We start from the raw sequence: 57671 nt of genomic DNA on the forward strand, positions 1-57671 counted from the left end.
TTGGATTGTTTTGACAAGACGAGGTACATGTTGTACAATTTGTACATGGATTTTTCTACTTGGGGGGGGACTTCTCTTATGACTACTACAATTTCTACCGCGGATGCGAGAAAAAATTTTGCTGATATTGTCAACAAGGTTGCCTACGGCAAAGAACCTGTTGTTTTGACCAGGCGAGGGCAGGGGATCGCCGCATTGATTTCCATTGAGGAGCTTGAATTGCTTCAGCAAATTGAAGACTATATCGACATTGAGGATGCGAAAAAAGCACTTGCTGAACCGGGAGAAAACATTCCAGCCCAAGAATTTTGGAAACATCTGGGTCTGTGATTCATGAAATACTCTGTTGAGTTTCGCCCCGGTGTTTTGAAAGCCATTCAGCTTTTCCCAAAACGTGAGTTGTTGCGCATTAAGAAAAAGATTGAAGAACTCGGGAATAACCTTCCTGACCCGGCCACAACGAAATTGAAGGGGGATAACAATTTTCATAAAGTGAGAACCGGTGATTATCGCATTGTGTATGAAATCCGGGGAGATCGGCTTGTTGTTTTGGTTGTAAAGATCGGCCACAGAAAAGACGTTTACAAAAATCTTCCATAAAATTTTCCGCTTTAATTCAACCCGGGTTATCACCCACAGCCTGTCTTTTGCATGATATCGCCGCTGAAATGGATTTTTTCGCGGGGGTATCGTGATGTTTCAACCGCGTGCGCGCCAAACGAGTCTTGCCCCACAAGATCCGCAAGCACCGCGTCATAAAAACCCTGCATGCACTCCACCCGGCCCATGTCGCCGTCGCGCTGCCGGGCCATGAAGCGGCAGCCGCCGAAGCAAAGCGGCAGGTAAACGCACTCCCGGCACGTTTCCTCCTTTTGCCAATGGCCGACATGATACTGCTCCCGGTAATCGGTCATGCCGGTGAAGATGTCGCCGCAGCGGAACTCACTGTTGCCGACCATGGCCACGCACTGGTAAATCCCGCCGTCATAATGCACGACAAAGCTGTTGTCCACGTCCACCATGCAGAGTGACGGGGAAAAAGCGCCGGTTGCGGGCGGAAAGCCGTGGCCGGCGATCTCCCGGTCAAGACAGGTCGCGGCCCGGGCCAGCCATTTTTCGCCGGAGGAAACGCAGCCGCCGCAAAAATCGGTGGCGTGCGGACCGCCGACATGCAGTACCGGGGCAAAGGAAATTTGGCTGATTTTTTCCGGGGTCAGTGCCGCCTGGGCAAGATGGGTAAAAAGTTCGGGAAACTCGCGGTAGGTGTCCCGGGTGAAGTTGCCGTTCACCGCAATCCGGACAAGCTCCGCGCATTGGCGGATATTGTCGACGATGCGGTCAAATGTCGGCCCGCCGTTCTTGAAAGGACGAAAGGCGTTGTGCACCCGCGGCGGTCCGTCGATGGTCACCTTGGCCCTGGAGAGCCCCACCGGCAGCAGCGCCTCGACGTTTTCGCGGGTAAGCAGCGAACCGTTGGTCACCAGGGTGATTTCAAATTCCGCGCCGCGCTGTTCCATATATTCCTTGAGCGGGGCGGCGATCTTTTTGATCATGGCCACGGCAAGCAGGGGTTCGCCGCCGTAGAAATCCAGGGTGAGCCTGGTCGTCTCCGGGGTGAACCGTTCTTTGATATACTCCACCAGCCGCTTCGCCGTGACCTCGCTCATCCGCTGTTTTCCCTTGCGGCTGCCCTCGTAGCAGTAGCGGCAACGGAAGTTGCACTCCATGGTGACGACGATTGACACCTTCATCACCCTGCGCAGCCGGTTCAGTTCAGCCGGCAGGTTCAGCACCGCCGCCTTTTCCGCGTGCCGGTCCGGGACGACCAGGCCGAGCTCCGTCAGCGTGGCGGTTGATTCGGCATCAAGTGCGCCGCTTTCCATACCGGCAAGGATCTCCAGCGGCACCAGGGCACTGGCGCCGGTGCGGGTGGAAAAGAGCAGGCGGAGGTCCGGGTCGTTCGGCCAGGGGAAGATGAGGGCGTAATGGGAAAGCTGCATGCGAGGTATGTGTGAAGAAAGGAAAATATTCGCGGCAAGAAAATGGGGGGGGAGCAGCAAAAAGCTCCCCTTGTTGATTACTCTTCGGCATTTAGTGGAGCAGGGCCGGTTTTGCAGCAGGCCATGGCGTTGGCCTGTTTTTTCAGGTCCCGGGCCGGGACCAGCACCACGATTTTTTTGACTTTCATTGTTCCCTCCTGTTTGAGTGATGGATAAAAATGTAACAGTTTTATGTTACATTTTTATCCTGGCACACCGTAAAGGGAAAGTCCAATTAAATGAACATCGGGTGCATCATGCCACCGGGTTATCGTGCGTTTCATCCGCATGCGCAACTAAAAACGTCGCGAACTTCGGAGTCGGGAAGCGGTTAAAAATGAATCCGTACCCCCGCCTCCATCCATCGACCGGGATTGGGGTAAAATTGGGTCCAGTAATCAGCGCCGTTGAACAGATTGTGGGCGGTCATGAAAACATCCATTTGCGTATTCGGACAGATCTGAAATTTTTTCATGATATTGAAATCCCAGATCATGACCCCGTCTTTGTATGCCGAAAAGATTCTGTCTTCATTGAGCCACTGGTAGCCGCCGAAAAGTTCGGCGGTGAAGAGTTGCGGGTTGTCGTACAGCAGTCCCAGCTTAAGGGAATAGGTGTCATCGTTGTTTCTGCCCGTGTTGTCGCGGTAGTCGATATAGGTGTAGGTGAAACCGGCATCCAGGGAGAAAAAATAAAAGGGATCGGTCGCCGCTTCCAGTTCATAGCCGTAACGTCTGATTTTGCCGGCATTGTACGCTGTGCTGCCGACATATTCCCATCCATCCCTGATGTTGTGTTGAAACAGAGTGCCCTTGAGCCGCAGGGAGGGTAAAGCAGTGGTTTCAAATCCGGCCTGGTAGGAGTCGACCTTTTCCGGATCTACGGTGGAGATGCCGATGGTCTGATAAGGTTTTCTGAAGCCTCGTGCGGCAAGCGCCCTGAAAAGGGTGGAGTCGGAATATCGCCAGGTCATTCCCAGGCTGGGGGAAAGGATGCCTGAGGTGGCGGTGAGGGAAAGATGGTCATAACGCATTCCCGGCGTCACGGCAAAACGGCCGGCGGTAAAGGTGTCATTCATATAAAGGCCCCATGTTTCTTCACGACCGCCATCTATTGCCGCATCGGAACTTGCCGACTCAACCCGGTCGATTTCCGCGCCCATGACAATGGTATGATTGGCGGCCCGCGCCGTCACGCGGGAGGACATTCCCGTTGTCTCGGCATCGTAGTAATCAGTAAAAGGTGGATACATGAAATCCTGTTTTTTACGAAAGCCGTCGACGTGAAGAGAGAGATTTTTGGTAAGGGCCGAATCAAGCGCGGCTGAGCCCCAGAAATCGCGATGGTAGATACTGTAGTTGCCGAAAATATCTCCCAAGTTGGAGTCCGGATTCGATTGCCCGGCGGTCAGGGTCAGAGTGGTGGAGTGGGGCAGGCTGAAGTCGATTTTGCCGTACACGCTTTCATCGTCATATTTTCGGTTCAAAATGATGCCGTCGGAATTCTGGTTTGCCACGCTGAAAAAATAACCGGCCATGCCCGCCTTGCCGCCGAGCGTACCGGAATAATGCCGGCTGCCGTTCTCGCCATAGGAGCCGTACAGGGTGCCGCTGGGGCGGCTTGTATTTCCGGTTGGTTTGGTGATGATATTGATTACCCCGCCGAGCGACGAGCCCCAGGTGGAGGAACCGGGCCCCTTGAGCACCTCGATCCGTTCAATGATCTCCACCGGAATGGAATTGGTCACCGTCATTCCGTCGTTATCAAAATTCCAGCGAATGCCGTCAACCAACACCAGGACGTGTTCATAATCAGAATCATGGATGAATAAGGCATCCAATCCGTTGAAATCCCGGCCATTGAACTGGACATAAAGGCCATTTACCCGGTTCAGCACCTCAGCCACGTTGTGGGCGTTCATCCGCTCGATCTCTTCCGCGGTGATGATGCTGACGTTTTCCGCCACCTCGCTCAGCGGCTTGGGAGCGCGGGTGGCGGTTTGCACCGTTTCCCCCTGGTCGAAATAGAGGCCGGACAGCTCGCGGCTTTCATCCGGCGGCTGGGCCGACAGCGGCGCAGGGCAGTTCACTAGCATCAGGGCCGAGAACGCCGTAACGGCAAATCGTTTCTTCATTTTTTTCTCTCCCGTTTTTTTCATGACGGTCTCGTAAAAACAAAAAACTTCCCACGGAGCGCACAGAGGCCACCGGGCCAACGAATTGTAATAAAAATATTTCTCTGTGATCTCCGTGTGCTCCGCGGTAAAAAAAATAGACTTTTTACGAGTTCTATTTTCATGCCGGAAAACGAATTTCATTTCCGTCCCAGTTTTACAAAAGTGTCACAAAGCGAGGTTACTTTATGTTAAAATCAACCCAACGGCAATGAATTTGTATTCATTTTTCCGGGAAAGGTGAAATTTCTTACCAAAACATGGCACGAAAAATGTATAATTTTTTCCGCACACTCATCCTTTTTTATTCATTTTTTTGATTCACAGGCCATGCGGAAACCCTTTTTCCTCGCCATATTGCTGCTCCTTGCCGTCGCCCGCGCGGCCCCGGGCTATGATATTGCCGTGGTGACGGGCGACGCCGGCCTGCCGGCGCGTCTCGCCGGGCAGGCCTTCAGCCGGCAACTGCCGCGGATCCTGCCCGCCGTGGGGGTCAAATCCATTGAGCCGCATTCGTTTCATGAAATCGTCATCGCGGAAGACGAGCCGGAAGACTCTTCCGGTGCACGGATTGCCGCCCAACGCCCCGATCTGATCCTGGCCCTGGGGCCAAGGGCGCTGACCGCCGCCCGCCGTGTTGCCGATGTGCCGATTATCTACCTGCTGGTCTTTGCCCCGGAAAAAATCATCGGCGACCGGACCGACATCATCGGCATCAATCTCATGATTCCCCCGAAAATCCAGCTTGATGCGATGAGTCGATTGCTGCCGGGGGTGAAACGGGTGGGGCTGGTCTATGACCCGGCCCGCAGCCGGGCCCTGCTCGACGAGGCCCGCGCTGTTCGTGGGGATCTCGACTTCGTCGCTCTTCCGGCCACGGATGAAAAAGAGGTGATAAATCTTCTTCATACGCTCCGGGACCGGGTTGATCTGCTTTGGCTGCTGCCTGATCTGACCGTGCTCACCCCCCGCTCCTTGCCGTCGTTCCTGCGCTTTTCCTTTGAACACAGAATGCCGCTTCTTTCCTTTTCCGAGAAACATCTCAAACCGGGCGCGGCCCTGATCGTCACCTTTGATGTGGAGACCATGGGCGAGGAGGCGGCTGAAATCGCCGCCCGTGTTTTACGCGGGGAAGCGGCCGCCGCCATCGGCGCAAAAAATGCCGTCCGGGTGAAAACCCTGGTGAATGAAACGATTCTCCGCAAAATGAATATAACCGTCCGGGAAACCGCCCCATGAAAGCCAGACCCGTCCTTTGCCGAATGAGGGAAAGTTTCATCGCCAGGATAACCATTGCCATGATGGCGGCAATGATCCTGCTCGCCGTTTTTTTCACCTGGTACATGATCCGCTTTCAGCGCAATGGTTATAAGGAGAATATGAGCAGGCTCGGCCGGACCGTTGTTTCCATGCTCGCCCAGAACGTGCAGCTTGCGGTTTTCGCCGAAGATGAAGACGGGTGCATTATGCCGGTTGAATCGCTTTTTAGTGAGAATGAGGTGCTGGAGGTGCATATTTTCACTGTGAACGGAGATATACTCTACAAAAAGCAGAGGACCAAGGACGGATACCCGCTGATCCGGAAAAGGCCGGAACAGTTGTCCGCCGTTTTTCAGGAATTGCACGGCAGGGATTTCCTGCAGGAGGAGTCGGAGGATTTTTTTCTTTTCTGGGCGCCGGTTCGACTGACGGAAATCGGTATGAGTACCGATCCTTTCCTGGTTGATGAGGGAGGTGATCCGCTTGCCTCGGAACTCATCGGTTATGTGGGGGTGGCCCTGTCAAAAACGGAATTCAATCGCTCCCTGGGCCGGATGTATTTTGCCATCGGCTTTGCCTTTTTCTTTTTTCTCTCCGCCGGCCTGGTTTCGCTTTTTTTGGTGGTCAGAAAGATGAGCGAGCCGCTGAACAGCCTGTTGCTGCGGGTCAGGGAGCGGGCGGGGGAAGGGGGCGGCCGGGATGATTTGAGCCTGCTCACCGCCACCTACGGCGGCATGCTCAATGATCTGGAAAATGCCTTTCGCGAGATCAACGCCATGAAAGAGGAACTGGAGGAAAAGGTGTCGCTCCGCACCAGGGAGCTGTTTGACGCCAATCGCGAACTGCATGAAGGCAAAATTCAGCTTGAAACGGCCCTTGACGAGCTGCGCCTGGCCCAGGATCAACTGCTCCAGCAGGAAAAAATGGCGGCCATCGGTCAACTGGTGGCGGGCATCGCCCATGAGATGAACAACGGTGTCAATTTCATCTCCGGCGCGGTTCCCTCGCTGAAGCGCTGTCTGGCGGAGTTGCAGCGACAGCCCGATCAGTCCGGCCGGCCCGCCGACTCCGGGGCGGATGATCCTTATGATCTGGTAAACGGACTCACCGCCAATATCGAGCAAGGGGCGCAGCGTCTGACGCGGATTATCAATGATCTGAAGCTGTTCTCCCGCAAGGAAAATGAAACATTGATCGAACTTGATATCCATCCCGTGCTTGACTCCTCCCTGGCGCTGGTTGACGGCGGCAACCACGGCCGGGTGGAGATCATCCGCCGTTATGGCGAAATCTCCCCGCTGCGCTGCCTGCCCGGCAGATTAAGCCAGGTCTTCGTCAACATCGGCACCAACGCCTTGCAGTCCATGGAGGGTCGGGGAACGCTCACCGTTACCACCCGGCAGGATGACACGAATGTTTACATCAGCTTCCGGGACACGGGCAGCGGCATCGATGCCGCCGTTCTGCCGCGTATTTTCGAGCCGTTTTACACCACCAAGGAAATCGGCAAGGGAACGGGGCTTGGTTTGGGTATCTCCTATGCCATTGTACGCCAGCACGGCGGTGATATCAGGGTGGAAACGGAAAAAGGGAGCGGCACCGTCTTTGAGGTGATCTTGCCGAGAAAACCTGAGGACGTCCGGCCCGCATGATAATTGCGGAATTTGATTTTTATAGGTAGAACTGCTTTTTTCATCGTATCGTTGCAACAGGAAGAGGAAACATCTTGGAAAAACAGAAAATTCTTTACGTGGATGACGAGAAGCCGAATCTCTTTAATTTTTCCGCGGCATTCAGGGGGCATTATCAGGTACTGACCGCCCTGTCCGGGGAAGAGGCGCTGGCGCTCTTCGACAAAAATCCGGATATTGCCGTGGTGGTTGCCGATCAGCGCATGCCCGGCATAACCGGGGTGGAGCTCTTGAGCCGCATCAGGGTGCTTAATCCGGACGTGGTGCGCATCATCCTCACTGCGTATACCGATGTGGCGGACATTATCGATTCCATCAACAAGGGGCGGATTTATCATTACATCGTCAAGCCATGGGAAGAGCAGGAACTGATCAACCTGCTCGAAAAAGCGGTCAACACCCATTATCTGCAAACGGAAAACAGGCGGTTGCTCGGTGCACTGGAGGAAAAAAACCGGACCCTGGAGGAAGATATCGTCAAGAGGAAAAAGATTGAGGCCATGCTCCTGCGGCGGGACATGGTCCTTGCCGCCGTCAACAACATGGCCCGTTCCCTGCTGCTTAACCGGGACTGGCGGCTTTATATCGAAGGATTGACGGGGAGAATGGGGCTTGTCATGGGCCTCAGTCGTATCCAGATCGTCAGCCACCATGTTGATGCCGCCGGCGACACCGTGGCCCGTCCGGAATATGTCTGGACCGCCGAAGAGGGGGTGAATCCGGATCTTCTGCGGGAAAGGTTTCCCGCCCGACTCTCCTATGAAAAACTCGGATATTCCCGCTGGCTCTCCTTGTTTTCCAAGGGAGAGATTGTTTGCGGCGATACGGATTCATTTCCCGCAAGTGAGCAGGATTTTCTCCGCCGCTACAATATTCGCTCCATTACCCTGGCGCCGATCATTGCCGGTGATTTTGTCTGGGGCGTTATCGGTTTCGAGGACTGTACCCGGAATCGGCAATGGCCGACGCCTGAAGTCGACGCCTTGCAGACGGCGGCAAATCTTATCGGCACGGCCATTGCCCGGGAAAATTCGGAAAAAAACCTGGCCGCCCAACAGGCCCAGCTTGCCCACGCCGGCAGATTGACCGCCCTGGGGGAAATGGCATCGGGCATCGGCCATGAAATCCACCAGCCGTTGACCGTCATCAATCTCGGCGCCGAAACATGCAAAAGCTACTTTGACCGGCATGATCCCCGTTGTCCGGCGGCGGAAGCGGCGGAAGAGATGCGGGTTCATGTCAAAAAAATCACCAATATCATCAACAGTATGCGCTCTTTTTCCCGCGCCACGTCCGGCGAATGGCGGAAAATTTCCCTGACAGGCCCCCTGCGGGAGGCGTTGACCTTTTTCCGCGAGCAGTTCCGCATGCACGGCATTGCCTACGAGGAAAAAATCAGCGCGGATCTGCCGCTGGTGAAAACAGACGGGCAGAAGTTCGAGCAGATCGTGGTGAATTTTCTTTCCAATGCCTGTTACGCCGTCAATAAACAAGGGGAAAAGACGCCGGATGCGGCGAAGGCCATCACCGTTTCCCTGGGCTATGAAACCCTGAGCAGCGAGGGCATGAAGTGCCTGAACTTCAAAAAACATGAGCAGACCTCCAACCAGGTCATTGTTTTTCAGGTAACGGATAGTGGTATCGGCATGAATCCTGAAACAAAAAAACGTTGCCTTGAGCCGTTTTTCACCACCAAGGAGGTGGGTGAAGGCACCGGGCTCGGCCTGTCCGTCACCCTGGGGATTATCCGGGAGTTGAATTTCCATCTGGAGATTGAAAGCAGTGAAGGGGAGGGCGCCACGTTCCGGGTGGTCATTCCGGTGGCATGGGAAGATTGTATCTCATAAAGAAAATTGCCTGTTGCAAAGGATGAATTCGCATGGAAAACGCACTGCAGCCGGATCTGCCCATCATTGTCGTTGATGACGACGAGAATGTCGCCAGGGCGATTGCCCGTATTCTCGGCATAAACGGCGGCTACAACAACATCATCGCGGAATGCGACAGTACCAGGGTGATCGATCTGCTCAAGGAAAAAAACGGCTCCCTGGTGCTGCTTGACATCACCATGCCGAAACTGGGCGGCGATGAACTGCTGGAGGAGATAGTCGCCCTTTTTCCCCATCTGCCGGTCATCATGGCCACAGCCAATGACTCCATCGATATGGTGGTGGACTGCATGAAAAAAGGGGCGTTTGATTACATCGCCAAGCCTCTTGAAGGAAGCAGGCTGCTCGCCTCGGTGGGCGCGGCCCTGCAGGTGATGGAACTGCGCCGGGAAAACGAGGCCCTGCGCAGCAAGGATCAGAAGACGCGGCCCGCGCATTGTGAGTTCTTCCAGGACAGCCTTGCCGAGAATCATGAAATGCTGAAACTTTTCGCCTACATGGAGCAGATTGCCCCCAGCGGTCAGCCGGTGCTGATAAGCGGAGAAACCGGCGTCGGCAAGGAGCTTGCCGCCCTGGCCGTTCATCGGGCCGGCGGCAGAAAGGGCCGTTTTGTCGCGGTGAACGCGGCCGGCCTTGATGATGATATTTTCGCCGACACCCTGTTCGGCCACACGCGAGGCGCTTTTACCGGGGCAAACGCGGTCCGTGAGGGCGCGATAAGGAAGGCTGCCGCCGGCACCCTGTTTCTTGATGAAATAGGCGACTTGAGTCCCCGTTGTCAGGTGAAGCTGCTGCGTCTGCTGCAGGAAAAGGAATACTACCCCCTGGGGTCGGACACCCCGCAGACCAGCGATGCGCGCATAATCGTCGCCACCAACCGTGATTTCGCCGAGTTGCTGGCGGACGGTACCTTTCGCCGGGATCTCTACTTCCGGCTGAATGCCCACCATGTTCATCTGCCGCCCCTGCGCCATCGTTTCGACGATCTTCCCCTGCTGGTCCCTCATTTCGTCGGCCAGGCCGCCAGGGAGTTCGGCAAGAGCAAGCTTGTCGTGCCCCGGGAGCTCTATGCGCTTCTGGAGAATTATTCCTTTCCCGGCAATATCCGAGAGCTCAAGGCCATGATTTACGACGCGGTAAGCCGTCAGCAGGGATATGTCCTGGGTCTTGACGCCTTTGCCGGGCTGATGGGCATGAAGCCGCAGCAGGGCACCCTGCCGGCGCCCGCCGCCGGCAGGGGGAGTTTCGGGCCGGAGCTGCCTTCCATGAAGGATGTCCGCCGCCGGCTGGCCGAAGAGGCGCTCAAGCGCAGCAACGGCAATGTCAGCCTTGCCGCCAGGCTTATCGGGCTGACCCGCCAGTCCCTCAGTCAGTTCATCCGCAACAAAGACATTAACGGCACCACACGGTGAAAAGATGACCCGAACCCACTTTGTTAACCCCGGCAGGAAAATCTGCGGGCAACGCTTTTCCTGCCGGGCCGTCTTTTCCTTGCCTGAAGCACCGATTCGTCGTTTCCGGCGGGCTGGATGCAAAATTTGTCAGGAAATAATGCGCCCCTCCCGGGCACCGGCCGGCAACTTTTGTGGCCCTGATCGTTTCTTGCCCCATTGCCCCTTTGCCTGATCCGGCCGTTTTCTCAATACGCTGATTTTTTAGCTGCGCTTGGCACGATTTTTTCAATGATCCAAAGGGAATAGGCAAACCTTTGCGCAAAGGTTGTTTTCGGGTCAAGACAAGGCCTTGCCGCTTTCCAGAATCCGGGAACCGAAAAACCATGAAAAAACGATTTTTAATAGTCGATGATCAATCCATAGTCCGCGGCTTTCTCAAGGATCTTTTCCTCCATTTTGACTTACGCTGTGAAGAAGCGCGGAACGGCAGGGAAGCGATTGAAAAGTGGGAACACGAAGAATTTCTGGCCATTCTGATGGATATTGAGATGCCGGTCATGGACGGGCTGCAGGCAGCCGGCATCATCCGCGCCCGGGAAAAGGTTGAAAACCGTGCCTATACGCCGATTTATGCCGTTTCCGGCTGCACGTTCGATGATCCCGAACAAAGATGCAAAATGGCCGGTATGGACGGCTTTATCGCCAAACCGGTAGCGATCAATGAATTGCTTGAAATAGTCAAGCCGTTGGCCGGGTAAGCCGTGCAAAAAAACATCGCCAACTTTTTCATGAAAATTCTTGAAGAATTTCCCGAAGATAGTATCTTTAACTCGTATGCATTTGCTGATCACAATGAGCGATTTCATAAAATTCCTTTTTCCCAGGGCGGGAAACATGAAAATCAAAGAGATCTTTTTATTCCGCACGCTGTCTCAGGGATAGCAACGTTTTTTTGTGAGGAATTCATCCGTGCGACGTCATCGGAATAAATCGGCTGTTTGTGCCGGAATGGAGAAAGTGGAGTGACCCCTACACCGAAAAAATTTCTCGTTGTTGACGACGAGAATCTCATACGTTTTTATCTCAAGGAGTTTTTCAAGGTTCACGATTTGCTGGTGGATGAGGCCACGAATGGCCGGGAAGCGATTGAAAAATGGGAACTGGGTGAATATGCCGGCATCCTGATGGATATCAAAATGCCTGAGATTGACGGCTTTGAGGCTACCCGCGTCATCCGCCGGCGGGAAAAAGAGCAGGGGCGTCGCTACACCCCCATTTTTGCCGTTTCCGGCTGCAGTTTTCAAAATTTTGCCGGACAGTGCAACGAGGCCGGCATGGATGGCTGCATCGCCAAGCCGGTTGATTTTGAGAAATTGGTTGACCTGCTTCTGCCCCTGGCAAAGTAATTTCGTTCTTCCCTTCCGCACTTCCTTTCAAGCCGTTTTTCCAAAATCACCTTTTCCGCGGCGGACCGCTTCGACCTCTCCCCTTGGAGGGACGATGGCTTTTATTCGCGGCTGCCGGACGGCGGGATGGGGTATTCAGCTTTTCCAGATCGATTGAATCGGGCAATTTCAGCCACTCCGGATCCGGCAGCGTGCATTCAAGCTTGTGGCCGATATATGCCTCGATATCAGGGATGTAGAAGGAATCCTCCTCCGTGGCGAAACTGATGGAGATGCCGGTTTTCCCCGCCCGGCCGGTGCGGCCGATGCGGTGGACGTAATCCTCCGCTTCATAGGGCAGGGTGAAATTGAACACATGGCTGACCCCTTCAACATGGATGCCGCGACCGGCCACGTCGGTGGCCACCAGTATCTGGATCTTGCCTGACTTGAAATCATCCAGGGTCTGCATCCGTTTCTTTTGAGCCACGTCGCCGGACAGGAGATCGCATTTAATCTTGCAACGCAGCAGCATGTCGGTCAGTTTTCTTGTTTCATCCCTGCGGTTGCCGAAGATAATGGCCCGGTCGATATTCTGCCGGGTGATGATGTTGTAGAGCAGGGCATAGCGGTCGTTGGCCGCGACCATGTAAACGATTTCCTCAACCGAGTCAACGGTGACCTGGTCCGGTTCAATCTCCACGATTACCGGCTCTTTCGTCCACTGGGCGGAAAGGTTATGTACCTCCGGGGTGAGGGTGGCGCTGAACAGCAGTGTCTGCCGGTTGCCTTTGGGCGGCAGACTGTAGACGATGTGCCGTACGTCGGGAATAAATCCCATGTCCAGCATGCGGTCCGCCTCGTCAATGACGAAAATTTCCACCTGGCCGAGATGAATTTCCTGCTTGCGTTGAAAGTCGAGCAGCCGTCCCGGTGTCGCCACCACGATATCCACCTGTTTACCGGAGATGCTGGCAAGCTGCTTTTGGTAATCCATGCCGCCATAGACGGGAACCACGACAAGGCCGGTATAGCGGCAAAGGGATTCGCAATCCTCCGCTATCTGCAGAACAAGCTCCCGGGTGGGGGCAATGATCAGGGCGCGGGGGCTGGCGTGTTTCTTTCCCTGGCGCGGAATGTTCAACAGCCTGGTGATGGCGGTGATGAGAAACGCGGCGGTTTTGCCCGTTCCGGTCTGGGCCCTGCCGGTGGCGTCACCGCCGCTTAAGGTGTGCTTGAGGACGGCGGCCTGGATGGGGGTGCAGTAACGGAAGGAAAGATCGGCAATGCCGTGCAGCAGCGAATCGGCAATATCGAAATCCTGAAAACGCACCCGGTCTTCAACCGGCGGTACATCAAAGCTTGCCGGATCCCAGGGCAATGACTCGACGACCGGTTTCGCCGCTTCCGGGGTTGCCGTCGCCTCCATGATTTCCGGTGCTTTTCCCAGGACGACAGGTTCGGATGCAACGACAACGGACGCGGTTTTGCCCAGCTTCACCACGTCGAGACCGAACACCGCCCCTGTGACGACATATGTTGTCTGTTGCGAAGTGAATGTTTTGCCGGTCTTTCTTCTTTGTCTCTTTGCTTGCACCATTTTTAATCCTTCAAATCCGCTGTTGAACGCCCAAGGAGCGCTCACTGTCCATGATTACAAATTTTCTTCAATATTAATATGTTATGTTGACCACAAAAGGTTACTGAAAAGTCCGGTAAAAGTCAAAAAAATATCATGATGACGCGGATATTTGCCTGGCGCGGCGAAACCGTCGGCCCCATGCAGATGCGCATCCAGGGAGAGGGAGAAAGTGGTCAAACAAAAAAAGGACTTAGAGGTAAATTTCCTCTAAGTCCTTAGAAATTACTTGGTAGCGGGGGCAGGATTTGAACCTGCGGCCTTCGGGTTATGAGCCCGACGAGCTACCGAGCTGCTCCACCCCGCGTCACATTTTTTGATATTACAGCATATCGCGGGAAAGTCAAGGCTTAAAATAGGGCATCGCCGGAAAAATGCTCAATAAGTGTTTAAATTAAAAGATTTTTTCCGGCAGTACCCAGCGTCGCCCGCCGGGCTGCGCCTATCATGGGAACAAAAAAAGGCAGGACCCGGCGTAATGGCCCTGCCTGCTCACTGTTATGCCGCAAGGAAAATTATGCCTTCTTTTTCCTGCACGCGCCGAAAAGACCGGCTAAACCGGTGCCCATGAGAAGCATGGTGGCTGGTTCGGGAACCGGGGCGTTACCGACGGCGATATTGTCAACCTCGAATGCATACTGCGTACTTGTCAGCTTTACACTGTCGAAATCGGGAAGATCGAGAAAATTTACATAAATATTGGTTGAAGGTGCTGTCTGGTTGCCGTTTGCGGCGCTCGGACTCACGACCTGGGTGCCGGTAAAGGATTCCACCAGGGTGTTGCCATTGTAGAATGCAATGGAGTTGTATGCGTCAACGGAACCCCACCAGAGACCGAAGTAATCATAGACATTTCCCAGGGCGACGGTGACGCTGCCCGAGCTTGAGGGATTGGGTACCGACAGATAGGGTGTTTGGTCTGCCGTGGAAGTAGCATACGGTGCGGCATATTTACCACTTACGGAACCCTGTACAACCATGGCTGACCCCGTCCAGCTCCACGACTGATCCAGCCCGCTTGCCAAAACTATCGAGGTACCGGGGGTGACACCATTAAATGTTTCAATCTGAAAATTGTCGTAATAGGTGTAAATGGATGTCTTGTCCGCCGCGGTATCCTGGCTTGAGAAATTAATGGTTGTCGCGCCGGCTACCCCGGCCAGGCCGCATATCATCGTTCCAAATGCCAAACCGGCCAAAAGCGTCTTTTTCATTTTCTTCCTTTATTCCCGTGTCTTGATTTTAAGTTGCAACTTGAGGGACCCTTACGTTATTTCCAGGGTAACAATGTATTTGCAAAGCAACTTCTGGACCACTGAATGGTTTTGGGTGCGGAAAACGAAAATACGGGCACTTGTAACGATGTGACGTGACACGGTTGCCAAACAGGCAGGCGCTTTTTTCCGGTTTTCCGGACCTGTTTCCCGGAATCCCTACAGGGTTGGGCCGCTTTTCCGGAGTTTCTACAGAAAAGGGCACATCCCGTTCCACCAAAGAATGCCGAACAGAATGAGGATGAGAAGGATGATAGGTGTGAGGGTCGATGATTTCATATTATCGATCAAACGGCCAGGGGGTGAGATCACGAGCGACTGAGATCACGAAAGATTCCTGGAGCCACCTGCCGGGATCGAACCGGCGGCCTTCGGGTTACGAATCCGATGCTCTACCAACTGAGCTAAGGTGGCTCAAAGTTACGGTTCTTTTAGCAATTGTCTCCCGGTGTGTCAAGATTTCTCTTTGTCTCCGCGTAAAGAAGCAGGCAATGCGGCCGGGGTGCGGCGGGAGGGTTACAGGACCCGCAGGCCGTCAATCTCCGTCTCAAAGAGGGGAGCGGCGGCAAGTATGCCGTCCGATTCCCCGTCGCGCACCCGAACCATCGACTCCACGGGTTTGCCGTTGATTTTTTTGGTATAGCGGACAAGGAGCCCGGCGCTTGCTCGCAGATCCTCGGCATGCCGCGAGTGACGCAGCAGGGCGATTGGTCCGGGTCGATCGTGCAGGCGCAGGACAATGTCGCCCGGCCGCTTCAATTTGAGCAGCGCGTTGTTTTCCTTTTCATCGCGTCCCATGGCAAGCCGGCCGCCATGGGGCATTCTGAACTGACGTCCGACCAGGAGAAAGCGGATGTCGTGTCTGTTGATTTGCGCGGTTTCGTCATAAAGCATGCGTATCCGTTTTGCCAGGTTGGGGTCGGTCAACTTGCAGCCGCCGGCCGCGTTGGGGTAATCGGTGATGCCGAGACGCGCCGCGAGTTCGATCTGTCCGGATCTTCCCCTGCCGCTGAAATCCGGCAGTTTTTCCCGGTCAATGATGCCGGCCAGTTCCACCCTCGTCGGCTTCTGCGATTTCGTGCACAGGGGCCTGAGCAGCAGGGAGTCGGTGTCGCTGTCCCGCTCGATAACCCGCAGGGTGTCCTTGCGCTGCGACATGGGACGCTGACCGATGACCTCGCCGGTGATGATGAATGTGGCGCCATGGGATTCCATCAGCTTTTTCGCTTCACTGATCATCAGGATTTTGCAGTCAATGCAGGGATTGAAGTGCTTGCCGAATCCGTGCGGCGGCCGGTGCAGCAACTCCAGGTAGGAATCGGTGATATCACGGACAATGACGTCGATGTCGTACTTGTCCTTCATTTTCCGGCGATACCCTTCTTCATCTTCCAGCAGGTCATAGTCGAAAAACGGGGTGACAAACTTGACGGCAATGACCTTGACCCCCTGCTCGGCAACGACACGGCAGGCGAGAATACTGTCCAGGCCTCCGGAAAAAAGGGCCAGGGCTGTTACGTGCTTGTTCATGAAAAAGTCGCTTATTGGCTGTTTCTGTTGATGAGTTCCGCGGCGTAGGCCAGGGTCCGGGGAGTTACGGAGCTGCCGTCCAGCATGGCGGCAATTTCCGCAACCCGCTGCTGCTTGTCGAGCTTGACGATCGCCGTTCGTGTCCGGTCGTTTTCCACCGATTTGCTCACCCGGTAATGATCATCGGCACAGGAGGCGATCTGGGGCAGATGGGTTATGCAGAGCACCTGATGATGGGAGGCGAGTTCCCTGATCTTGCGGGCAACCGACTCCGCCGCCTTGCCGCTGATTCCGGTATCCACCTCGTCGAAAATAACGGTTTCCACCTGGTCTTTACGGGCAAGAAGGCACTTCAGGGCAAGGAGCAGGCGGGACAACTCGCCGCCTGATGCGATCTGAGCAATGGGCTTGACCGGTTCGCCCCGGTTGGCGGAAAACATGAAAACCGGTTTGTCCGCCCCTGTTCTGCCCAGGGAAGAAAGAGTCATTTCCCCGCCGGGAAAATCTATTTCAAACACCGCCTGTTCAAGGCTGAGGGAAACGAGTTCCGCCCTAATGGTTTCCGCCAGACGGTGGGCTACCTCCCGTCGTCTGGCGGATAAATCGGCAGCTCCTTCCAGGAGTTTCTTTCCCAGCACCTGCAATTCCCTGGCAAGGCCGTCAAGGCGATGATCCAATGCCTCGATTTCTTCCAGTTCCTCGGCGGCCTTCCGGCAGGAATCGATCACATCCGACAGTTCGGGTCCGTATTTTCTTTTGAGCCGCGAAAGCAGATCAAGCCGGCCGACGATATCCTCAAGCTGACCGGGATCATCCGGGATTCCGTCAAGATAGGCGCGCAGACCGTGCACCTTGTCCTCCAGCTGAAAGGTGTAACCGCTGACCTCTTCCGCCAAAGGAGCGATCAGCGGATCAAGGGCGGCCATGGTTCCCAGATTTTTCCGCAACTGGGAAAAGGAACCGGTGGCGTCATAAAGAAGGGAATAGCTTTTCCGGCCGAGGCGGGTGAGCTCATCCGCGCTTTTCAACCGGTCCTTTTCGCTGACCAGTTTTTCATCCTCGCCCTCGACCACCCCGGCACTGACGATCTCGTTGAGTTGAAAGGAAAGGAAATCCTTGCGCTGCTCCTTGTCCTTTTCTTTTTGCAGCAGGGTCTGGTGTTCCGACTTTTTTTGCTGAAAGACGTCATACAGTTCGCCGAAGGCGGCGCGTTGCGACCAGATGTCTCCCACCGCATCGACGAAATCGAGATGAAAGCGGGGAATGAGCAGTTGCTGGTGATCATGCTGGCTTGCCAGACTGAAGAGCTCCTCGGCCAGTTCGCCGGTTATCCTGGCGGTGGCCGGACTGCCGTTGACATAGAAACGGCTGCGGCCCTGATCGGACAGCACCCGTTTCAGGATAATGGCTCCCTCCGCCTCAAAACCCTGTTCGCGCAAGCGGTTCACAAGGACGGCCTGTTCATCGCCCACCTCGAAAAGGGCTTCGATGACGGCGCTTTCCGCGCCGTTTCGTACCCAGCTTGCCGCGCCCTTGCCGCCGGAAAGAAGATGGATGGCCTGGAGAATGATGGATTTCCCGGCCCCGGTTTCTCCGGTGAGCACGGACAGCCCGCTGTTAAAGGAAAGAGAAAGCTTTTCGATCAGTGCCAGGTTGGCAATGTGGAGTTCGCAGAGCATTTTTTAAATTGACAAACCAAGGATGATGCTTGATATTTATATGCGAGACAAAGAAATTAAAATACATTTATTTTTCGCCTATTGTCAATTTCCATTTTCACCTTATCATTTTCTAAAAGCCCATTACACGCTTCCGCATTACGAGCACAAAGAAGAATGGCTCTTCACCGCCGGATTAATTTTTCCCATAAGGCAAGGCAATTGTCATTACTCACCATGTCTTTTCCCGCATGTATTCAACGGCTTGTTTCCCTTGTTGTCGTTTTTTTTCTGCTCTTCGTCGACATCCTGCCTTTTTACGGCAATCGCTCGGCATACGCCTTTTCCGTCAAGGATGAGCGGGAATACGGGGAAATGATGCTTTCCGTCATCCGCCGCGAATTCAATCTGCTGGATGAACTGGATATCATTCAATATGTCAATGACCTTGGCGACTCCATTCTGTCGGTCGCCGGTTCCCAATATTTCGATTATCACTTTTACGTCATTAATAATAAAGAATTCAATGCCTTTGCCACGCCTTCCGGTTTGATCTTTTTCCATTCCGGCATCATCAGCGCCATGGAAACTGAAGGAGAATTCGTCAGCGTCATGGCGCATGAATGCGGTCATGTCATGAGCCGCCATATTGCCCAGCGCATCGAGAATTCCCTGAAAGTCAATGCCGGTACCCTGGCGATGATGCTGGCCGGTATCGCCATGGGAGGAGGCGCTCTTTCCCAGGCCCTGGTCACCGGCGGCATGGCCGCCGGAGCCGCCATGAATCTTGAGTTCAGCCGTCAGGACGAAGAGGAAGCCGACAGGGTCGGCTTCAAATTAATGGAAGGGCAGCAGAGGGATCCGAAGGAAATGCTGACCATGCTGAACAAAATGTATCGCGAATCGAAAATCAGAATGGGCAATATCCCGCAGTATCTCCTCACCCATCCGAAGCCGAAACTCCGCATGGATTATGTCGAGGACCTGATCCATGTCAAGGGCGAGTCGCAGTATCAAGCCTATGATCAGTTTGATTTCCTCCGCATGCAGAGAAGGGTTGCCTCCCTGACCCAGGAACCGCAGAAACTGTATGGCAAATACCGCAAGGAACTGCGCGAGTCATCCGACGAGTCGGCAAAGATCATGGCAACCTATGGGCTTGCCCTGGCTGATGTTTCCATCGGCAACTATGAACAGGGAGTGGAAAAACTGCGCGAGGTCATTCGTTTTTTCCCGGATAAGCCGATTCTTCTCACCGATCTGGGCATACTGTACTTAAACAGCGGTCGGCTTGAAACCGCGCTGATGTATCTTGAAGAGTCCAGGGCGAAAAACCCGAACAACTGGTACACCGGCTACCATCTGGCCCAGGCGCAGTTGCAGGCGGGAAACGAGAAACGGGCTGAGGAGCTGTTTAAACAGATCATGGGGCATTTCCCCGACTTTCCCGGCGTTTATTTTCAGCTTGGTCAGATAGAATCAAAACGGGGAAATCTGTTTCTTTCCCATCTCTATCTCGGCAAGAATTTCTATTACGAAGGGAATTTTCCCATCAGCACCTTTCATCTGAAAAAGGCCCTTTCCCTGGCAATTGGACCCGAGCGGGAAGAGATACTGGTCTTGCTCGATAAAATAAAAAAGGTGGAATAATTTTCAATCGTATTCCGGCGAAAGAACATCCTGCTTTTTTGGGGCGGTGAAGGGTGAAGATGGATTCCCTTCCGGAAGAACTTCGTGCATTTACCGTCACCCGGCACATGGAAGGGCCTGATTATACGGAGCACCACCTGACAAGGCCGGGCTGGAAGGAAGAGGTCGTTTTCCGGAATTTTGCTTCCTGTCTGCCGCAGGGCAACGGACAAGGGGAGAAATTCCGGGCCGAAATCAGCAGCTGGTCACGCCTCGGCATGCATCCGCACATCCAGACCTGTTACGGTTTTCTGCCCGGACACGATACAGCCTTTTTCCTTGAGAAAACAGAGGGGGAAAGTCTCGATCATCTGATCAACACCGGCAATCTTTCCCTCAGAAGCATCCTTTCCCTGGCCATGCAGATATGTCACGGCGCTGAGTATCTGCACACTCACAAAATTCACCATATCCCCCTTGCCCCGAAGGACATTGCCGTTTCCCCGGCCTCCCTGGCCAAGATCTGCAATCTTGTTCATTCCGGCAGTTTGCGGAAAAACCGGGATTGCCGATTTTCCGTCAAAACCGACATCATTGCCTTTGGTTCCCTTGTGTGGAAAATGGCCCGGGACGGCGGTCAATCCGGGACGAACCGCGAAAATCGCGGTAAGCTGCTCGGTCCCTTTCTGGCAAAATGTGCTTCCCCTGAAGGCCCTGGGGATTTTTCCGTTCTGCGCCGGGAACTGAACGCCCTGTACCGCATGACTTTTGCGGTGGATTGCCCCTATTGTGAGATAGATCTTCATTTGCAAGCGCACTACCTGAACAATCTGGCGGTGTTGCATCTTGAAACAGGACGGTTCCGGGAAGGTTTTGTCTTGCTGAACAAGGCCCTGCTGCTGCAGGACAGGCTCTCCGAATCGATTTACAATCTCATTGCCTGCAAGCTTCGCAGCGGTATGTTTCCCCCGGCCGCTATTCTTTCGATGATTGAGGCTGCATCGGTTGACAGTTCGGTGGCGGAACACATTGACGGGCTGAAAAAAATTGCTGAAGAAATTCAGCAAAAGGGCATGGAGCGGAAATTACGTCCTCCGCCTTTTCTTCTTTGTCCCGCTCTCCGTTCGCTTTCTTTTTATCGCCGGGAAAAACAGAAAAAAAGGGTGAAAACAGTTATTGAAAATCACCTGAAAAATCTCCGCTACGAATCATGCCTGAAATCCCTGTTATCTGCCTGGAAAAGGGAGAAGTTCCAGAAGAATCCTTTTTTTTCATCAATATTTGAACGCCTTCTGGCCAGAAGCGACACGCTGGACATTACGGGTGTGCAGCGATACGCCGTTCTCAAGGAAAACAATCTTCCGGTGCGGCATCTGTGTTATCTGCCCGGCACAAAGAAAATTGCCGTAAATTTTGATGGAAAGAGTCTCTGTATCCTCAATTACGGGGCTGGACCGCGAAGTATCACCCTGCAAACCGATGACCGACGGCTCACGGCCCTGACTGTTTCCCCTGATGGCCGCATCATTGCCGCGGCGACTGATTGCGGTGTCATTCTTTTCTGGCAGGCAAGGACCGGCCGGAAAATACTGGAGGAAAAAAGTCATGAAGGGAAAATAAACGCCGTCGATTTTTCCCATGACAGCCGTTTTTTTGCCAGCGGCGGGGTTGACGGCAGGCTGATTACCCGTGCTGTTGCCACCGGCAATAAAAAAATCGTCACGCCATGGGAAGATCAGCCTGTCGAAACGCTGGCCTTTGTCCCGGGATTACTTGACCTGGTGGTCGGCAGTCATGACGGCGAGGTGAAAATAATGGCCTCCAGGGGGAAGAAATGTCTGCATACCATCCGGGCGCATAATCAGCCGGTGACATCGCTTACCCTTGCGCCCCGGGGTGATTTCTTCGCCACCTGCGCCGGCGAAATCAAAATTTGGGACAGACACAGCGGCGAGTGCCTGGAAAATTCGGGAAAAGATGGGGCCGGAGCAACTCGGGTGCTGCTGCTTGACGACAACCGGCATCTGGTTTCAACCGGCATGGATGACATCATCCGCATCCGGGATCTAATCACCGGCGATGTGGTCGCGGTGCTCGACGGCAGAGGCACCGGCATCAGCTGTCTGGCAAAAGGGTCGCAGCCGCATTTTTTCTTTGCCGGCCGGCAGGGCGGAGGTCTGCTTATCTGGAAGCTTTTTTACAATCTTTTTTTTGGTTGAATCCGCGGTTGCCGCAGCGCCCCGGCAAAGAACAAAATCAGGAAAAATATCCATGACCGCCTCGGTTTTGTGATATTATCTTCTTATCATTAGTGACGTGCCGCTTTGTTGCGCAAACCCCTTCCACAGGGAGAACTCCGGCAATGAAAAGGGTCATCACCACCGAAAAAAAGCCTATTAAATTATGGCTTGATGATATCGAGGCCGGCGCCTTTGAGCAGGCCAGAAATCTTGCCAATCTTCCTTTTATTTTCAAGCATGTTGCCGTGATGCCTGATGCCCACCAGGGCTACGGCATGCCGATTGGCGGCGTGATGGCCGCGGAAGATGTGGTCATACCAAACGCCGTTGGCGTTGACATCGGCTGCGGCATGTGCGCGGTCAGGACATCGCTCAGCGCTCTTTCCACGGACAAAATCAAAGCCGTTCTGTCCGGTATCAGGAAAACAGTCCCTCTTGGTTTCAATCATCACAAAAAGAAGCAGGACGCCGCCCTGATGCCCCAGCCGGAGGGCGGTCAACTCCATGATCTCCCCATCATCTCCCAGGAATACCACAGCGCCTTAACCCAACTCGGTACCCTGGGCGGCGGCAATCATTTTATTGAAATCCAGCGCGGCAATGATGGTCATATCTGGTTGATGATCCATTCCGGCAGCCGTAATCTCGGATTCAAGGTGGCCAACCATTACAACCGGCTGGCCATTGATCTCAATAGAAAATGCAGCGCCGCTATTCCTGAAAAGTGGCAGCTTGCCTTTCTGCCGGTTGATAACAAGTTCGGCAGAACGTATCTTAAGGAAATGCAGTACTGTGTGGATTTTGCCTATGCCAATCGCAAACTGATGATGGAGCGGGTCAAGGCGGCGTTGCGGGCGGTGCAGCCGGATGTGGTTTTCGGCGACATTATCAACATCGCTCACAATTACGCCGCCCTGGAAACGCACTTCCACAAAAGTGTCATGGTCCATCGCAAAGGCGCCACCAGCGCACGAGAAGGGGAGATAGGCATTATTCCCGGCTCCCAGGGCAGCCCGAGTTATATCGTCAAAGGCCTGGGCAACACGGACAGTTTCACCTCCTGCTCCCATGGCGCCGGACGGAAGATGGGCCGCAAACAGGCCCAGCGCCAGCTTGATCTTGCCCAGGAAAAGAAAAAACTCGACGATCAGGGCATTATTCACGCCATACGACATGAACGTGATCTGGACGAAGCCGCCGGTGCATATAAAAATATCGATGAGGTCATAGAAAACCAGCTTGACCTGGTCGAGGTGATAGTTGAATTACGCCCCTTGGCCGTGATCAAAGGGTGAAACGAGGATCGTTCTCAATATACAGATGACAAGAACAAGGAGGATCTGCATGACAACCCAATTTTCGTTTACCAAGATAGAAAATGAATTACTGCCTGACTTCAGAAAAAAAATCGGCGCAGCGGAATCAACCGCCGATGTGAAAAAATTTTATGTTTATACCATGCAGGATCTCATTCGCCAGGTTTTTTCCGGCAGCATTGATGTGGGGTATGACGATGTCGCCCTGCTGCCGAACCAGATGCCGGCATATTCCATCAGCGCATCGGTTCAGGATCATGAAAATTTTTCAACCATCTGGACCACATCCGATTTGCCGCATGTCATCAACCGCTTCACGGAAACCGCCCTGAATCGATACCGTCATCTGGAGAAAAATTCGGAAAAGACCGAGGCCAAGATACGAATGTAACAATGTCCACCATCCGTCAACAGATCATCGCCCTGTTGTCCGAGGAGGAAGTCAATGCCAGGGATATTTCCCAAAGTCTGTCAATTCGCGAAAAGGAGGTGTATGAACATCTTGAGCACATAAACCGGTCGCTCAACGCATCAGGCAGAAAACTGCTGGTTCAGCCGTACACATGCCTGCATTGCGGATACATTTTCAAGGAACGCGACCGTTTCAAGCGTCCCGGACGCTGCCCAAGGTGCAAGGAAGGGCATATCCGGATGGCCACCTATCGTATAAAATGATTATTTTTCGTTTCGGGTCGTATCATGGCAACCAATTGAAATTACAGAGATGTCTACCCGATGTCGGGTCAAATTGCAGGCCGTATCTGCCGATGTCCTCTATTTTTTTCCGCTGTCCCGCAGTACATTCCGGGTAAAAGAGGAAAAAAACTGATGAATAAAAAAACAAGGAGGACATCATGAAAAAAAATATCGTTTTTGCATTGTTGGCACTGTTGAGTTTTTCTTCTCTTGAAGCCCGGGCGGACAGCGCATCGGTTGGTACGGCCGCCGGCCTGATCGGCGGTGCTGCGGTTGGACATGCCGTCGGGCATGATACGGGAGGAACGCTGCTTGGTGCGGCGGTGGGTGGTGTTTTCGGATACATCATCGGCAACGAAATGGATCACAACACCGTGCGGTATGCCTATCCGGACCATAGAAGGCCCGTGTATGTTGTCGAGCCGCCCTATTATCGTCGGCCGGAAACCGTTGTGGTTGTCAACCGCTACAGGCCGGTACAACCCTATCCGGTGTATCGGGATGTGGTCTTTGTGCCGGACCGGCATTATTCTTCCGGTCGCCATGGCCGACACGAACATCATGACCGTGGCAACCATTCCGGCTGGAGAAGGTAAAGAATACAGGATTGGTTAATCGGATGGTTGCGTCGATGACTTTGCCGCAAGCTGGCCGCAGGCTGCTGAAATATCAGCGCCTCGGCTGGTTCGGACCAGCACGGTGTAACCGTTGTCCTTCAGAATGTCCTGGAAGGCGTCGATGCGTTCCTGATCCGGCTTGAAAAATGGAAGCTGCGGCACTTCGTTGCAGGGAAGCAGATTGATTTTGGCTGGTATGCCACGCAAAATGGCTGCCAGCCTTTTTGCATCACGATCAGAATCATTGACCCCTTTTATCAGGATATATTCGAACATAATCCTTTTCCGTTTGGGGACAGGGAGTTTTTTACAGGCGTCAAGAAGCACTTCAAGGGGATAGCGGACATTGACCGGCATCAAACGGTTTCGTGTTTCATTGTCAGACGCATGGAGCGAAACGGCAAGATTTACCTTGAATATGCCGGCCAGCTCCATCATTTTCGGTACAAGACCGCAGGTGGAAACAGTGATTTTGCGGTCTGAAAAATTGAGTCCCAGTTCATCCAGCAAAATGGTGAGCGCCCTGACAAGATTATCAAAATTGGCCAGCGGCTCGCCCATGCCCATAAAAACAAGGTTGTTGACAATCCCCATCCCTCTGCGGGACAGATCATCCTGCACCGCGCAGATCTGATTCACCATTTCCGCACAGCTCAGATTTCTGGTAAATCCCATGGTGCCGGTAAGGCAGAATGCGCATCCCATGGCGCACCCGACCTGGGAGGAAACACAAAGCGTATGCCTGTCGTCTTCAGGGATTAAAACGCTTTCTATCATCCTGCCGTCAGCAAGTCTGAAGCCATATTTGATCGTTCCGTCCTGCGAAATTTCCGTGATCTCGGGTTCCATCCGACTAAAAAAGAATTCCTCGGCCAAAGATTCGCGCAACTCCCTTGCCAGATCCGTCATCTGGGAAAAATCAGTGATTCCAGGTCGATAAAGCCAGGAAAAAATCTGCTTTGTCCGGAAAGAAGGCATTTTCCGTTCACGAATAAGAACGGACAAATCTTCGCGGGTCAGATTTTTGAGGTCGATGCGTGATTTTTGAGAGGGAAAAGACACAATAGAAAAGAGAACTTTATTGGTTGACGTAGGTGACTTCCTGGAAACGGTCTCTCCAGAAAACAAATTTCTGGTGGCAGCTTTGCACGGCTTTTTCCAGTTCTTCAATATTCAATGGTTTATAAAAAATATTCATTGCGCCAAGCAGGTGTGAATTATGAACCACATCCATTGATTTATGGGCCGTGATGATGATAAAATCCGTACTTGGGCATACTTTTTTGATCTGGGCCATCAGGTCAAACCCGCCGATTCCCGGCATACTCAGGTCGGTGAGGACGAGATCGTACGGCTGGGATTTGAATGCCGACAATGCCTGCAACGAATTACTGTATGGTTGAAAGTGGTGCCCGGTCAGAGCGGACAGCGTGGTAGAAATGCCTTCCGCAATGTCCGGCTCGTCGTCGACTACCATGATTTTATAGCTTTCGTCCTGCATGATCAGCGCTTTTTGTCAGTAATGAAATATGTTATTTTTCATGACGGTTTTCCGGATTTTTAACTCCTGCTTTTGAAAAATTTATTTATTGTAATGTATTTATTCCATATAATCAATACGATGTGCAACGATATGCCGGCCACGGAAATAACTTTGGGTTTTTCTGTTGAAGAAATCATTTAAAATTAATAAGATAGCTTTGTTTTAGTTTACAGTTAAATTTTGAAATATTTGCGTTATCAACCAGTTGCCAAAAGGAACCTGTGTGACCCGCGACTCTTCTCAAGAAAAAATACTCATCGTCGATGATTTGCCTGCCAGCATAAAAGTCCTGGTCAACAAGCTGGAAGAGGATTATCACGTCATAACAGCCAACAGCGGTCCTCGCGCCCTTGAGCTTATCCAGTCGGACATGCCGGATCTGATCCTGCTTGATATCATGATGCCGATGATGGACGGTTATGAATTATGCCGGTTGCTGAAAAATCATGAAAAATTCAAACATATTCCCATTATTTTCATCACCGCGAAAACAGAAGAGGAAAATCAGGAAAAGGGTCTTGCCATGGGAGCGGTGGATTTTCTCACCAAACCCGTCAACTCGGCCATTGTCAAAGCCCGGGTTCGCACTCACCTGGACTTGAAAAAACATCGTGAAAGACTGGAAAAAATGGTGGAGGAGCGGGACAACGAACTCGAGAAGGCCCTGAAACTTCTTCAGGCCAAAAAAGAAAGTGAATACCGCAGGGCTGCCGAGGTGCACAGCGGCAGACTTGCCGCACTTGGCGAGATGGCCACTTCAATGGCCCATGAAATAAACCAGCCGTTGAACGTCATTTCCATCACCGTCCAGGGCTGGCAACTTCTGGAACGGCGGAATATGCTGACAAAGGAGAAAATGCTGGGTGACGTCCAGGTGCTGCTCGATAATGTCAACCGCATTACCCGCCTCATTGACCATGTGCGGACCCTTGGTCATCCATCCCAGGATATCTGCTCCTTTTATTTCGACGAAGTCCTGGCGGATGCCCTCTCTCTTTGCCGCATGCAGTTTCACAATCAGGGGATTACCGTTAAGGTCGAAACGGATGAAACCGTCCCGCCGGTCCGGGCAATCCAATCCGAGTTTGAACAGGTTTTACTGAACCTTCTGTCTAACTCCCGTTATGCCCTGGTGGAAAAAAAGACGGCTGATGAAAATTTTGAGCCGCGTGTCACTATCCGCGTCTATGCGCAAGGCAACATGGGCTGCGTTGCCATCGAAGACAACGGCGGCGGCATTGACCCGCGCGCCGAGGAGAATGTCTTTGATCCCTTTTTCACGACAAAACCGGCAGGGCAGGGGACCGGACTCGGCCTTAGTATTTCGCAGCAACTGATGCGTAAATTCAACGGCGATCTGCGCTTGAGGAATAAACCGGGTTTCGGAACCTGTTTTGAAATCTGCCTGCCCCTTGGTGAAAAAAGTAAGGACACCGCCTCACAACGCGCGTAAAAATTCCGGCTTCAGCATCCTCGTCCCGGCCAGGGCCTGGTCGATGACGGCAAGAACGCGGTCTCTGTCTTTGGTGAGACGACAGTTGAGCGGCAGATAATTGGAGGCATGATTGGAATGGAACTGGACGCGTGGAGAGCTGATATGTTCCACCATGGTTCGCAGTTCCAGTAATATTTCTTTCCGGCCTGGAAGGGTAAATTTGTTCGTTTTTTCATCGAGATAAAGCAAAGTGTTCGGAAGAAGCATGAGGGTTAAGGCGGCGATCTGATTGGCACCCATGGCCGAAACAACCCTGCCCGTGGCAACGGCATGTTCCTGGGAATATGCCGTGCCGCCGATGCCGAGCAGCACGGTCACTGAAAGAAAAAGGCCGGCGTCTTTTACCCTTTTGCCGGCCGTGATCACCCCGGCACTGTCCGCCCCCTTCCTGATGTCCCGCAGGATCCTGTCCGAACCGCTTTCCACCCCCATGTAGACCCGATCAAGCCCAAGCCGCTTCAGCTCTTTCAGCTCATCGTCCGATTTGAGCATAATGGACTTGGTATTGGCATACAAGCTGATACGGTTTACCCAGGGGAGTTTCTCCCGTATTCTGCCAAGCAGGGGAACAAGCCGTTTTTGGGGGATGATCAGGGCATCGCCGTCAGCCAGGAATACCCTTTTCTGCCTTTTGCAGTAGGTGGCGGCGAAATCGATGTCCTGATCAACCTCCTCATCCTCCTTGATGCGGAAACGCACATCCTTGTATGCCCCGCAGAAAGTGCATTTATTGTGGGAGCAGCCAACCGTTACCTGGAGGATGATGGAATCGGCCTCGCTGGGAGGCCGTATCACGTTTCCTTCGTAGTGCAAATCAGGCCGTCTTTTCAAATTCCTTCATGAAGGCCACCAGATCTTCAACACCCTGTTTGGGGAAAGCGTTGTATATGGAAGCGCGGATGCCGCCGATGGAACGGTGTCCCTTCAGGCCGTCAAGGCCCCGTTTGGCACCTTCCTGGATAAATTTGGCCTCAAGTTCCGGGGTCGGGAGATTGAAGGTGACGTTCATCAGGGAGCGGGAATCCTTGCGGGCGTGACCGCGATAAAAATCCGTGCCGTCAATGGCGTCATAAAGGATAGCCGCTTTTTCCCGGTTGATCTTTTCAATGGCCTGGATGCCGCCGATTTTCTTCAGCCATTTGCAGACCAGCCCGATGATGTATATGGCGAAACAGGGCGGGGTATTGAACATGGACCCGTTGTCGGCGTGCGTTTTGTAACGAAACATGGTCGGCACGCTTTCCTGGACACGTCCCAGCAGATCTTCCCGGACGATGACCAGCGTCGCGCCGGCCGGGCCGATATTTTTCTGGGCGCCGGCAAAAACAAGTCCGAAAGGGGTCATGTCAAAGGGGCGTGACATGATATCCGAGCTCATGTCGCAAACCAGCATTTTGTCTGATTTCGGCATTGACTGGAACTGGGTGCCGTAAATGGTGTTGTTGGAAACGAAATAAAGATATTCGGCATCAGGAGCGACCGTATAATCGCCATCAGACGGAACGTGATCGTATTTTGCATCCTCGCTGGAATAGGCGACATGGGCGGAGGCCACAATATTGGCTTCCTTGATCGCTTTTTTGGCCCAAACGCCCGTATTGAGGTAGGAACCTTTTTTCCCCGGTCCCAGCAGGTTCATCGGCACCATGGCAAACTGGGTGGAGGCGCCGCCCTGCAGAAAAAGAATCTTGTAGTTCCCGGGAATATCAAGCAGCTCCCGAACCAGGGACTCCGCCTCATCGGTCACGGCCATGAACTCCTTGCCGCGATGACTCAGTTCGATAAGGCCTATTCCCTTGTTGTTGTAATTGACGATATCAAGAGAGGCCTGCTGCAGGACCTCGTAGGGCAGCGTTGCAGGCCCTGGACTGAAATTATAGATTCTTTCCGGCATGACATGATCTCCTGAACCGGCGGCACCGGTCTGATGAAATTAACAAAACTGCTTTGGTGGCTGAAAAAATCGTAATAATAGTGTAAATAAAAAACTCTGTCATCTACTTATCTTAAATTATTGAAGACGAACGTGACGAAAAGCCACGCAAAACAGAAAATTATCATCCTGGTGGGTCCGACCGCCATCGGCAAGACGGAACTTTCCCTCTCCATTGCCGAGGATTTCGGCTGCGAAATAGTCTCCATGGACTCCATGCAGATTTACAGACATATGGATATCGGCACGGCAAAGCCCTCTGCCGAAGAACGGAAGCGTGTCCGGCATCATCTTCTTGATTTTGTCGAACCGGATGAGCCGTACAATGTTGCCCGCTACGTGGAAGACGCGCAAAATACAATCACCCGGGTGAGGGCGGCAAGCCATCTTCCCATGCTTGTCGGCGGTACCGGGCTGTACATGAAAGGATTGCTCGAAGGACTTTTTGATATGCCGGCCGTTTCCGATGAGATCCGTCGGCAGGTGAAGAGTGATCTCAGGAACAAGGGTCAGGAGAAACTTCACCACGATCTGCAACAAATAGATCCTGAAAGTGCCGAGCGAATTCATCCCCACGACGTGCAGCGCCTGACCCGGGCCATGGAGATCTGGCTGGCCACGGGGGTTTCCTGGACACGACATCTGGCCAGGCAGCATGAAGAGCGAAAGCAACGGCAGGAAAATTTTGATGCGATCAAGATAGGTCTCCACATGGACAGAGACGCCCTGTACGCAAGAATCAACAGCAGGGTAGGGATGATGGTCGGCCAGGGGCTGTTGCGGGAAGTCGAGAAGCTGCTGGCCATGGGGTTTGGCCCCACGCTCAATTCCATGCAATCCATCGGTTACAAACATATGCTTCATTTTATTGACGGCCGGTGGTCGTGGGAGGAGGCGCTTGCATATCTGGCCAGGGACACGCGCCGATACGCCAAAAGGCAGTTGACCTGGTTCGGGCGTGACAATACCATCAAATGGTTCCACCCGGATGATGTGGAAGAGGTCTCTTCGTATCTCAAGGAAAGACTTTCCCCCTCGAACCGATTTGGGGAAAAATAAATTTTATTCAAATTTTTCAACACATTATGAGTTTATAAATTTTACCCATGACGATAATCCGCAAAGCATTGCAACAACGGCAGGAAAATACTGCTGTTTTCAGAGCTGCAAAAAAATACGGTTTTACCGATCTGCAGTGCCGCGTCATTGCCGGGAGAGCGCGGCGGGATGAAGAGGAACTGGAGCATATTCTTTTTCCCGCCTTAAAAAACCTTCATCATCCCGATAAACTGAAAGACAGCGAGAGGGCGGCCGAACTGATAACGGCGGCCATTTGCGAAAAAAGGCGGATCGGCATCCTGACCGATTACGATGTGGATGGTATCTGTTCGCATGTTGTGGTGTATGAAGCCCTCAAGCATTTCGGGGTTGCCCCGGATATGGTGTCATCTTTTATCGGGCACAGAATGAATGACGGGTACGGAATCAGCGAAAATCTGGTCGACCGGATACTTGCATCGGCGGAAAAGCCGCGCCTGATCATTACCGCTGATTGCGGATCCTCGGACGAGGCGCAGATCAGCAGGCTGAAAGATTCGGCAATAGAGGTGATTGTCACGGATCATCATGTGATTCCCCATGAAGGAATTCCGCAATCAGCCGCGGCAACGGTAAATCCGAATCGGCATGATTGCAGCTATCCGGACAAATTCATTTCGGGTTGCATGGTCAGTTGGCTGCTTATGTGTTCAGTGAGAAACAATCTCATAAATAAGAAATATCTGCCTGAAAGCACGAATAAACTATCGCTTCTTCTTGACTTTGTTGCCCTGAGCACGGTGGCTGATGCCGTGTCTTTTTTCAGCGCAACCAATCGAGCCGTAGTCAACAGCGGACTCGCCATCATCAATCAGCGCTCAAAACCATCCTGGTGCGCCCTGGCATCTTTTATCAACAGACCGCATTCCGTCCCGTTTACCCCGGAAGATCTCGCCTTTCAGGTGGCGCCAAGGGTCAATGCGCGCAGCAGAATGGCCGATCCCTACGCCGCGCTGCATTTTTTTCTGGCCGAAACAACGGAAAATGCGGCAACTCAGCTGCAAAAGCTTGAAAAAAACAATGAAGAAAGAAAAAGAACGGAAAAAGAGATGGTGCAAAAAGCCAAAACAACGGCCCGCAAGCTGATAGGTGATGGGCGTCGCACCCTTGTCGTGTGGGATGAGGCCTTCCATCCGGGCGTGCAGGGAATTGTCGCCTCACGGCTTGTTGACGCCTACGGCAGGCCTTCCGTGGTGCTGAGCCCGACAAATGGAGACAATATCCTGTCAGGCTCGGTGCGTTCCATCCCTGAAATTCATATACGCGATGTCTTGCAGAAAATTCACGACCGGTATCCGCGGATCTTTCTTTCGTTCGGCGGACACAGTGGGGCGGCGGGACTGAAAATAAAAAAAGAGGATTTTGCAAAATTCAGTCTTGCGTTTGAAGAAAGCGTCAGGTCGGAAATAAACAATCGGCAGCTTGACCCGATTATTGTGACGGACGGCAAGCTGGCTGTCGACCTCATGAACTTCAATACGATTTCCCAACTTCAAGCCCTTGGACCCTATGGCAGAGAGTTTGACGAACCGGTCTTTGAGGGCATTTTCACGGTTAAAAAATATCGATTGGTCGGAGCCGAACCTGTTCACCTGACATTAAATCTGGAGGCGGAGGACAAGCGGCAATTGAATGGCATATGGTTTCGCGCCCTGGAGAAACCAGGTGATGATATTCAAATAAATAACGAAAATACAATACGATGCGCCTACAAGCTCAAGTTGAATAATTTCCGCGGACATAAAGACATTCAATTGCTGATTGAATACGCTGAGGTTGTTGACGAGGTGCGGGAAAAGAATGAAGCCTAAAAGGGCACAAAACAACACAAAGAGATAATCTGATTTCCAGAGAACGCATCAAGCGAGGTGAGATCCTGCCATCACCTTGTTTTTTTTGAATAAAATTAAATTTAACATAATATACATTATGCGACATTGTAAATATGGTGTTTTCTTTTCGCGCACTCGGTGCTAAATGTATTTTTTTTCTTACGCGCAACTGTGAACCACATCTTGTTCTCGCAAAGCTTGGAGTGATTTTTTATGAATCGGGAAATATATCAGGAACCACTGGTCAGCCGTTACACCAGTGTGGAGATGCAGAAAATTTTTTCAGAACAATCAAAGTTTGAAACCTGGCGGCGCTGCTGGATCGCCCTGGCTGAAGCCCAGCACGAACTCGGCCTCACCGACTTGGTTACCCGGCCGATGATTGACGAGCTGAAAAAATACGAGCACAACATCAATTTTGATGTTGCCGCCCAAAAAGAAAAGGAAATCCGCCATGATGTCATGGCTCATGTGTATGCCTACGGGTGTCAGTGTCCTCTTGCCGAACCGATTATTCACCTCGGCGCCACCTCGCAGTTTGTCGGCTGCAACACCGACCTCATCCTGCAGCGCAAGGCCCTGGTGTTGGTAAAAAAAGCCCTGATCAATGTTATTGCCAATCTTGCCGCTTTTTGCCGAAAATTCAAATCACAAGCCACGCTCGGTTACACCCATTACCAGCCCGCGCAGCCGACTACCGTCGGCAAGCGGCATACCCTGTACATTCAAGATCTGCTGATGGATCTCGATTATGTTGAAAATCTCGAAAAGCAGTTCAAGGCGCGCGGCGCCAAAGGAACTGTCGGTACCCAGGCGACCTTTATCGAGCTATTCAAGGGGGATCATGAAAAAGTTCGTAAGATGGATGAGCTTGTTGCTGCAAAACTCGGATTTGACGACGTTTTTGCAGTCACAGGTCAGACATATACCCGCAAGCTTGACATGAAAACAGCGGAAACACTCGCCGGTATCGGCGCCTCGGCCCACAAGTTTGCCGTTGACCTTCGTCTTCTTTCGAATTTAAAAGTCCAGGAAGAGCCTTTTGCCAAGAATCAGGTTGGCAGTTCCGCCATGGCCTATAAGCGGAATCCCATGCGCAGTGAACGCATGACCGGACTTGCCCGCAAACTCATGGGGCTTCCTGCTGATTTTGCCGGAACCTTTGCCAATCAGTGGTTTGAACGAACCCTTGATGATTCGGCCATCCGCAGAATGGATATTCCCCAGGCCTTTCTGTTGACTGATGCCATACTGAGGCTTTATCTCAACATATCGTCTGGAATGGTTGTTTTTCCGAAACAAATTGAACGCCACATGATGCTGGAGTTGCCCTTTATGGCCACGGAAAAAATATTGATGGCCTGTGTGGAAAAAGGGAAAAGCCGCCAAGAAATGCACGAGATCATCAAGGTTCATTCGGTTGAGGCCGGGAGGGTTGTCAAAGAGGAAGGCCGGGACAATGATCTGCTCAAACGACTCGGTCACAACCAGCAAATTCCCTTTACCACTCCTGAACTTGAGGCAATGATCGGTACGGGGGCGGAGTTCGTCGGCCGCGCCCCTGAACAAACCGAAGAGTTTTTGACTGAAGTCGTTGAGCCGCGTCTTCATCAATATAAAGAATTGATCGGTTCATTGAATTCCGAGCTGAATGTATGATATCGGCTGAAGTTGAAACAAAAAAACTGTATCTTCGCATATCCCCTCGGCAGATTCATTACCTGAAGTTTCTTTTGGAGGGATATGACGGCATGGCGATTCTTTCCACGGTTGATGCCGGTTCCGGTCTCGTTCTCGTCCGTTATCCCGCGGAGTCGTCACGATTTCTCTTTTCTCTTCTCGATGAACTCGCACCGACTTTGACACTTTCGCCATGAAACATATGCCGGGGAATTTTGCCAAACATTCATTAGTATCAATTTTTCTTTTTTTTAGTTTCGTTTCCCCTGCCCTTTCTTTTTCAGACAATGCGGCAGAGGAACTTCTGGAACTTGAGGACTGCATCACGATTGCTCTTGCCGGCAATCCGAATCTCGCCATGTCCCGCTTTGAACTCGCCCAACAAAAGGCCGCCGGTCGGAGCATTCACAAGGATCTTTTTCCGACCCTTTCCGCTCAGTATGGCTACACCCACCAACCTGACGCCTTGCTTCTGCCGACGGATCAGTTCGGCTATGGGTTCATAGCGGAACAACCCCTGTATCGCGGCAAGTCGCTGATCACGGCCGTAAAGCAGGCTGAACTTTCCGTCGAGACGGCCAAACTCGGTATGGAAGAAACGATTAACAATCTTGTGTATGAGGTCCATGTCCGTTATTTTGCCCTTTTGCGGGCCGAAAAACTCACTGATGAAGCCGGACAGGCCCTGCTTCGACTCCAGTCCCATGTCAAGGATGCCAAGGCCTTTTATGACGCGGGCCTTATTCCGAAAAACGACATGCTGCAAAGTGAAGTTGAACGTGCCCAGGGGGAGCAGGATCTGGTTGACGCCGAGTACGCGCTGTTTATGGCCAGGTCGCAACTGAATGTTCTTCTGCGGCGTCCGGCCGGTGCGCCTCTCGGTATTGCCGACAGGACGAAAATTGTTCCTTTGCAGACCAAGTGGGAGGATATTGTCGACAGTGTCCGATCAAATCGGGCCGAAATTGCCCGGTCGGATCGCGAGGTGCAATTTGCGAAAAATGACATTATCCTGAAAAAAGCACCCTATCTTCCATCGATTTCCCTTGCCGCCTCCTATGAGCGAATCGGCGATGAGTTCACCGGCGCTCCTTATCAAAACGGTCCCAATGAGGTGAAAACCATCAAGGCCGTGGCAAGCTGGAGACTGTGGTCCTGGATGAAGGAAAGGGATGATGTTCTGGCGGCGGAGATGCGACTGAAAAAGGTGGAAAAAAATGTGGAAAAAATCGTCGACGAGGTGACGATCGATGCCAGAAATTCCTTTCTTCACCTTGAACAGGCGGCGAAAAGAATTACAGTCGCGGAAAAAGCCATTGAACACGCTCGGGAAAATTATCGTATCAATCAGGCTCAGTATCAGGCCCAGCTCGCCACTTCCACGGATGTTCTCGACGCGCAAACCATGCTGACCCAGGCTATGACGAATTATTATGATGCCCTTTATGGTTATCAACTTGCCGTGGCGGCGGTTGAGAAGGCAAAAGGCGACTTTGGAAAACTTTATACAGCAAAAGATGAATAAGAAATCTCTTTACATTGAAACATTCGGCTGCCAGATGAATGACCGTGACTCGGAAATCATGCGGCAGCTGCTCAGTACGAGTTACGACACCACCGCTGAATTAAAAAATGCCGACGCGATTATTGTCAACACCTGCAGCATTCGCGGCAAAGCGGAGCAGAAAGCATACAGTCTGCTTGGCGCTTTGCGGAAAAGAAAAAAGGAAAACCCTGATCTGATTATTGCGGCAACCGGCTGCGTCGCCCAGCAGGAAGGCGGCAAGATGCTTTCCCGCATGCCGCATGTGGACCTTGTCGTCGGGCCGCAACACATATACCGGCTGCCGGAACTTTTCACTCAGGCGCAACGCTGCCGCAAAGGCATTGTTGCGACCGATCAGGAAAAGTCCTTTCACATTCCCCCGTTTCTTCCTTCCCTGCAGCCCGGCCAACCGCATAAACGCTTTGTCACCATCATGCAGGGTTGCAATAATTTCTGCACCTACTGCATCGTTCCCTTTACCCGTGGTCGGGAAATCAGCAGAAAACCGGAGGATATCCTGGCCGAGGTACGTCATCTGGCCGCGGGCGGGGTGAAGGAAATTACCCTGCTCGGCCAGAATGTCAATTCATACGGCAATGACCAGTCGCGAGAGGAACGGACGAATTTTTCCAGCCTGCTGCATCAGGTCGCCCAGGTCGACGGTATCGAAAGAATACGTTTTACCACGTCAAACCCCAAGGATCTTTCCGAAGAGCTGATGCGCTGTTTTGCCGACCAGGCCAAACTGTGCCACCATTTTCATTTGCCGGTTCAATCCGGCTCAAACGCTGTTTTGCAAAAGATGAACCGCAAATACACGATTGAGAACTATCTGGAAAAAGTTGAAAAATTACGAGGATACTGCCGGGATATCGCCCTGACTACGGACATCATCGTCGGATTTCCCGGTGAAACCAGGGATGATTTTCAGGCGACCCTGGATCTGCTGCGCTTGGTCCGCTATCATGGCGCTTTTTCCTTTAAATATTCCAGCAGGCCACCGGCAAAATCATGCGACTTTGAGGAAACGGTCAGCGAAGAGGAAAAAATTGAACGTCTGGCCGAACTGCAGAAAATGCAGAAACGGATATCGCTTGCTCGGAACCGCGAATATATCGGCAAACGTATTCAATTGATGGTAGAAGGAGAAAGCAAATCAGAAAACGGCAACCAATGGGCCGGACGCAGCAGCAGCAATCATACGGTCAACTTTCTTTCCCCTTCTCCCCTGTTTCCGGGCCAGTTTGTCGACGTGGTTATTCGTGAGGCCTGTTTGAATTCGCTGCGGGGCGAGTTGGCGAATGAAGGCGGAATCCGAGACAACGAACCGGGTTTCACCGGATCGTGCCATATGTGTAAAATTCAGAGGTGAAAATGATGATTGACCTGCATACCCATTGTTTTTTCAGCGACGGTGAACTGGTTCCGGCTGAACATCTTCGCCGGGTTGAGGTGCTCGGTTATGCGGCCATTGCCATAACCGACCACGCCGACTCTTCCAATATTGACTTTATCGTTCCCCGGATTCTGAAAGCGGCCCGGGACATGAACCGTTATTCCGCAACCAGGCTGCTCGCCGGAATTGAGTTGACCCATGTTCCGCCGGAAATGATGGCGGAGCTGACGGCATACGCGAGAAAACTTGGGGCCCAGGTGGTGGTCGGACATGGCGAAACCATTGTCGAGCCGGTGAAGCCGGGAACCAACCGGGCGGCCATTGAGGCGGGAGTCGATGTGCTGGCCCATCCCGGCTTTCTCAGCATCGAAGATGCTCGTCTTGCGGCGGAAAAAGGGATTATGATAGAACTGTCCGGTCGAAAAGGCCATTCGCTGACCAATGGTCATGTGGCGAAGATTGCCGAGCAATGCGGCGCCCGACTTGCGGTAAACGCCGATGCCCATGGGCCATCCGATTTTCTCACGGCGGAAATGGCGAGAAATGTCGCCCTGGGCGCCGGCATCAGCTTGAGCCGTTATGAGCAGATCCGCAAAGACATGTCGTCTTTTGTCGCGGCAATCGGCTAGTACATTGTATATGTTAAAGTTTCGGATAAAGCCGTTTTAGTTTTATTCGCGCATCATCTGTTCTAAACTGCCAATCAACCTTAGTCTGGCGGTTATTTCGATCAATGTTCCATGCCGCCACTTCAGCTCGCATCTTCTCGATACAATCAATCCGGCCTGCAAGGCATTGCCGCTTCAATACACTGAGTTCAATCTCTGCTATGTTCAGCCAACTCCCGTGTTTCGGGGTGTAGTGTATTTCAAGACGTTCCGCCAAGCCCCTGGCTTCTTCAGGTGGGAAAGCCGCATAGAGCGAGGCCGTGTCGTGTGTATTGAGGTTGTCCATGACCAAAACTACTTTCTTGGCATCGGCATAACGCTCTTCAAGCATCTCTTTGATGAAATGGGCCCAATCAATCCGTGTCCGCTGTTCAGTAATTTTTACCTTGCGCTTTCCCCCAAGCGGTTCTACCTCAAGTAATATGCTTGCGACCCCATTGCGAACATATTCATCATCCATCAGAACAGGATGGCCAGGGGCTGCCGGAATAGGCTCATGCACCTCCCCGATTAACTGTACACTCGATTCATCCATGCACACAACCGGGAATTCTTGACTATACGGACGCGCATAAACTTCGAGTATATCTTCCATTGCCGCTACAAAACTGGCGTTTTGATCCGGCGGTATCTTCCAGTATTTGCTTTGGTGAGGCTTAAGTTCATTTTTTTTAAAGTGTTACATACCGTCATCGGAGAAACACTCGTTACCATCTTCAGCTCGACCATTTTCTCAGCCAACAGACGTACTGTCCATCGATTTTTACCTTCTGGAGCATCCGAACATGCCAAAGCCAAAAGATGTGCTTCAAATTCTCCTCCGAATTGAATTTCTCGCGGAGGGGTCTCGCGCTCCTTACGTTCAAGGGCGGCAGAAAGACCTTCTTCAACAAATCGTTTCTTTAAGTGTTCTAAACTCCGCGTCGTTGTCCCTAAAGCTTCTGCGACCTGAGTGACAACCCACTTCGGTCCATGTTCCCCCGCATCAAGCAGAAGTAATGCTCGAGCATACAGTACGGTGCGGGCTGCCCTTTTCCCTTTAGTTGAAATAGCCTCCAAATCTTCCCGTTCCTCTTTTGTTAATGTCACTCTGTATCTTGGTGCCATGTCGTCCTCCTTGTATTTTGAAGACGACTATAACAAATATCACGCAAAAATACGAAAACTTAAATTTTACATTGTACTAGGAGTTACAGCGAACAGGAGTGCTTGATGCCGGCAAATTTTGCCGGCCCGATTCCGGGCACGTCGAGAAGTTCACGCATGTCATGAAATCCCTTTCTTGCATCTCGCAGGGTTATGATTCTGCGGGCGAGAGTCGGCCCAATTCCTGGAATTGTTTGAAGCAGTTCCGCATTTGCCCTGTTGATGCTGACCGGTAAAAAAAACAATGGCCGCATCTGGTCGGGAAGAGGACGTTGCAGAAGATGCGTCGGGACAATGGATTCCAGTGTCTGCGCATCTTCTGCGGGAAAAGTGGGGAAAACAGTTTGCAGGCTGATAAGGATGCCGACGACCAGGAGGACGATAACCCGATAATCCTTTTTCATGTCCCCTTTTTGCTTCATGACGCCTGTTTTTTCTTTTCATCCTTCATCAGTTTATGACTGATGCTGTCAACCAGGGCCTGCCAGCTCGCCTCAAGGATATCATGGGAAACGCCGACCGTTCCCCATTCGGAATCCTGATCGCGGGATTCGATCAAAACCCTGACCCGTGCGCCTGTGCCATGTTCACTGGCAAGAACACGGACTCGATAATCACTGAGCCACATTTCAGCCAATGACGGATAAAAACGGGTAAGCGCCTTGCGCAGCGCCTTGTCCAGGGCGTTCACCGGCCCATCGCCCAAGGCCGCCGTGTGCACCACCTCTCCACCGACTTCCAAACGGATGGTTGCTTCTGCCTGGGGGGGCTGATCCATGTCGCTTTTCTGGTTGATAACCCGAAAACTGATCAGGGTAAAATATCGACGCTGCACACCAAGGGCCCTGCGCATCAGCAGTTCAAACGATGCCTCAGCCCCTTCATATTGGAATCCCTGGTTCTCCAGGGTTTTCAATTCCTTGAGTATCGATGTCACCACCGGATCACGGCTGTCGAGATCGATGCCGAATTTCTTGGCCTTATGCAGGACATTGCTTCGTCCCGATTGGTCGGAGATGAGAATTCTGCGGATGTTGCCTACCTTTTCCGGATCAATGTGCTCGTAGGTCAGCGGGTTTCTCTGCACCGCACTGACATGGATTCCTCCCTTGTGAGCAAAAGCCGAGGCGCCGACATAAGGCTGATAACGGTTGTGGGGCAGATTGGCCAGTTCATTGATATACCGGGACGTTTCGCTGAGCTTTTTCAGGTTGCTAGCCGCCTCGAAATTGTAGCCCAACTTCAGGGCCAAGGCGGGAATAACGGAAGTAAGGTTGCAGTTGCCGCACCTCTCCCCGTAACCGTTGATGGTTCCCTGAACCTGACGGGCGCCCATGGTGACGGCAATAAGCGAATTTGCCACGGCGGTTTCCGTGTCGTTATGGGCGTGAATTCCCAGCGCCACATCATGGCCGCACCTGGCAAGATGATTCTGTACCTCCCGGAAGATATCGGGCATTTCGGTGGGCAGGGTGCCGCCGTTGGTATCACACAAAACAAGCAGCTCCGCTCCGCCCTTCACGGCTCTTTCCAGTGTTGCCAGGGCATATTCCCTGTTGTTTTTAAAACCGTCGAAAAAATGTTCCGCATCGTAAAAAAGGTGCTTCACATGGGGGCGGAGATAGGCCAGTGAATCTTCAATGATCAACAGATTATCTTCCAATTCAATGCGGAGCGCCGCATGAACGTGGATATCCCAACTTTTACCGAAGATGGTAATAACCGGGGTGCGGGCGGCGATCAAGGCATTGAGGTTCACGTCCGCATCAGCCGGATTATGAAAAAGCCTGGTGCTGCCGAATGCGGCCACCTGTGCATGTTTGAGGTCGTAATTCCTCATCTCTTCAAAGTACTGAGTCGCGGTTGGATTCGCGCCCGGCCAGCCACCTTCAATAAAATCAATACCGAGCTCATCGAGTTTCAGGCTGACCCGCACCTTGTCTTCAACGGACAAATTGAAGTTTTCGGCCTGGCATCCATCTCGCAGCGTGGTATCGTATATTGTCAGTTGTCTGTTCATGGTTTCTCCATTTTGCGTTGAATCAGCCTATCATTTTTCTTCCAGGGGCAAATTCGCCTTCTCGAGTTCAAAGGCGTCATGCAGGGCTCTGACGGCGAGTTCGGTATATTTTTCATCAATGACACAGGAAATCTTGATCTCAGAGGTGGAAATCATGTGAATGTTGATATTTTCCCGGGCGAGAATATGAAACATGGTGGTGGCGATACCTGAGTGATTGCGCATGCCGACACCGACAATGGACACCTTGGCTATCTTCTGGTCGCCCGTAACGCTTTCCGCCCCTATTTCCTTGGCGATTTTTTCCACGATCAGCATCGCCTTGTCATAATCGGTGCGCGGAACGGTGAAGGTCATATCCGTCATCTCCCCTGCCCTGGTGTTCTGGATAATCATATCCACCACGATGCCGGCATCGGAAATGGGATTAAAAATACGAGAGGCCGTGCCCGGCGTATCCGGCACTTTGCTGAAAGTTATACGCGCTTCATTTTTGTTGTATGTGACACCTGAAACCAGCATGGATTCCATAATTTTATCCTCCTCAACAACCCATGTGCCTTCCGTCTCCGTAAAGGTTGAGCGCACATGGACCGGTACTTTGTATCTTTTGGCCAGACTTACGGAACGGATATCAAGCACTTTTGCACCGAGACTCGCAAGCTCCAACATTTCATCATAGGTTATTCTGTCAATCTTTCTTGCAGACGGACACACGTTGGGGTCCGTTGTGTAGACACCTTCCACGTCGGTGAAAATATCACACTGATCCGCCTGCAGTGCGGCAGCCAGGGCCACTGCCGTGGTGTCGGAACCGCCGCGTCCCAGGGTGGTGATGTCGCCTTTTTCCGTCACCCCCTGAAACCCGGCCACCACGACGATTTTGCCTTCATCCAGGTGGCGCTTTATCAATTCCGAGTTGATCTCCTTGATACGCGCCTTGGTGTGCATGGTGTCGGTACTGATTCGGACTTGATCCCCCAGCAGGGAAATCGAATCCATGCCTGCCGCCTTAACCGCCATTGCAAAAAGAGCGACGGTTACCTGTTCACCGGTGGCAAGAAGAACATCCATTTCCCGTGGGTCCGGAATAGGCTGCATCTGTTTGCTCAGATCAACAAGACGGTTGGTTTCTCCGGCCATTGCCGACAAAACCACCACCATCTGGTTTCCCTTTTTGCGGCAATCCATGACCCGCTTCGCCACTGCTTTGATTTTTTCCGGATTCGCGACGGAAGTACCGCCAAATTTTTGAACAATTAATGTCATATATCCAAACACTCCTGTTTCATGCTTATGGGCTCGTCAGAGCGATAAACCCAGTAAATAGAGTATTGCTGTGAAAATACATCTGTTTTTGTGAACCAAATGCCCCCCTCAAGAAAGATGGCACGCTATTTGCTTTCGCTTAAGCATAAAAAATAGCGGAAACTAAAAGCAAAAATAAATAACAGGAAACAAGCTGTGTTATCAAGGGGAAAGAGAAATTATTCCAAAAAATTACCAAAAAGAGCGCCGGCAACTCGACAAATGGCGCCTGAAAAGGTATAAATTTGGACCTTCTTGTTTTTTTTACTTTTTTTCCCAAATAGATGTTGTAACAACCATAGGATTTTGCTAGAAAATTACAGTATGTTTTTCCGATAATTTTCCAAAGGGATAATTCATGACGAAAGAAAACAAAACGCTTTTGACAAATTTGGCCATTGCTGTCTTTGTTATCACCTTTATCGTTACAAGTTTTAATTTTTATCAGGACGAACCGTCCTCTCCCGCTATCGCCTCGCTGCCGCCTGAAAAGGAAAAAACAGATGCGGTTGAACAGCCCGACAATTTCTTCCACACTCTGGTCGAGGGAACTCTTCAGCGGGGTGATTCGTTAAGCAAGTCGCTGCAAAGATACAACCTGTCCGATGATGTGCGAAAGCAGATCGTCGATTATCTGGCGGATTGCCTTGATTTCCGCCGCCTTCGCCCCAATGACAAATACCGTGTTTATCTTGACGAAGAAGGCCGGCTTCTTCGCTGTGAATATGAATCAGGCCCGCTCGACTGCTATTCCGTCACCCGAGAGGATGACACCTTCAAAGCCCAAAAGGAGGTGGTTGACCTCAACGTCAAAACCTGCATGATCGACGGGGAAATTTCCTCGTCGCTTTTTGACGCCTTTTTTCAGCACAACCTCCAGGCCTCTTTGCTGTATGCCTTTGCCGACATTTTCTCCTCCCGGATTGACTTCAACACGGAAACCCACAAAGGAGACACCTTCCGGCTTGTGTTTGAAGAATTTTACAAAGAAGACAAATTTATCGGCTACGGCAAAATTCTTTTTGCCCGATATCAACAGAAAAATGCCGAGATTTTTGAGGGATATTTTTACTCGCCGGACGACAACAACCAGGGCGCGTATTATGACTCCATGGGCAAAGAGCTTGGCGCCTCTTTCATCAAATCGCCCGTTCCAGTCGGCCGGGTCACCTCAAATTTCACTTTCAAACGCAAGCATCCGATTCTCGGCGTCGTACGTCCCCATCTGGGAGTGGATCTTTCCGCGCCCATTGGCACCCCGATCATGGCCGCCTCTGACGGCAAAATTGTTTCCATGGGTTTCGAGGGGGGATTTGGTCGGCAGGTCGTCCTTTCCCATGCGGGAGGATACAAGACATATTACGGCCATCTGTCCCGTTTTGCCAAGGGTTTGAAAAAGGGAAGCGTCGTCAAGCAAAAAGATATTATCGGCTATGTCGGTTCTTCCGGGCTTTCCACCGGTCCTCATCTTGATTACCGTCTGGAACATCTCGGCAAATTTCAGGATCCGTTTTCCGTGGAAATGCTGCCGAAAACCGTCCTGGCAGGAACGGAAAAAGAACGTTTCAACAACAAAATGTCCACCCTGGCCGGCATGATAGATTCCACTTCAGCCCCGGACACCCTTTATGTTCGTCGTCTGGTTGTACAACCCGAGGACAAGATCACCCTGCTTTAAATGTCCCTCGAACGACCACCCTTTAATATTGTCCTTGTTGAGCCGGAAATCCCTCCGAATACCGGCAGCATAGCCCGTCTTTGCGGGGCCACGGACACCATTCTGCATCTGATTCGTCCGCTCGGCTTCAGCACTGACGACAAGCAGCTGAAGCGTGCCGGGCTTGATTATTGGCAATATGTAACCATCAAATACTGGGATAGTCTTGATCAGTTTCTTGAAGCCCAGGACGAAACAACACTTTATTTTCTCAGTAAAAAAGTTGATCGACCATACACCAAAGCGGTTTTTCATCCCGGAGATTTTCTGATTTTCGGCAAAGAAACCAAAGGTCTCCCCGAGGAAATTCTACGCCTGTATCATGACCGCTGTTTTTCTCTCCCCATGTCCAATCCCCATATCAGAAGCCTCAATCTTGCCATGGCCGCGGGTATTGTCCTGTATGAGGCACTGAGACAACAAAGTTGTTAAGATGACTTTTTTCTCCTTTACCCCCTCCCTTTAACTTGATAAAGTTTTAAATTCACTGCAGGGAACTCTGCGAAATAATCTTGCTGTTCTTGCTCTTTTGTGACGGATCCCCGTGCCGCTCCGAATTTGAAAACATTGATGCTCTCCTGCGAGAGCGGTGCAGAAAATATCACAACTGGTACTTTTTTGTGAGAAAAATTCTTGTCATTGATAATAATCCGGTAATCAGAAAAATTCTGTCCGCGGCCTTGGAAAAAGAAAATTTCCTGGTTTTAACAGCCGAGGACGGTCTTTCCGCCTATGATATGCTGCTGGATTTCACCCCTGACATTATTTTCCTTGATCTGATCATGCCGAATATAAATGGGGAGCAGTTCTGCCAGATGGTCGCGGGCAGAACCGATCTTGCCCGTACCACTATTATCGTTATTTCCGGGGTTGCGGTAGAGGCCCGCGGCGAATGCGAAATCAAAGGGGTTCATGCCTGTATTGCCAAGGGACCGAACCTGGTGAATCATGTGGTGAATGCGGCTCTTCATTTTACCCCAAACCACAATCACGAAAACGGCCATATGGTTTTCGGCACGGAAAACGTTTTTCCCCGGGAAATATCCCTGGAACTGCTGGCCGCCAACCGTCATCTGCGGGTTGTTTTGAATAACATGAGCGAGGGCATTGTCGAGCTTGCCCCTGACAACAGAATAATTTTCGCCAATCCCGCAGCAGCCCTGCTGGTCGGAATGCCCCAGGATAAATTGCTGGCTCTCGACTTCACTTCTTTTTTTTCCGATGCCGACCGGGTACGGATTGTTAACATCCTCCGGAATCCTGAAAAGAAAACAGCATGGCAAATTGATGATGACGCACCGGTTCATTTCAACAATCAGCAGGTGACAATTAATTTTCTTCCTGTTCATGATAAAAAAAGCCGCACAGTCATCGCCATTATCAAGGATGTCAGCAAAACAAAAGTCGCGGAAAAGAGACTGAAGGAAGCAAAAGAGTACCTCCATTCCATTTTCCACTCGGTTCAGGCCGGCATACTGGTCATCGATGCGAAAACAAATCGAATCGCTGATGCAAACCCCAGGGCCCTCGAACTGTTCGGCTTGAACAAGAATGAAATGGAGGGCTACCCCTACCACGATTTCGTCCCCGGACAACAACTTTCCCCTGATATTCCGGAAAACAAAAATGCCGGCCAGGCAACAACCCAGATAATCACCAACAGCCGGGGAGAAAAAATTCATATCCTGAAGACATCAACCGAATGCCTTGTCAATGACAGAAAGTTTATCGTCAAAAGTTTTCTCGACATCACGGAACAGAAAAATCTCGAGGAAAAATTTCATTCTTTGTCCATAACCGATGAGCTGACCGGTCTGCTCAATCGTCGCGGCTTTCTGATGATGGCCAAAAAACAGTTGCGCATAGCCGACAGAAATCAAGGGAAGCTGATGTTGCTTTTTGCCGACGTTGACAATTTAAAAATCGTCAATGACACCTATGGGCATGAAATCGGCGATCTCCTTCTTATGAATGTCGGGAAAATACTTTCTTCTTTCAGAAGTTCCGATATCATTGCCCGACTGGGCGGCGATGAATTCGCCGTGCTTGTTTCAGATGGCTCGGAATCAGACGGCGAACAAAAGCTGAAAGACCGTTTTCAGGTTCTTCTTGATGAAGCAAACCTGGAAAACAAACTTGATTTCGACATCAGTGTCAGCATCGGAGTCGCTACCTATGATGGTGAAAAAATTGCCCAGGTCGAGGAACTCATCGCCGAAGCTGATAAAAGGATGTATCTGTCTAAAAAAGACAAAAAAAACAGATGATGCACGATCATCATTCAGTTGATTCCAACAAAAAAAGCCTGCTTTGAAAAGCAGGCTTTTTTTGTGGAATGCGGTTGAAAAAGCAGAATTATTTACCTTCGTCCTCGCTCAATTCTTTCAAGACAACGGCACCGGCAAGTCCGAGCATGCCAAGGTTTTTGACCTTTTTCATCTCGGGCTTCAAGCGGGCCAGGAGACTCCGACGCAAAGAAGCTGCGGGCATCCCGGTTGGCGTTGACGTGCTGGTCAGCAGATGCATGTCCTTTTTATTGCCGTAATAACGGGAGTTCGGCCCGATACTGACGGCGGTTGACGTCAATCCCACCGCGCCCTTTTTGACGTACTGGGAAACCTCGGAATCCGGGTCATCAAGATCGCCGAAAATCCTGGCATTGGCGAGACAGGTCTGGACACACGCGGGCTGCAGTCCCTTCTCCACCCTGGGCATGCAGTAGGTGCACTTGTCGGCGATGCCTTCACCGCCGATTTCTTCGTTGACGATGTCCTTGTTGACATAACGGGCACTGTAAGGACAGGCATCGGCACAGGCACCGCAACCCAAACAGCGGTCCTGGTCAATCTGGACGGTGCCGTTGAATGGATCCTTGTAGGTGGCGGCAACCTGCATTGTTTTTGTTTGGCCTGTTTTGCCGTCCGTGAATGTTTTTTCTACCGTGTCGGCGGGACAGACATCCACGCATGCAGGCTGATTGCAATGATTGCAAAGGCCGGGATAATAGGTTGACGCAAGACCTTCCGGCGTTTTGGCCGGGCCGAGGCGATGCACCCAGTTCCGGCCCTTATCGGCCGGCACATCCCATTCCGCCTTGCAGGCAATGGCGCAGGCATGGCAACCGATGCATCTGTTTAAATCAATTATCATTCCATACTGCATAAGGGTTTTACCTCCTTAAAGACGTACAGTTGTTCAAGTCTTATGATAAATATCGTAGAGTGCATAATCATAATGATTCAAACGTTGATTATGCAGAGATATCAAGAGTTTTACCGTTCTTGACGATTTTTACGAAATTGTTGCGCATACCATGGCAACCGGTTTCCGGATCAACCGCAAGTTTCGTGATCAATTCCTGATCGTCTATACCTTTTTTAAAACCGGCAGTCATCATCGGGTTTCTGGAGCCATAGCCATGGGCAATATAAATGGTGTCCTTCCGGATGCCTGGTGTGGACTTGATGATGCTGGTTGCAGAGGAAACGACACCCTCGCTGTTTACCAGGCTGACTTCGTCGCCGTCTTGCAGTCCCAGTTTGTTTGCAACGTCATCATTGACCCAAACGGGGTTGACCGGCATCTCATGATTCAACCAGACATTGTTCTGGCTGCGATTGAAGGTATGCACAGGGGAACGGCCATAAACAAGTCTGGCAAATCCCTTGGGAGTTTCTTCAACCGGAATATAGGTCGGCACGCCCGGATAACCGCTGTCCTCCAGGTCCTCATTATAAAGAAGAACCTCAAAATCCTCTGCAACGCCGTAAGGATCCTTGCCGGGCTGAAGATGAATACCATCCTCTTTGCGGATCTGCTCAAGGGAAAGATTGACCGTGGCAAGCTCCTTGTCAATCTTTTCTTCAAGGCTTTTTACCGGGATCTTGTCGGCGTAGCCCATGCGCGTGGCCAGTTCGTTGGTAATCCACACCTGATCCTTGCGTTCAAACATGGCCTCAACCAAGGGCATTCTCGGGGCAATGAATTGCTGATGCGGATCGGCAAAATTCCACTGAGTGCCTGTCTTGATGTAATCGTACCTTTCCAGGTAGGACGCTTCAGGCAACAGGATGTCCGCATACATGGTGATGTCGGTGGGCATGACATCAACGCACATGACGAAATCCATTTGCTTTAAGGCATCTATTGTTTTCTGCTGATTCGGGATGGTTTGCATGGGGTTCTGGCCCCAGATAACACACGCCTTGATGGGATATGGCTTGCCGGTCAGGCAGGCCTCCCTGATCAGATCAGTGGGCGTACCGGGAGGAGAATAATGATGCTTGTCCGCCATCAGACGAAGATTATGCTCACCACTATGTTCACCCTTGGGCCAGCCTATCCCTTTTACCTTGGGCCCTTTCGGTTTGACAAAACCGCCGGGAACGCCGATGGCGCCGAGCAGGGCGGTCAGACAACCCTGGGCGCGCATGCGCTGGAAATCGTTGCCGTGCCAGCTCACATGGCGGCCCGGATGAATGGAAACATTCGGGGCGTTGGCGGCAAGCAGGTCGGCGACCTCCTGAATCTGCTCCACCGGCACATCACAAATTTTTGCGGCCCAATCCAGGGAAGCATGAGAAATGCCTTTCTTGAATTTTTCAAACCCGACACAACGTTCGCCGACGAATTTCTTGTCGTATTTATCTTTTTCCAGCAGGTAATTCATGACAGCCAGCATGAATGCGGTATCCGTACCGGGCTTTATCTGCACCCAGATATCGGATTTGGCGGCGGATGCGGAATAACGGGGGTCAAGAACGACCAGTTTTGCGCCGTTCTCCAGGCCTTTCAGGTATCTCTTCAGGTGGGAGACATGAACATTTTCGCCCAAATGGTCACCGACCAGAAAGATCACTTTGGCATTGGCCATGTCGACATTCTCACCCGGAGGCGTGCCGAAGGTAGCCATGTACCCGGTGTCCCGCAAGCCGCGGCACTGAAAGAAGGATGCCTCGCTCACATTGTGGGTGCCGATGACGTTTTCCAGATACTCCATGGGGTATTTCGCCGATGCGCCATGAGGAAACATGGCGATTCCGTGGGCTCCGTATTTGGTTTCTACGGCTTTCAACTTGGTCGCGCATTCATCAAGGGCCTCTTCCCAGGTGATGCGTTTCCATTTTGGATTGCCTCTTTCACCGATATTTTTCATCGGATACTTCAGGCGATCCGGATCATACAGCAGTTTGATGCCGGCGTTGCCGCGGGCACAGATGGCAGTCCCGTTATCAATGCCTTTCGGGTTGCCTTCAAGCTTGACAAGCTTTTTATCTCGTACTTTCCCCACCACATTACAACGCCAAAAACACATTTCACAGACACCGCCGGTGACCGTCTCGGTAGCAACGGCACTGCCGGGTGCTGTGAATTTGTTTGGTGCAAACCCGGTTTCCGCCGACACAACTTTGGCCAGCGGAATCGACGCAGCCGCCAAAGACGTGGTTTGCAGGAACTTGCGTCGTGTCATTTTGATAGACATATTAAAGCCCCTCCCTCGTAAAAAAAACGATTAATTTCATCACCACCCGGTAATAAGGATGATGAGCCTCCTCAATAACCTTGTCCATGAAAATTGAAAACCAGGGGGTGAAAAATTTCTCAAGAAACTCTTTTTCTCCTTTTTCGTCTTCTTCATGCGCAAGTAAAGCCAAAAATTCCAGTTCGTAAACAATATGATCAGGAAGGTCATCTTCCCGGACCAGGGAAAATCCCTTCTCCCTGTAAAACTTCTTCGTTGATTCAGCGATTCTGCCGTAGAAGGTGCCGTCGCCCCTGTAATGGACAGAGGCATAGGGTGGCGCGATGACATGGGGCACGGCATTGATGAAAAGGCGGGTATGTTCAACCTGAATATCTTCGATGAAATCCGAAGATTCTTGCCGAGACGTGAGCAACTCCTCTCTTTCCGCATGAAAGTGCAACTCGGCAAGAAGAGAAAGCAGGGCAGACCAGTACTCTTCCGTGAACCAATCCGTTGTCGGATATCGCATTGATTGCGCAAGGAATCGATAAACATCCGCCATGGAATTTTTACTTTCGGCACTGGTCATGTATTTTCCGGATCGCCTCCATAGAAAAAAACTATTAGTGCGGCATTTGTCACAAAATGGTAATATTTACAGGAAAGATTAAACGGTGTCAACCTGGATGCAACAAGATTCCTGACAGGATATATATGACGGACATGGAGAATGAGCCGTTTCGTTCAGGGCAACGAAACGCCGGATATCATGCGTTGCCGCTTCATCCGGACTTTTTCAGGAAAACGGGGAAAACTGCAGGCAGTCGGCGTCAATCACAGAGAGGCGGAAAAGAAGCGAGATTCAGCAGTTCGATAATATCGGATGGAAGCTTGGCCAGTTTCCCCGTCATGTTCACCGAGGCATGAATGGTAAAGCCTTTTACCAGCAATTTGTTTCCCTCTGATTTCAGGATGTGATGATTAAAACGCCAGGAAAAAGCTGAAATCTGCTGCATGGAGGTTTTGATGGTAATGAGATCATCATATCGAGCAGGTGCCTTGAAGCGCAAATAGCTTTCCACCACCGGCAGAATAAACCCGCGTTCTTCAATTTGACGATAGGAACAGACGTGTTCCCGCATGAAGTCAGACCGTCCAAGTTCGAAAAAACGGAGATAGTTGGCGTTGTAGACCACTCCCCCGGCATCGGTGTCGCCGTAAAGAACCCGGTAGGAACTCAGCTGGACGGGATCGGTCAGGTTGATCTTAAGTAAAGACATTTCCACAAGAAAATTTTATTTTTCAACCACGAAACGAAAAAATTTCTCGCCGTTTGCAAAATGCACAGAAGAAGCTGCGCCGTTTTTCTCGGTATAACCGTTGTTGTTTTTCTTCTCCGGGCTGCGGGAATCAAAAAGGGCAAAAGGGACCGGATCGGCAACATGGGTTTTCAGCCGCAAAGGGGTCAGGTGGTCCATGCAGATAACCAAGCGAAAATCCGTTGTCTTGTCCTGAAGCATGGCATCCACCATGGGCCGGACGATTTTGTCGTCAAAATCTTCAATGGCCTGTATTTTTTCATCAAGCAACCCCTGATGGCCGGTTTCGTCCGGCGCCTCGACATGCACAAGGACAAAATCTTTTTCACTGATCGCTTGCAGGGCCGCATCGACCTTGCCTTGGTAATTGGTATCCAGATAGCCTGTGGCGCCGGGCACGTTAATGATTTCCATGCCGGCATAGACACCAATACCCTTGAGCAGGTCAACCGCTGAAATCAACGCGCCGCTGATGCCGTAATTCTCTTGCAGGGTTGACATTTTCGGGGCCTTTCCCTGGCCCCAGAGCCAGACTCCGTTTGCCGAAGATTTGCCAAGCTCCTCCCTCTTCTTATTGATGGGATGCTTCTGCAGGATCTGCCCCGCTTTCTTCATGAATTCCATTAACAGCGGCTGCAGCTCATATTTTTTCCAGAAGGCAGTGACGTCCTGGCCGGTATAGTCATGTGGCGGAACGGTGACAAGCCCGGCCGGATTGCCTCGATAAATAAAAAGATGGCGGTAACTGACACCGGGATAAAGGGTATATTTATCGTTTGAAATGGAATCATTGATCGCTCCGACGAGTTCCCTCGCCTCGTCCGTATCAATATGGCCGCCGCTGTAATCAACCATGATGACCCTGTCGCCTTCGTGGTGCAGAGTCACCAGATTGCAACGGAAGGCGATCTCGTTTTCCTGCAAATCAACTCCGAGGCTGGCGGCTTCCAGGGGAGAACGACCGGAGTAGACTTCTTCCGGTCTGTATCCAAGCAGAGACAGATTGGCCACGTCGCTGCCGGGGGGGAACCCCTGGGGAACCGTTTGCACCTGGCCCTGTATGCCGTGCCGGGCGATGAAATCCATGGCCGGTGTCCTGGCAGCTTCCAGGGGCGTTTTCCCCTCGAGCACATCGAGGGGAAAATCTCCCATGCCGTCCCCAACCAATATGATATATTTCATGTTATTCTTCATTAACCAGAATTCTAATCTTCACCGTTTCCGCAGTGGTGGTTTCAAGCGCGTTGATTTCCTCAAGGGCTTTTCTCACAGAGGCTTCCTTTGCTTCATAGGTCCGCATGACGATGGGGACGGTTCCTTTTTTCTCCCTGCCCTTCTGAATCACCGATTCAATACTGATGTCGTATTTCCCGAGGATGCCGGAAATTTTTGACAGCACCCCAGGTTTATCCAGGGTGGAAAATCTGAAATAATAGGGAAAGCTGAGTTCTTCCAGGGGAGTGATGCGTCGTCGGGCGATATGCTTGTGCTGATAGGAAAGACTGGGGACCCGATTGATTGCATTACAGGAAATGTTTCTGGCGATATCCACCACGTCGGCCACAACCGCGCTGCCGGTCGGCATCTTACCTGCACCTTTGCCGTACAGGAGAATGTTTTCCACCATGTCGCCGGTAAAATAGAAACCGTTGTATGCCCCGTTGATATTGGCCAGCATATGTTTTTCCGGCACCATGGTCGGGTGAACCCGTGCCTCGACATGTTCGCCGTGGTTGCGGCTGACGGCCAACAATTTAATGCGGTAACCGAACTCCTTGGCAAACTCGATGTCAATCGGCTCGATCCGGGAAATGCCTTCGCAGATGACATCCTCCAGCCGCACATCCATGCCGTAGGCCATGGTCATCAGAATGACAAGCTTGTGGGCTGTATCGATACCCTCAATATCATAGGTTGGATCGGCCTCAGCATATCCTTTTTTCTGCGCCTCGGCCAGAACCTCTGCAAAGGGGGTTCCATGGTCGGTCATCTGGGTCAGGATATAATTGCCGGTACCGTTCATGATGCCCATGATGGTCAGTATTTTGTTGGCAACCAGACCTTCCTTGAGGGTCTTGATAAGCGGGATGCCCCCTCCGACACTGGCCTCAAATCCGATTTCCACATTTTTTTCATGGGCGGCAGCGAATATCTCCATGCCATGCTCGGAAAGGAGCGCCTTGTTGGCGGTCACCACATGCTTGCCCTGGCGGATCGCCTCAAGAATGAACTTTTTCGCAAGAGTTGTCCCGCCGATAAGTTCAATGACAATGTCAATTTCAGGATCATTAATGATATCCGCGGCATCCCTGGTCAATTCCGTGCCATGAAACAGGCTCGGCAGACTTTCCACTGAAATATCTGCCACTTTTTTCAAGACAATGGATAAGCCGCTTCTTTTCTTTAGGCGCTCCGCCTGTTCATAAAGCACCTGAGCGGTTCCGCTGCCGACGGTGCCAAATCCTATGAGTCCTACCTGAATAGCTTTCATGATCACTGTAGCCTTACAATAAATTTGTCAAAATTAAAAAACACGCAATTTTATGAAAAATCAGATTAATTACCCTCTTTCATGGCGTATGTCAAAAAAATCCGCTGAGAAAGAAGTAAAAAAAAACGGCAAAAACGGAACTTTTTTTGCAAGCTTTTTTTCTAAAAAGGGACACTGTTTGGCGTTTCCATTAAAATCTTCTTGAAATAGTAAAAAAAGGGTATATATAATACTTCGTTTTAATGAAACATATTATTATGCAGGTTCGAGGTTTCGATTTTATGTCATTTCCTTTGATTTCCCATCCAAGGGTATCTTTTTTTCACCCGTTTCATAACACTATGTCATTCTATCATTAACCAGAACCAGCAACAAGTATCCTCCCTTTTTCATCCGGTTTCATCTATCTTGAGCCAACGTCATTATTAAGGAATTACCGTGCAAGAACTGAATATTTTCACCATGTTTTGGAATGCGGGGCTGGTCGTCAAAATCGTCATGATGCTTCTGCTCTTTTTTTCATTGATGTCCTGGTATATTGTTTTTCAGAAACAAATGCTTTTCAAAAAGGTCAAGGCTGAATCAAAACAGTTCCTGGATAAATTCTGGAGCAGTAAAACACTTGCCGAGGCCTATAAATCGGCGCTTGATTCCTCCCTTTGCCCGGAAGCTGCCATATTCAGGTCGGGTTATGCCGAACTGCAAAAAATCGGCAAGCGCAAGACGAGTACCAACGGTGAGCCCCAGACCCTTGAGATGTGCCTTGCCGGCATGGAAAACCTGAAAAGGGTTTTAAACAAATCCGTCGACAAGGAAGCTTCCCTGTTGAACGAATCCCTTTCCTTTCTCGCCACCACGGGAAGCTCCACCCCATTTATCGGACTTTTCGGCACCGTTTGGGGAATCATGGCCTCGTTCAAGGAAATAGGCGCCCGGGGATCCGCGTCGCTTGCGGTTGTCGCCCCCGGTATTTCCGAAGCCCTTGTAGCGACTGCCGCGGGACTCGCGGTTGCTATTCCGGCCGTTATTTTCTACAATTACTATTCGAGCCAGGTAGACACTTTTGAGGGCAGCATGGAGAGTTTTGCCAGTGATTTCCTCAACCTTGTCGAAAGGGATCTTATTTCCCGCTGCTAAGGACACTTGACCATGGGACCAATAGGTAAAAAGGGAAAACGGTCGGTTGTCGCGGAAATCAACGTTACGCCCCTGGTGGATGTAATGCTCGTCCTGCTGATAATCTTCATGGTGACGGCGCCGATGATGACCGAGGGGGTCGATGTCAACCTTCCGGAAACCACGGCGAAACCGCTGCGCCAGGATGAGCATCCGGTTGTCATATCCATTGATGAAAAAGGAACCATAGCCCTCGGCAAGATCCAGGGAAATATTAGTATACTGAAACAGGAGCTGTACAAACTGGCTCAGGTCGACGCGGAAAAAACCATTCTGCTCAAGGCGGACAAGAATGTTCCGTACGGCATTGTTGCCGAGGTAATGGCAAGTGTCAAGGATGCCGGGTTCAACAAACTCGGCATGGTGACAAAACCGGAAGAAAAGAAACGCTGAATCATGCCGATTGTCATAAATTTTTCAGATGAACAAAATCGCCTGGTTACAATAGATCGTTTTGTTGCCGAGCATCGAAAAAAAACACTTTTTTTCGCCCTCGGCATTCATCTGCTTGTCACTGCCATGCTGGCGTTCCCCTTGTCTTTTTTCGACTTCAACAAACACGAAGAAATATATACCGTTAATCTCTTTGAGGCGGTTGAGTCGAAACCGGCGACGGAAACCAAACCACCCCCTCCTCCGCCTCCTCCGGCAAAAGAGGTCGCCCCACCGAAAATTACCCCGCCGGTGGAAAGAGTTATTGAAAAACCCATCGAGGAACCGATAACCAAACCGGTTGTTGCCGAACCGGTTGAACCGGTTCAATCTGAATCGACAGAACCGGCTGAAGTAATAAGTTTGAAGCCCCGGCAGGTCAAAAAGGAATTAAAACAGAAAAAACCACCGGCCACGCCCAAGCTTGAAGAGAAAAATATCGATAAAGCACTGGAGCGGATCAAGGCAAATCTGAACCGCCAGAAAGAGCTGCAGAAAGCACGGGAAATGGAAGCTGAAGCGGCAGTTGCCGCTGATGAAGCTGTCGCGAAACTGCGTCAGACCATCCATTCCCAGCGTCCATCCGGAAAAGGAAAAACCCCCTCATCCACCGCGGTCAATTCAACCGCGACGGCATCAACTTCCACCGCTGGAACCGGCACCGGCAGCAGCTCGCAGCTTGATGCGGCATTAAAATTATATTACATTGCCGTTTCAAACAAAATTCATGAGCATTGGATTTTGCCGGCCCTGCAGGAGTGGAAAAATGACTTGAAATCGGTCGTGGTTGTCCATGTGCAACGTGACGGCACCGTCACGGATCATTATATTGAAGAAAAATCCGACAATCCTTATTTTGATCAGTTTGTCGAAAAAACCTTGAAAGAATCGTTGCCGCTGCCGCCCTTTCCTCCGGGAATAGACGAGGACAGTCTGGAAATCGGCCTTGTTTTTCACCCGAGCGGCATGGAATAACAAATAACCATCACACATTCTCCTATGAAACTTATCGAAAATTTTTTCTATGCCACCCTGTTTGCAGCTCTCTTTCTGGCCTTTGCCGACCCTACCCTGGCGGCGAAAAGAGTCAATCTCGACATTACCGGTGCGGAATCCAAGAAGGTGCCTGTTGCCGTTCCTTATTTCCAGGATCTCAACCGTCCCGGCGAAATACAGAAAGCCGGCCGGGATCTGGCAATGCTCACCGGCAAAGCCCTTGATTTTCATGGTTTCTTGAAAACAATCCCTCCTGAGTCCTATGGTGGCATGCAGGACGCAAACTGGACGACTTTGGGCGCTGATTACGTCATTTTGGGACAATATGTCATTACAGGCGACAATGTCAATTTGGAGCTGCGCCTGCAGGACGTATCGGAAGGGAAAATGATTTTCGGCCGCAAATTCAGCATGCACAGGAATCAAAGCAAAAAAACCGTTCTCAAGTACTGTGACCAAGTCATTGAGAAACTGACGGGCAATCCGGGAGTCAGCACGACAAAGATTGCCTTTGTTTCAGACCGGACCGGGAACAAGGAGATATTTCTCACTGATATTTTTGGGGATTCCGTACGGCAGGTTACACGGCACAAATTTCTTTCCCTGGCGCCCCGGCTTTCTCCGAATGTGTCGCGCATGGCGTATACCTCCTATCATCGCGGCAACGCCAACCTTTACATTACCGATCTTTCCCAGGACAAAACAACCAAGGCCATTTCCCGCCGAGTCGGCTTGAATATGGCTCCAGCCTGGAGCCCTGATGGCCGGAGCATGCTGGTAACCTTGAGTAAAGACGGTAATCCGGATCTTTATCAGATGAATATGGACGGCAGTATCGTCAGGCGATTAACGGCAAATGCCGGCATCAATGTCTCTCCCAGTTTTTCACCGGACGGCAGCCAGGTCGCCTTTGTTTCCGACCGCAGCGGCGTGCCCCAAATTTATATCATGGATTACAATTCCGGCTCCACCAACAGGTTGACCTATCAGGGGAATGAAAACACCACTCCCGCCTGGTCTCCCGACGGACAATGGATCGCATATACGGCACGGCATGAAGGTTCCTATCAGCTCTTCAAGATTTCCCCGAAAGGAAGCGCGCCCATCCAACTGACCTCCTCCGGCGGCGATCATGAAGCACCGAGCTGGTCTCCCGACTCACGACAGCTGGTTTTCAGCCGTACAGTCGGTAATGCGAAAAAATTGTACGCGATTTTTCACAACGGCCAGGAAATGCGGCAGTTGTTTTCATTGGACGGAAACCAAATTACCCCTCAATGGTCAAACAGAATTGATTGAAAAGCAGTCTTTTTTGATGAACGCTACATTTAAGAGGTCACACTGATGAAGAAAATTTTTTCCCGCTCCTTTTATTCGCTTCTTGCCGTCGGGCTTGTCCCCTTGCTTTCCGGCTGTGTGACCGACCAGGATTTTCGTGGTCTCCAGCTGCAATTCCGTAGCCTGGACAACAGGCTTGTCGAATTGGAACGCGACTTTGACCAACTGCAGAATAATGCCGGCAGTTCCGTTGAGGTGATGCGCAAGCAGCAGGCGGGAATGGGGAGTACCATTGACAAGCTAAACGCTGAATTGCTGCAGATCAAAGGACAGCTCGACGAATCGCGTCACCGTTATCGAAATCTGCAATCGGAAAATCAGAAACTTCAGGAAGAAATTTCCTTGTTGGGCCAAAAAACCGATGAACAGGCCGGTTCCTTACAAGAGCGAATCACCACCGTCGAGTCCAGTACCAGCGAAATTGACACCCGCCTGGCCAACGTTCATACAAACCTGGCGGAAATGCAGGAAGAGCAGGCAAAAGCCGCGGCCCTGGCGGCTGAAATGGCGAGGAAAAAAGCCGAGCTTGCCCGGCAGAGCTCCAGCTCTCAGCAGCGGCACGAGATAACCCCGGTAAAGATCAAAAAGTCTCCGGGCATCGCCGCCGCGGTCAGCGAACAAGCAGAACCAGAACCGCAAGCGG

Annotated in this window: 53 protein-coding genes and 2 tRNA genes (1 of these 55 only partly in view); 31 read left to right on the plus strand and 24 right to left on the minus strand. The window is 51.5% G+C overall.

Annotation, left to right across the window (positions count from 1 at the left end; genetic code table 11):
* The first annotated feature begins 78 nt into the window (after window positions 1–78).
* Complete coding sequence (locus BM485_09630) at window positions 79–330, plus strand: toxin-antitoxin system antitoxin subunit (GenBank protein ID OKY75307.1); 252 nt, start codon at window positions 79–81, stop codon at window positions 328–330.
* 3 nt (window positions 331–333) lie between these two features.
* Entirely contained in the window at window positions 334–600 is a 267-nt protein-coding gene (locus tag BM485_09635; GenBank protein OKY75227.1) for a hypothetical protein, read from the plus strand.
* A gap of 29 nt (window positions 601–629) precedes the next feature.
* Here the strand turns inward: BM485_09635 and BM485_09640 are convergent, their stop codons facing one another.
* Both BM485_09640 and BM485_09645 read right to left on the minus strand, forming a co-directional pair.
* Entirely contained in the window at window positions 630–2060 is a 1431-nt protein-coding gene (locus BM485_09640) for a putative geopeptide radical SAM maturase (GenBank protein OKY75228.1), read from the minus strand.
* Between the two features lie 310 nt (window positions 2061–2370).
* The gene (locus tag BM485_09645) at window positions 2371–4356 is read right to left on the minus strand and encodes a hypothetical protein (GenBank protein OKY75229.1); all 1986 of its coding nucleotides are present in this window, start codon (window positions 4354–4356) and stop codon (window positions 2371–2373) included.
* Window positions 4357–4452: 96 nt separating this feature from the next.
* Here BM485_09645 and BM485_09650 point away from each other — a divergent pair, with 96 nt between their 5' ends.
* The 4 genes from BM485_09650 (at window position 4453) to BM485_09665 (ending at window position 10464) form a co-directional block, all read left to right on the plus strand.
* The gene (locus BM485_09650) at window positions 4453–5451 is read left to right on the plus strand and encodes a hypothetical protein (GenBank protein ID OKY75230.1); all 999 of its coding nucleotides are present in this window, start codon (window positions 4453–4455) and stop codon (window positions 5449–5451) included.
* A complete protein-coding gene (locus BM485_09655; GenBank protein OKY75231.1) occupies window positions 5448–7124 on the plus strand; it encodes a hypothetical protein in 1677 nt (558 codons plus the stop codon). The genes BM485_09650 and BM485_09655 overlap by 4 nt, the downstream gene beginning before the upstream one ends.
* 74 nt (window positions 7125–7198) lie before the next feature.
* Entirely contained in the window at window positions 7199–9010 is a 1812-nt protein-coding gene (locus tag BM485_09660; protein OKY75232.1) for a hypothetical protein, read from the plus strand.
* Between the two features lie 32 nt (window positions 9011–9042).
* Window positions 9043–10464, plus strand: coding sequence for a hypothetical protein (locus BM485_09665; GenBank protein ID OKY75233.1), 1422 nt, complete (start codon window positions 9043–9045; stop codon window positions 10462–10464).
* Here BM485_09665 and BM485_09670 read toward each other — a convergent pair.
* On the minus strand, window positions 10445–10831 hold the full coding sequence (locus tag BM485_09670) for a hypothetical protein (GenBank protein OKY75234.1): 387 nt from the start codon (window positions 10829–10831) through the stop codon (window positions 10445–10447). The genes BM485_09665 and BM485_09670 overlap by 20 nt on opposite strands.
* On the opposite strand from BM485_09670, the gene BM485_09675 reads away from it, so the two are divergent.
* The 3 genes from BM485_09675 to BM485_09685 are packed head-to-tail and all read left to right on the plus strand — an operon-like array spanning window position 10830 to window position 11852.
* Window positions 10830–11204 carry a hypothetical protein gene (locus tag BM485_09675; GenBank protein ID OKY75235.1) on the plus strand — a complete coding sequence of 125 codons (375 nt, stop codon included), beginning with the start codon at window positions 10830–10832 and terminating at the stop codon, window positions 11202–11204. The genes BM485_09670 and BM485_09675 overlap by 2 nt on opposite strands.
* 3 nt (window positions 11205–11207) lie before the next feature.
* A complete protein-coding gene (locus tag BM485_09680; protein ID OKY75236.1) occupies window positions 11208–11435 on the plus strand; it encodes a hypothetical protein in 228 nt (75 codons plus the stop codon).
* A gap of 33 nt (window positions 11436–11468) precedes the next feature.
* Entirely contained in the window at window positions 11469–11852 is a 384-nt protein-coding gene (locus tag BM485_09685; protein OKY75237.1) for a hypothetical protein, read from the plus strand.
* A 46-nt stretch (window positions 11853–11898) separates the two neighbouring features.
* Here the strand turns inward: BM485_09685 and BM485_09690 are convergent, their stop codons facing one another.
* From BM485_09690 to BM485_09715, 6 genes are all read right to left on the minus strand, one after another.
* Window positions 11899–13431 carry an ATP-dependent RNA helicase RhlB gene (locus BM485_09690; GenBank protein OKY75238.1) on the minus strand — a complete coding sequence of 511 codons (1533 nt, stop codon included), beginning with the start codon at window positions 13429–13431 and terminating at the stop codon, window positions 11899–11901.
* Window positions 13432–13700: 269 nt separating this feature from the next.
* Window positions 13701–13777 (minus strand) — tRNA-Met (locus BM485_09695).
* Window positions 13778–13985: 208 nt separating this feature from the next.
* The gene (locus tag BM485_09700) at window positions 13986–14684 is read right to left on the minus strand and encodes a hypothetical protein (GenBank protein ID OKY75239.1); all 699 of its coding nucleotides are present in this window, start codon (window positions 14682–14684) and stop codon (window positions 13986–13988) included.
* 398 nt (window positions 14685–15082) lie between these two features.
* Window positions 15083–15158: transfer RNA gene (locus tag BM485_09705), tRNA-Thr, on the minus strand.
* Between the two features lie 102 nt (window positions 15159–15260).
* Complete coding sequence (locus BM485_09710) at window positions 15261–16274, minus strand: thiamine biosynthesis protein (GenBank protein ID OKY75240.1); 1014 nt, start codon at window positions 16272–16274, stop codon at window positions 15261–15263.
* Window positions 16275–16285: 11 nt separating this feature from the next.
* A complete protein-coding gene (locus BM485_09715; GenBank protein OKY75241.1) occupies window positions 16286–17953 on the minus strand; it encodes a DNA repair protein RecN in 1668 nt (555 codons plus the stop codon).
* Between the two features lie 216 nt (window positions 17954–18169).
* Here BM485_09715 and BM485_09720 point away from each other — a divergent pair, with 216 nt between their 5' ends.
* The 6 genes from BM485_09720 (at window position 18170) to BM485_09745 (ending at window position 24409) form a co-directional block, all read left to right on the plus strand.
* Entirely contained in the window at window positions 18170–19582 is a 1413-nt protein-coding gene (locus BM485_09720; protein OKY75242.1) for a hypothetical protein, read from the plus strand.
* A gap of 59 nt (window positions 19583–19641) precedes the next feature.
* A complete protein-coding gene (locus tag BM485_09725) occupies window positions 19642–21780 on the plus strand; it encodes a hypothetical protein (GenBank protein OKY75243.1) in 2139 nt (712 codons plus the stop codon).
* Between the two features lie 143 nt (window positions 21781–21923).
* Window positions 21924–23096: an RNA-splicing ligase RtcB gene (locus BM485_09730; GenBank protein ID OKY75244.1), complete on the plus strand. Its 1173-nt coding sequence runs from the start codon at window positions 21924–21926 to the stop codon at window positions 23094–23096.
* Window positions 23097–23145: 49 nt separating this feature from the next.
* Entirely contained in the window at window positions 23146–23508 is a 363-nt protein-coding gene (locus BM485_09735) for a hypothetical protein (GenBank protein ID OKY75245.1), read from the plus strand.
* Window positions 23509–23510: 2 nt separating this feature from the next.
* Window positions 23511–23792 carry a transcriptional regulator gene (locus BM485_09740; GenBank protein OKY75246.1) on the plus strand — a complete coding sequence of 94 codons (282 nt, stop codon included), beginning with the start codon at window positions 23511–23513 and terminating at the stop codon, window positions 23790–23792.
* Window positions 23793–23971: 179 nt separating this feature from the next.
* Complete coding sequence (locus BM485_09745) at window positions 23972–24409, plus strand: hypothetical protein (protein OKY75247.1); 438 nt, start codon at window positions 23972–23974, stop codon at window positions 24407–24409.
* A gap of 15 nt (window positions 24410–24424) precedes the next feature.
* On the opposite strand, the gene BM485_09750 is transcribed toward BM485_09745, so the two are convergent.
* Both BM485_09750 and BM485_09755 read right to left on the minus strand, forming a co-directional pair.
* On the minus strand, window positions 24425–25492 hold the full coding sequence (locus BM485_09750; protein ID OKY75248.1) for a 23S rRNA (adenine(2503)-C(2))-methyltransferase: 1068 nt from the start codon (window positions 25490–25492) through the stop codon (window positions 24425–24427).
* A gap of 16 nt (window positions 25493–25508) precedes the next feature.
* A complete protein-coding gene (locus BM485_09755) occupies window positions 25509–25931 on the minus strand; it encodes a hypothetical protein (protein ID OKY75249.1) in 423 nt (140 codons plus the stop codon).
* Between the two features lie 265 nt (window positions 25932–26196).
* On the opposite strand from BM485_09755, the gene BM485_09760 reads away from it, so the two are divergent.
* Window positions 26197–27426 (plus strand): hypothetical protein, encoded by a 1230-nt coding sequence (locus BM485_09760; GenBank protein OKY75250.1) that lies wholly within the window; start codon window positions 26197–26199, stop codon window positions 27424–27426.
* Here BM485_09760 and BM485_09765 read toward each other — a convergent pair.
* Together BM485_09765 and BM485_09770 are read right to left on the minus strand one after the other, a co-directional pair.
* Window positions 27412–28281 (minus strand): radical SAM protein, encoded by an 870-nt coding sequence (locus tag BM485_09765; protein OKY75251.1) that lies wholly within the window; start codon window positions 28279–28281, stop codon window positions 27412–27414. The genes BM485_09760 and BM485_09765 overlap by 15 nt on opposite strands.
* A gap of 1 nt (window position 28282) precedes the next feature.
* Entirely contained in the window at window positions 28283–29362 is a 1080-nt protein-coding gene (locus BM485_09770) for a phosphoserine transaminase (GenBank protein ID OKY75252.1), read from the minus strand.
* Between the two features lie 132 nt (window positions 29363–29494).
* Between BM485_09770 and BM485_09775 the strand changes: the two genes are divergently transcribed.
* The 7 genes from BM485_09775 (at window position 29495) to BM485_09805 (ending at window position 37582) form a co-directional block, all read left to right on the plus strand.
* Complete coding sequence (locus BM485_09775) at window positions 29495–30460, plus strand: tRNA (adenosine(37)-N6)-dimethylallyltransferase MiaA (protein ID OKY75253.1); 966 nt, start codon at window positions 29495–29497, stop codon at window positions 30458–30460.
* A gap of 47 nt (window positions 30461–30507) precedes the next feature.
* A complete protein-coding gene (locus BM485_09780; protein ID OKY75254.1) occupies window positions 30508–32310 on the plus strand; it encodes a single-stranded-DNA-specific exonuclease RecJ in 1803 nt (600 codons plus the stop codon).
* A gap of 234 nt (window positions 32311–32544) precedes the next feature.
* Window positions 32545–33990: an adenylosuccinate lyase gene (locus tag BM485_09785; protein OKY75255.1), complete on the plus strand. Its 1446-nt coding sequence runs from the start codon at window positions 32545–32547 to the stop codon at window positions 33988–33990.
* A complete protein-coding gene (locus BM485_09790; protein ID OKY75256.1) occupies window positions 33987–34208 on the plus strand; it encodes a hypothetical protein in 222 nt (73 codons plus the stop codon). Before BM485_09785 ends, BM485_09790 begins: the two co-directional genes overlap by 4 nt.
* Complete coding sequence (locus BM485_09795; GenBank protein ID OKY75257.1) at window positions 34205–35536, plus strand: hypothetical protein; 1332 nt, start codon at window positions 34205–34207, stop codon at window positions 35534–35536. Before BM485_09790 ends, BM485_09795 begins: the two co-directional genes overlap by 4 nt.
* The gene (locus BM485_09800) at window positions 35529–36929 is read left to right on the plus strand and encodes a tRNA (N6-isopentenyl adenosine(37)-C2)-methylthiotransferase MiaB (protein OKY75258.1); all 1401 of its coding nucleotides are present in this window, start codon (window positions 35529–35531) and stop codon (window positions 36927–36929) included. The genes BM485_09795 and BM485_09800 overlap by 8 nt, the downstream gene beginning before the upstream one ends.
* Window positions 36930–36934: 5 nt before the next feature.
* The gene (locus tag BM485_09805; protein OKY75308.1) at window positions 36935–37582 is read left to right on the plus strand and encodes a PHP domain-containing protein; all 648 of its coding nucleotides are present in this window, start codon (window positions 36935–36937) and stop codon (window positions 37580–37582) included.
* Window positions 37583–37595: 13 nt separating this feature from the next.
* Here the strand turns inward: BM485_09805 and BM485_09810 are convergent, their stop codons facing one another.
* From BM485_09810 to BM485_09830, 5 genes are all read right to left on the minus strand, one after another.
* Window positions 37596–38216: an IS630 family transposase gene (locus BM485_09810; GenBank protein OKY75259.1), complete on the minus strand. Its 621-nt coding sequence runs from the start codon at window positions 38214–38216 to the stop codon at window positions 37596–37598.
* Between the two features lie 5 nt (window positions 38217–38221).
* Window positions 38222–38728, minus strand: coding sequence for an IS630 family transposase (locus BM485_09815; protein ID OKY75260.1), 507 nt, complete (start codon window positions 38726–38728; stop codon window positions 38222–38224).
* An 83-nt stretch (window positions 38729–38811) separates the two neighbouring features.
* Complete coding sequence (locus BM485_09820) at window positions 38812–39189, minus strand: hypothetical protein (GenBank protein OKY75261.1); 378 nt, start codon at window positions 39187–39189, stop codon at window positions 38812–38814.
* Entirely contained in the window at window positions 39186–40787 is a 1602-nt protein-coding gene (locus BM485_09825; GenBank protein ID OKY75262.1) for a citramalate synthase, read from the minus strand. Before BM485_09825 ends, BM485_09820 begins: the two co-directional genes overlap by 4 nt.
* Before the next feature lie 30 nt (window positions 40788–40817).
* Window positions 40818–42056, minus strand: coding sequence for an aspartate kinase (locus BM485_09830; protein ID OKY75263.1), 1239 nt, complete (start codon window positions 42054–42056; stop codon window positions 40818–40820).
* A 397-nt stretch (window positions 42057–42453) separates the two neighbouring features.
* Here BM485_09830 and BM485_09835 point away from each other — a divergent pair, with 397 nt between their 5' ends.
* From BM485_09835 to BM485_09845, 3 genes are all read left to right on the plus strand, one after another.
* Entirely contained in the window at window positions 42454–43773 is a 1320-nt protein-coding gene (locus tag BM485_09835; protein ID OKY75264.1) for a hypothetical protein, read from the plus strand.
* Window positions 43774–44244 (plus strand): tRNA (uridine(34)/cytosine(34)/5-carboxymethylaminomethyluridine(34)-2'-O)-methyltransferase TrmL, encoded by a 471-nt coding sequence (locus BM485_09840; protein ID OKY75265.1) that lies wholly within the window; start codon window positions 43774–43776, stop codon window positions 44242–44244.
* Window positions 44245–44324: 80 nt separating this feature from the next.
* Window positions 44325–46079 (plus strand): hypothetical protein, encoded by a 1755-nt coding sequence (locus BM485_09845; GenBank protein OKY75266.1) that lies wholly within the window; start codon window positions 44325–44327, stop codon window positions 46077–46079.
* Window positions 46080–46167: 88 nt separating this feature from the next.
* Here the strand turns inward: BM485_09845 and BM485_09850 are convergent, their stop codons facing one another.
* The 6 genes from BM485_09850 to BM485_09875 all read right to left on the minus strand — a co-directional run bounded on the left by BM485_09850 (window position 46168) and on the right by BM485_09875 (window position 53086).
* Window positions 46168–46974 (minus strand): 4Fe-4S ferredoxin, encoded by an 807-nt coding sequence (locus tag BM485_09850; GenBank protein OKY75267.1) that lies wholly within the window; start codon window positions 46972–46974, stop codon window positions 46168–46170.
* An 88-nt stretch (window positions 46975–47062) separates the two neighbouring features.
* Window positions 47063–49294, minus strand: a complete 2232-nt coding sequence (locus BM485_09855; protein OKY75268.1) for a twin-arginine translocation pathway signal protein — start codon at window positions 49292–49294, stop codon at window positions 47063–47065.
* Between the two features lies 1 nt (window position 49295).
* Window positions 49296–49865, minus strand: a complete 570-nt coding sequence (locus tag BM485_09860; GenBank protein OKY75269.1) for a hypothetical protein — start codon at window positions 49863–49865, stop codon at window positions 49296–49298.
* Window positions 49866–50106: 241 nt separating this feature from the next.
* Window positions 50107–50556 carry a thioesterase gene (locus tag BM485_09865; protein ID OKY75270.1) on the minus strand — a complete coding sequence of 150 codons (450 nt, stop codon included), beginning with the start codon at window positions 50554–50556 and terminating at the stop codon, window positions 50107–50109.
* 15 nt (window positions 50557–50571) lie between these two features.
* Entirely contained in the window at window positions 50572–51777 is a 1206-nt protein-coding gene (locus tag BM485_09870) for a cofactor-independent phosphoglycerate mutase (protein ID OKY75271.1), read from the minus strand.
* A 1-nt stretch (window position 51778) separates the two neighbouring features.
* Window positions 51779–53086 carry a homoserine dehydrogenase gene (locus BM485_09875; GenBank protein OKY75272.1) on the minus strand — a complete coding sequence of 436 codons (1308 nt, stop codon included), beginning with the start codon at window positions 53084–53086 and terminating at the stop codon, window positions 51779–51781.
* A 462-nt stretch (window positions 53087–53548) separates the two neighbouring features.
* On the opposite strand from BM485_09875, the gene BM485_09880 reads away from it, so the two are divergent.
* The 5 genes in view from BM485_09880 to BM485_09900 are tightly spaced (at most 57 nt apart) and all read left to right on the plus strand, a layout consistent with a single transcriptional unit that may run on beyond the window.
* Complete coding sequence (locus BM485_09880; protein OKY75309.1) at window positions 53549–54223, plus strand: protein TolQ; 675 nt, start codon at window positions 53549–53551, stop codon at window positions 54221–54223.
* Between the two features lie 12 nt (window positions 54224–54235).
* Window positions 54236–54655, plus strand: a complete 420-nt coding sequence (locus BM485_09885; GenBank protein OKY75273.1) for a protein TolR — start codon at window positions 54236–54238, stop codon at window positions 54653–54655.
* Between the two features lie 3 nt (window positions 54656–54658).
* Window positions 54659–55669: a hypothetical protein gene (locus tag BM485_09890; protein OKY75274.1), complete on the plus strand. Its 1011-nt coding sequence runs from the start codon at window positions 54659–54661 to the stop codon at window positions 55667–55669.
* Window positions 55670–55726: 57 nt separating this feature from the next.
* Entirely contained in the window at window positions 55727–56989 is a 1263-nt protein-coding gene (locus tag BM485_09895) for a Tol-Pal system beta propeller repeat protein TolB (protein ID OKY75310.1), read from the plus strand.
* A gap of 45 nt (window positions 56990–57034) precedes the next feature.
* Window positions 57035–57671 carry the 5' portion of a tol-pal system protein YbgF gene (locus tag BM485_09900; GenBank protein OKY75275.1) on the plus strand. 413 nt of this gene lie beyond the right edge of the window, so the window shows 637 of its 1050 coding nt (coding positions 1–637); its start codon is at window positions 57035–57037; its stop codon lies beyond the right edge, outside the window.

The organism is Desulfobulbaceae bacterium DB1, from assembly GCA_001914235.1.
Classification (GTDB): domain Bacteria; phylum Desulfobacterota; class Desulfobulbia; order Desulfobulbales; family SURF-16; genus DB1.

What these genes read in the sequence shown, in the direction of transcription:
- BM485_09630 (OKY75307.1), top strand. Translation starts at nt 79, where the DNA reads ATGACTACTACAATTTCTACCGCGGATGCGAGAAAAAATTTTGCTGAT.
- BM485_09635 (OKY75227.1), top strand. Translation starts at nt 334, where the DNA reads ATGAAATACTCTGTTGAGTTTCGCCCCGGTGTTTTGAAAGCCATTCAG.
- BM485_09645 (OKY75229.1), bottom strand. Translation starts at nt 4,356, where the DNA reads ATGAAATTCGTTTTCCGGCATGAAAATAGAACTCGTAAAAAGTCTATT.
- BM485_09655 (OKY75231.1), top strand. Translation starts at nt 5,448, where the DNA reads ATGAAAGCCAGACCCGTCCTTTGCCGAATGAGGGAAAGTTTCATCGCC.
- BM485_09665 (OKY75233.1), top strand. Translation starts at nt 9,043, where the DNA reads ATGGAAAACGCACTGCAGCCGGATCTGCCCATCATTGTCGTTGATGAC.
- BM485_09675 (OKY75235.1), top strand. Translation starts at nt 10,830, where the DNA reads ATGAAAAAACGATTTTTAATAGTCGATGATCAATCCATAGTCCGCGGC.
- BM485_09670 (OKY75234.1), bottom strand. Translation starts at nt 10,831, where the DNA reads ATGGTTTTTCGGTTCCCGGATTCTGGAAAGCGGCAAGGCCTTGTCTTG.
- BM485_09690 (OKY75238.1), bottom strand. Translation starts at nt 13,431, where the DNA reads ATGGTGCAAGCAAAGAGACAAAGAAGAAAGACCGGCAAAACATTCACT.
- BM485_09700 (OKY75239.1), bottom strand. Translation starts at nt 14,684, where the DNA reads ATGAAAAAGACGCTTTTGGCCGGTTTGGCATTTGGAACGATGATATGC.
- BM485_09710 (OKY75240.1), bottom strand. Translation starts at nt 16,274, where the DNA reads ATGAACAAGCACGTAACAGCCCTGGCCCTTTTTTCCGGAGGCCTGGAC.
- BM485_09715 (OKY75241.1), bottom strand. Translation starts at nt 17,953, where the DNA reads ATGCTCTGCGAACTCCACATTGCCAACCTGGCACTGATCGAAAAGCTT.
- BM485_09720 (OKY75242.1), top strand. Translation starts at nt 18,170, where the DNA reads ATGTCTTTTCCCGCATGTATTCAACGGCTTGTTTCCCTTGTTGTCGTT.
- BM485_09725 (OKY75243.1), top strand. Translation starts at nt 19,642, where the DNA reads ATGGATTCCCTTCCGGAAGAACTTCGTGCATTTACCGTCACCCGGCAC.
- BM485_09730 (OKY75244.1), top strand. Translation starts at nt 21,924, where the DNA reads ATGAAAAGGGTCATCACCACCGAAAAAAAGCCTATTAAATTATGGCTT.
- BM485_09735 (OKY75245.1), top strand. Translation starts at nt 23,146, where the DNA reads ATGACAACCCAATTTTCGTTTACCAAGATAGAAAATGAATTACTGCCT.
- BM485_09740 (OKY75246.1), top strand. Translation starts at nt 23,511, where the DNA reads ATGTCCACCATCCGTCAACAGATCATCGCCCTGTTGTCCGAGGAGGAA.
- BM485_09745 (OKY75247.1), top strand. Translation starts at nt 23,972, where the DNA reads ATGAAAAAAAATATCGTTTTTGCATTGTTGGCACTGTTGAGTTTTTCT.
- BM485_09755 (OKY75249.1), bottom strand. Translation starts at nt 25,931, where the DNA reads ATGCAGGACGAAAGCTATAAAATCATGGTAGTCGACGACGAGCCGGAC.
- BM485_09770 (OKY75252.1), bottom strand. Translation starts at nt 29,362, where the DNA reads ATGCCGGAAAGAATCTATAATTTCAGTCCAGGGCCTGCAACGCTGCCC.
- BM485_09780 (OKY75254.1), top strand. Translation starts at nt 30,508, where the DNA reads ATGACGATAATCCGCAAAGCATTGCAACAACGGCAGGAAAATACTGCT.
- BM485_09785 (OKY75255.1), top strand. Translation starts at nt 32,545, where the DNA reads ATGAATCGGGAAATATATCAGGAACCACTGGTCAGCCGTTACACCAGT.
- BM485_09790 (OKY75256.1), top strand. Translation starts at nt 33,987, where the DNA reads ATGATATCGGCTGAAGTTGAAACAAAAAAACTGTATCTTCGCATATCC.
- BM485_09795 (OKY75257.1), top strand. Translation starts at nt 34,205, where the DNA reads ATGAAACATATGCCGGGGAATTTTGCCAAACATTCATTAGTATCAATT.
- BM485_09800 (OKY75258.1), top strand. Translation starts at nt 35,529, where the DNA reads ATGAATAAGAAATCTCTTTACATTGAAACATTCGGCTGCCAGATGAAT.
- BM485_09805 (OKY75308.1), top strand. Translation starts at nt 36,935, where the DNA reads ATGATTGACCTGCATACCCATTGTTTTTTCAGCGACGGTGAACTGGTT.
- BM485_09810 (OKY75259.1), bottom strand. Translation starts at nt 38,216, where the DNA reads ATGGAAGATATACTCGAAGTTTATGCGCGTCCGTATAGTCAAGAATTC.
- BM485_09815 (OKY75260.1), bottom strand. Translation starts at nt 38,728, where the DNA reads ATGGCACCAAGATACAGAGTGACATTAACAAAAGAGGAACGGGAAGAT.
- BM485_09820 (OKY75261.1), bottom strand. Translation starts at nt 39,189, where the DNA reads ATGAAGCAAAAAGGGGACATGAAAAAGGATTATCGGGTTATCGTCCTC.
- BM485_09825 (OKY75262.1), bottom strand. Translation starts at nt 40,787, where the DNA reads ATGAACAGACAACTGACAATATACGATACCACGCTGCGAGATGGATGC.
- BM485_09830 (OKY75263.1), bottom strand. Translation starts at nt 42,056, where the DNA reads ATGACATTAATTGTTCAAAAATTTGGCGGTACTTCCGTCGCGAATCCG.
- BM485_09835 (OKY75264.1), top strand. Translation starts at nt 42,454, where the DNA reads ATGACGAAAGAAAACAAAACGCTTTTGACAAATTTGGCCATTGCTGTC.
- BM485_09840 (OKY75265.1), top strand. Translation starts at nt 43,774, where the DNA reads ATGTCCCTCGAACGACCACCCTTTAATATTGTCCTTGTTGAGCCGGAA.
- BM485_09850 (OKY75267.1), bottom strand. Translation starts at nt 46,974, where the DNA reads ATGCAGTATGGAATGATAATTGATTTAAACAGATGCATCGGTTGCCAT.
- BM485_09855 (OKY75268.1), bottom strand. Translation starts at nt 49,294, where the DNA reads ATGTCTATCAAAATGACACGACGCAAGTTCCTGCAAACCACGTCTTTG.
- BM485_09860 (OKY75269.1), bottom strand. Translation starts at nt 49,865, where the DNA reads ATGACCAGTGCCGAAAGTAAAAATTCCATGGCGGATGTTTATCGATTC.
- BM485_09865 (OKY75270.1), bottom strand. Translation starts at nt 50,556, where the DNA reads ATGTCTTTACTTAAGATCAACCTGACCGATCCCGTCCAGCTGAGTTCC.
- BM485_09870 (OKY75271.1), bottom strand. Translation starts at nt 51,777, where the DNA reads ATGAAATATATCATATTGGTTGGGGACGGCATGGGAGATTTTCCCCTC.
- BM485_09875 (OKY75272.1), bottom strand. Translation starts at nt 53,086, where the DNA reads ATGAAAGCTATTCAGGTAGGACTCATAGGATTTGGCACCGTCGGCAGC.
- BM485_09880 (OKY75309.1), top strand. Translation starts at nt 53,549, where the DNA reads ATGTTTTGGAATGCGGGGCTGGTCGTCAAAATCGTCATGATGCTTCTG.
- BM485_09885 (OKY75273.1), top strand. Translation starts at nt 54,236, where the DNA reads ATGGGACCAATAGGTAAAAAGGGAAAACGGTCGGTTGTCGCGGAAATC.
- BM485_09890 (OKY75274.1), top strand. Translation starts at nt 54,659, where the DNA reads ATGCCGATTGTCATAAATTTTTCAGATGAACAAAATCGCCTGGTTACA.